This is a genomic window from Vagococcus vulneris, from assembly GCF_003950515.1.
GTDB lineage: Bacteria > Bacillota > Bacilli > Lactobacillales > Vagococcaceae > Vagococcus > Vagococcus vulneris.
On sequence record NZ_NGJS01000010.1, the window covers coordinates 1 to 57,671 of the forward strand.

A 57,671-nucleotide genomic window follows, 5' to 3' on the forward strand; every position below is an offset into this window, starting at 1 on the left:
GCTGGGAGTGGAAGTACAGTGATGTATGGAGCGGACCAGTACTAATCAATCGAGGACTTAACCAAAAAAACGGTGTCGATATGAAGATAAATAATTCAACTCCAGTTTTGAGTGAATACTCACTCAACAGAATAGGTAATAAAAGTGCGGTGGCGATGGCAAAAAGGATACACCTGTAACCATGCCGAACACAGAAGTTAAGCTTTTTAGCGCCGAGGGTAGTGAAGGGTTTCCCTTTGTGAGAGTAGGACGGTGCCGTGCTTTTATTAGTTATCCGGCATAGCTCAGTTGGTAGTAGCGCATGACTGTTAATCATGATGTCGTAGGTTCGAGTCCTACTGCCGGAGTTGTTTTTATGGATGTAGTATTTGAATCTGGAGAGTTGTCCGAGTGGCCGAAGGAGCATGATTGGAAATCATGTAGGCGGTGATAACTGTCTCAAGGGTTCAAATCCCTTACTCTCCGTAAACTTTAAGGCCCGTTGGTCAAGCGGTTAAGACACCGCCCTTTCACGGCGGTAACACGGGTTCGATTCCCGTACGGGTCATTAATTATAGAAATATAATTAATGGTTAGTTGAATATAATCCAATAATAGGTTCCGTGGTGTAGGGGTTAACATGCCTGCCTGTCACGCAGGAGATCGCGGGTTCAAATCCCGTCGGGACCGTATTTATTGGCGCAGTAGCTCAGTTGGTAGAGCAACGGATTGAAGCTCCGTGTGTCGGCAGTTCGATTCTGTCTTGCGCCATTTGGAGGGATAGCGAAGTGGCTAAACGCGGCGGACTGTAAATCCGCTCCTTTGGGTTCGGCAGTTCGAATCTGCCTCCCTCCATTATAATAGGGGTATAGTTTAGTGGTAGAACTACGGTCTCCAAAACCGTCAGCGTGGGTTCGAGTCCTACTACCCCTGTTTAATTTAATATGGCGATTGTGGTGAAGTGGTTAACACATCGGATTGTGGTTCCGACATGCGTGGGTTCGATCCCCATCAGTCGCCCTTTTATTTATGGGCTATAGCCAAGCGGTAAGGCAACGGACTTTGACTCCGTCACTCGTTGGTTCGAATCCAGCTAGCCCAGTTTTAAGTAGCGGCGGTATAGCCAAGTGGTAAGGCAGAGGTCTGCAACACCTTCATCATCGGTTCAAATCCGGTTACCGCCTTTTTCTAATTAATATATATGCCGGCGTGGCGGAATTGGCAGACGCGCTGGACTCAAAATCCTGTGCCCGCAAGGGCGTGCCGGTTCGACCCCGGCCGCCGGTATTAGTTAGATTTTTTAAAATAAATATATGGCGATTGTGGTGAAGTGGTTAACACATCGGATTGTGGTTCCGACATGCGTGGGTTCGATCCCCATCAGTCGCCCTTTTATTTATGGGCTATAGCCAAGCGGTAAGGCAACGGACTTTGACTCCGTCACTCGTTGGTTCGAATCCAGCTAGCCCAGTTTATTTTTTTGGCCCGTTGGTCAAGCGGTTAAGACACCGCCCTTTCACGGCGGTAACACGGGTTCGATTCCCGTACGGGTCATAATGTATTATTTAAATCATTCCAGTATGAAAGGCGCAATAGCTCAGTTGGTAGAGCAACGGATTGAAGCTCCGTGTGTCGGCAGTTCGATTCTGTCTTGCGCCATTTGGAGGGATAGCGAAGTGGCTAAACGCGGCGGACTGTAAATCCGCTCCTTTGGGTTCGGCAGTTCGAATCTGCCTCCCTCCATTTTTTAATTAAAAATAATATGGCGATTGTGGTGAAGTGGTTAACACATCGGATTGTGGTTCCGACATGCGTGGGTTCGATTCCCATCAGTCGCCTTTTTTTTTTGGGCTATAGCCAAGCGGTAAGGCAACGGACTTTGACTCCGTCACTCGTTGGTTCGAATCCAGCTAGCCCAGTAACTTTTATTAGTGCATTGATAGAAAGAATAATTATTTTAAGTAATGAGAGCCGAATGGTTTTTGTTGCTTATTTGTTTGTCTTTAAAAATGAGTAATGTTCTATATTTATAGTTTCAAAAGCTTACAAATTCATGAGCTATATTTTGATTAGTTTAATTTTATTAATAAACCCATCTAGTGGTCTGCTAGAAAATGGAATATGTTGGTAAATATTATTCAAAATACTAATTGAATCAGACATTAATTCGTTGTTCAATAACAATAGGTCAGGGAAAGCTTATAAATTTTAGTTAATTCCTTGTTTAGACTAAGTAAATAGCCCCCTTATATCAGTCTTAGGCGAAGTGCTTTTAAATAAACGATAGTAGCGATATCATTAGAATTTTTTAAGAAGAGTTCCAAATGTGATTTATATAGTCTTTCAAATCAAGTAAAACTTGAGTACAGTGGTTATGAGACATGTGAATCTCTTTTTTTTAAAATGTGGTTTTGTCACTTTAATTTATCTGGAAAATTCATCTACATCAAAAATTATACAGCCATAAAAGTAAAAGAGGATAATACCTGAATAAGTATTATCCTCTTTTTAATGTGTAAACAATAATTGGGCTTGTTTTAAGTTAAGATGAAAAGTTTGTTTTGAATGATTAATTGTAAAAACCATTAATTCATTAAAACTGTCAATTGTAATTATATTAATCGTGTCTCCGATTTTCAAATCTATAGATGCTAAATAGTTAAGAATAAGTGAGTCATCCAGCACTCTTTCAAGAATGATACTCTCTCCAGATTGGCAAGTTGCGATTGACTTAAGTGCAGATTCACGGTAGTTATCAACCGTAGGAATGATACCGCCATGCGGGCATGTTTTTGGTTCATCTAAGTATTTGTATAAACGATTAAAGAAAATAGGATCTTTAACATGCTCTAATTCTTCTGATAAATGATGAATTTCATGAAGTGAGTAGCCTAATTTTGTAAATAAAAATGTTTCGATAATACGATGATTTCTAATGATGCTGATTGTTTGATTTAATCCCGCTAGTGTTAATTTTACACCAGTATAAGGTTTGTATTCTAATAATTGATCGTCACGGAGTTTTTCAACCATTTCTGTAACGGATGCAGGTGAGACTTTTAAATGGTTTGAGAGTGTTTTGTTTGAAACAAATTCGTCAATACCATTATTTTCATAGATAGCTTTTAAATAGTCTTCTTTATTACTTGATGATTTTGCCATAGCACCCTCCACGTGATTGAGATATTTTGTCTAACTAATCTAGTATACCATAATTTTTAGAAATTATATAAACATTAAAGTAGTTTTATATTTTTTTGAATTTAGCTGTGATATACTTAGGTAGAATATTAGAAAGCGAGGAATAATGCATGACAGTTTTTTATTGGTATCCTAAATGTTCTACATGTAAAAAAGCAAAAGCGTGGTTAGAAGAACATCATATCATATATGAAGAAATTAATATGATTGAACACCCTCCTGCTAAAGAGTTGCTTATTGAATGGATGGAAAATAATAAATATCCAATTCGACGTTTTTTTAATACAAGTGGTGCCAGATATCGTGAACAGCATTTAAAAAATATTGTTAATGATTTTTCTATAGATGAAGCAGCAGGCCGGCTGACTGTTGATGGAATGCTGATAAAACGTCCGATTATGCTTTTGGATAATAATCAGGTATTACTTGGTTTTAAAGAATTAGATTATGAGCAAGCTTTTTTAAAATAGTAGAGGTGAATAAAAAATTATGACAGATAAGAATTTGTGGATCAAAGAAGAAGATGATTTAATTGTTGTCGGCCTAACGGTATCTGCACAAGATGATTTGGGGAAAATCAGTTTTGCATCTTTTCCTAAAGTAGGACAAAAAGTTTCACAAGGTGACGAAATTATAGAACTTGAAGCTGAAAAAGCAGTTGTTGAATATGAATCACCTGTGTCTGGTAAGATAGTAGAAATTAATAATCAAGATGTTACATTACTGGATGAACCAAAAGCTTGGTTATATAAGGTAAAAAAATAGTGAAAAAATGACAAACTATTAGAGGTTTGTCATTTTTTCTTTTTAAATTCAGATAATTAACTATATGACATTTCGCTTATGTTCAATTTGTGTTAAAATTAATTTGATAACTTGTGAAAAAATTATATAGATTATATGAAGTGAGGAATGTTATATGGCATTAGTTAAAATAGTATATGCGAGTATGACGGGTAATACCGAAGAAATATCTGAAATAATTGAAGATAAGTTTGTTGATGAAGGATTAGATGTCGAACGTGAAGAGTGTTCTGATGTTGATTCGGATTTTTTTGATGACGCAGATGTTTGTGTTATTGCAACATATACTTATGGAGATGGAGACCTTCCATTTGAATTTGAAGATTTTTTCTCAGATCTTCCTGATGAAGATTTGACAGGTAAAATTTATGGAGTTGTCGGTTCTGGAGACACAGAGTATGGTGAATTTTATTGTCAATCGGCGCGTGATTTTATCGAACAATTTGAAAAAACTGGTGCTAAAAGAGGTGCTGAATTAGTCTGTATAGAACATAATGCAGAAGATGAAGATTATGATTTATTGCAAGGATTTGTTGATGAATTGACAGAAGCTGTGAATCAATAAATTTTTTATTAATAAAAGAGAAGGTGTAAAGATGGCACGTAAAATCACAATGGATGGTAATACGGCAGCAGCTTATATATCATACGCATTTACTGAGGTTGCTGCAGTTTATCCAATAACTCCAAGCTCGACAATGGCGGAAGTGGTAGAAGAATGGTCAGTAAAAAATCGTAAAAATATCTTTGGAGAACCGGTGCAAGTCGTCAGTCTGCAGTCAGAAGCTGGGGCTGCAGGCACAGTGCATGGTTCTTTAAAAACAGGTGTTCTAACGTCTACCTATACTGCGTCACAAGGCTTATTATTAATGATTCCAAATATGTACAAAATTGCGGGAGAGTTACTCCCATCAGTCTTTCATGTGGCTAGTCGTGCGGTAACGACTAATGCGTTAAGTATTTTTGGCGATCATGGAGATGTGATGGCCGCGCGACAGACTGGTTTTTGCATGTTGGCTGAAAGTTCAGTACAGGAAGTAATGGATTTATCGGCGGTAGCTCATTTAGCTAGTATCAAGGCTAGTTTGCCATTTATTAATTTCTTTGATGGGTTTAGAACTAGCCATGAATTACAGAAAATAGAGACAATTCCTTATGATGAATTAGCTGAATTAGTGGACCAAGATGCATTGGCTCATTTTAGGTCAAGAGGGATGAACCCGAACCGTCCGAATGTCTCTGGGACGGCACAAAATCCAGATATTCATTTTCAACAAAGAGAAACAATAAATGGACATTATGAAGAAGTTCCTAAAATTGTTCAAAATTATATGAAACAAATAAATAATATTAGAGGAACAGATTATGATTTAACCAATTATTACGGTGCATCTGATGCTACTGAAGTAATAATTTCAATGGGTTCTGTGTCACCGACGATTCGTCAGACGGTTGATTATTTGAATAAAAAAGGCTGTAAAGTGGGCCACATTAATATACATTTATATCGACCATTTCCAACTGATAATTTGCTGGAAAAACTACCTGCAACAGTTGAAAAGGTCGCTGTTTTAGATAGGACTAAAGAACCAGGTGCTGATGGTGAGCCGTTGCTGTTAGATATTCAAAGTGCATTATATCGGCATATCAACCGCCCTATTGTAATCGGTGGGCGTTATGGTCTAGGATCTAAAGATGTGGCTCCAAATCAGATTAAAGCTATTTTTGATCATCTAAGACTTTCTCCTGATGATTTGAAGTATCGATTTACTATAGGTATTACTGACGATGCAACACATCTATCATTGCCATTGGGACCGCAATTGGATTTAACACCAAATAATATTTTTCAAGCGAAATTCTGGGGGTTTGGTTCAGACGGTACAGTAGGAGCGAACAAACAAGCCATTAAAATAATTGGTAATCATACAGATAAGTATGCACAAGGTTATTTTGCATATGATTCGAAAAAATCTGGCGGTTTGACTATCTCACATATTCGCTTTGGCGAGGAACCGATTGATTCCACTTATTATGTTGAACAGGCAGATTTTATCGGATGTCATAACGCTTCATATATTCATAAATATGATTTAATTAATTCATTAAAACAAAGTGGTACTTTTATTTTAAATACTACTTGGGATGAACAACGTGTCAAACGATTGCTGCCTAAACGTTTGAAAAAAATGCTTGCAGATAAGCAAGCCGACTTTTATATTATCGATGCTATGTCTTTATCGCAAGAAGCGGGGCTTGGCAGACGGATTAATACTGCCATGTCTACAGCTTTCTTCGAGTTAACCAATTTATTGACACGTGACGAATTTATTCCATATTTAAAGGACGAAGTTGAGAAAGCATATGGCAAAAAATCCGAAGAAATTGTGCGGCGTAATCATCAAGTAATCGATGAGACGTGTGAGCATATTGTCAAAATTAACATACCTGATGAATGGCATGAAATCGTTGTTGAAGAAGAAGTCATTGATCTTAATAAACCAAAATACGTTAGAGAAATTTTAGAACCTGTAAATCGCCAAGAGGGTGATTCATTAAGTGTGAAGCAGTTGATAGATAACGGCATGATAGATGGAACGATTCCAAGCGGTACTGCGGCATACGAAAAACGCGGTGTTGCATTAGAGGTTCCAGAATGGTTGCCGGAAACGTGCACAATGTGTAATGAATGTGCGTTTGTTTGTCCGCATGCAGCGATTAGACCATTTTTAGCGGATGATGAAGAAATGCAGGAAGCACCAGAAGGTTTTATTACGCGTGAAATGAAAGGTGCAGACGGTTTACTTTATCGAATTCAGGTATCTTTGGAAGATTGTACTGGTTGTGGATTATGTGTTGAAGCTTGTCCAGCAAAAGAAAAAGCATTAGTTATGCGTCCATATTCAGAACAAAAGGATGAAGCAGTCAACTGGGCTTTTGCAATGACACTTAAACAGAAAGCTAATCCGGTAAAGAAAAAAGAAAGTATTAAAGGGTCACAATTTGAGAAACCGCTGATTGAATTTTCGGGAGCATGCTCTGGCTGTGGTGAAACATCCTACGTAAAATTACTGACACAACTTTATGGCGACCGTCTTATGATGTCAAACGCTACTGGTTGCTCATCTATTTGGGGAGGTTCAGCGCCTGCTACACCATATACAACAAATGATGAAGGTCAAGGTCCTGCATGGAGCAATTCTTTACTGGAAGATAATGCTGAATATGGGTACGGTATGTATATTGCAAATAAGACACAGCGTCTGCATCTTAAACATCAGATGGAACGAGTTATAGAAGACTCAATCGGTTCAGATTCATTGCGAGAACTCATGGTAGATTGGATAGACCACATGTTTGAAGGTGAAGGCTCTAGACAACGATCTACTAAATTGGAAGCAGCTTTATTAGAGGAAGTAGCCTTCTATCCAGAATTATTGCCAGTGTATGAACAACGAGATCTTTTTGTAAAACCAAGCCAATGGATAATTGGAGGCGATGGTTGGGCTTATGATATAGGTTTCAGCGGTTTGGATCATGTATTAGCTAGTGGTGAGGACGTTAATTTATTTGTTATGGATAATGAAATGTATTCAAATACAGGTGGTCAAGTATCTAAAGCAACGCCAACTGGGGCAATTACAAAATTTACTGCGTCGGGTAAACGAACAGCTAAGAAAGATCTGGGTATGATGGCAATGACCTATGGACATGTTTATGTCGCACAAGTTTCCTTAAATGCTAATCCGGCACAAACAATAAAGGCAATTGCTGAAGCTGAAGCTTATCCGGGACCATCACTAATTATTGGTTTTGTTCCATGTATTAATCATGGAATAAAAGGCGGTATGAGTCATGCAATTGATTTTTCTAAGGAAGCTGTCGAATCAGGGTATTGGCCATTATATCGATATAATCCGTTATTAATGGAAAAGGGTAAAGAACCAATGAGAATTGATTCTAAAAAAACAAATTATGATATGTTACCAGACTTCTTTAAACTTCAAACGCGTTTTTCTGCATTAAACAATGTTTTAAAAGATGAAGAGGAAGTATCACATCTTTTAGAAAAATCAGCAGATGATGCTATTGAAAAGAATCAACGATATAAAGAACTTAGTGGCAAATAAGAAAAAGGAGGCAGCCTGTTCAGGTTGCCTCCTTTTTAATTTGCAATGAATGAATGCTGGATAGTGTCCCGGCCTTTTGCTTTCGCGATATACATTTCTTTATCAGCTAATTCAAAAATATCTTGATAAGATTTTTGAATATTATCTGCAGGGGAAGTTTGTTCAACAGTAATTATTCCAATTGATAATGTCAGTTTGATTTCGTTTTCTTCAATTATTAGTGGATGATTTTTTAAGTAAAGCTGTATAGTTTGACAGTATTTTATTGGTGACACAATGGTATCATCAAAAAGAATTGCAAATTCATCCCCGCCGATTCTAAAACCAAGAATGTTAGAATTATTCGTGACCGAGTTAATAGCCTTGCCGAGGTGAACTAAAATATCATCACCAAATAAATGTCCATAATGGTCATTTATTTCCTTAAATTCATCACCATCAATAATAGCTAATGAAAAAAAACTACGCTGATGCATTGCCTGTGTGTAAAAATTTTCTAGAAATAGTGAAAACACATGTTTATTGTATAGATTTGTTAATAAATCAAATGTTGACCGTTCTTTATAACTGATAACTTTTTTAAACATATTAATAATGTTATCTAAAATGATAGAAGTAATTAAAAATAAAAGAGTGTATAAAAAAATATAAATCGTCACATTGATAATCATGTTATTTGTCCAAGCTGGATAATAAATAAAGAATAGAATAAAAAAACGTGTCATTAAAGAATAACTTAGGTAGATAATCCCCGATTGCCTTAATGTTAAATGTCGATTGTAGATTGACCAGCTGATTAATAAAATAATAAATATAAACAAAGTATTATCGATATAATTGATTAATGGAGTGTCTAAAAGAAAGAACTGAATATTTTTAAACATCATAATAATGATGGCAGCAATACCGCCAATCATTGGCGCCCCATAGATGATGGAGAAGTAAACAGGTAAATAGCGAACATCAATATAAAACTCTCCGCTTATTGAAATACCGTTAAATGAAATTAGAATACCTAGACAACCCACAAGAACACCGAGAATAATTTTGACGCGTGTTGATAAAACAAGACGGGGCGACTCAGGTGCAAAAGAGAATTTCGTTTCTTGTTCATTTTTCATAGATATATATATGGCTGTAAAGTAAAATAAAAAGATACTACTAATGATTAATGAAACATTGATGACAATGAGATTGATAAACTCAAATATCATAAATTAGTTACTCCTCTTCAATGTGTTGTACTTCTTTAACCATAGTATCACTGAGCTTAAAGAGTTTATTAATGGAAATTCTAATAGTTGCCCAATCTTGATTTGAGGGGACATCATCAATAACAATTAATTTTTGAACAGGTAAAATATTAGTATTGAAAGTCGTAATGATTAAATCATATTTATTAAAGTAAGCAGGATCAATATTATCTAGAAAGACAACAAGATCTTTATACTCAGTTAAATTTATTTTGTGTCTGAAATTTTTTCGTATCATTTCTGCTAAAAAATGACAGTGTTCTTCACCTAAATCACTTATTACGAGTACTTGTACTTTAACCTTCTTTTCTTCCAGTAATTCTGAAAGATTTCCCCATTTGACCATGATATTGTATAAGATAACATAATTATATGATGAAAACCACGGGAATCTAGTATTGCTCTCCATTGATTTAAGCACTTTTTCCACGACACTGCTGAAGAAAGGAAAATTGTTTTTAATTGTCTTACCACTATAGTAATATTTATCAAAAATTATATAATTACGATAAGGATATACTTTGTGGAAGAGATAAAGATGCACTAAGTAATCTTCAATTTCATCTGCAATTTTATTATTTAAAGTTAAGTCAAAAACATCTCGGATTGTTTTAATAAGTTGTCGTATTTCTTTAGTAATATCTAGCCTTTCTTGTTCATTTGTCCAATTATTTCGATGGTAAAATAGTGAATATGCCAAGTCAGTAATGAGGTAATTATCATAAGTAATGTCTAATTGTTCACATATTTTTAATAATTGCGGTTTTGATTTTTCAAGTATTTTAGTAAAACGTTTGTTTTCTATTGAATTAGCGATGGACCGCTCGATATAAAAACCTTGACTGATACGAATTAGGCTGGTGCATACTAAATTGGTTAATTTCATTACTTGGTTTGACTGGATATTTTTATTGTGGGAATTTAGTAAAGATAAAACAAAGTCGATGGTGTCTTTTTTATTCATTGGATAAGGCCATTCTGTGACTGAATAAGCTTCTCTGAAAAAACTAGTAAAAAATAGTCGGACATTTAACTCAGTTTCACCAATAATACGACAAGGCTTTTTTTCTAAAGTTAAGCTGTAATTAGTTAACGACAATGTCAGTTCGTTGATAATCCGGTATAAAGAAGATTCACTAATAAACAGCGTTTCACCCCATTTCTCAATACTTTTGGTTGTATCAAAGAAGATGGCGTCTAATAAACGAAATGAGTCAGAGTTTTTGAAAACATAATTATAGACCAGCATAACATGACTACTAGGCAATGTCGTAAGTCTCACTCCGTTTTTCTTCGATGTTTCTATTAAAAGGTGTGGATACCAATTATCTTTTAAATAGCTTATATCATTATTTATTGTTCGTAAGGAAGCATTATTTAACTTAGCTAATTCATTTGAACTAGTCCAACCTGGCGCTTCATTCAACTGTTCGATAATTCTCAATCTTCTCTGCATCGGAATATCTAATAAATCACGCAAAGTAACCCCTCCCTTTGAGATTTTTTCACAGTATATATAGTAAAGATACACTATTTTATACAATAAATCTACAGAATGAAACAAGGATCTTATTTAACAATTAGGAGAAATAAGATTATTAGGAAATAAGACTAACTAAATTCAAATTTGTCTGTTATTATTGTAGCAAGAGATGAAATGGGAGGAAGTAAAACTATGTTTATGCCATATTATGTATTTGATCCAACGTATGGATTAGTAATTATTGGTTTGTTGATTTCGTTAGCAGCTTCAAGCTATGTAAAGAGTACGTACAATAAGTATTCTAAAGTGTCTAGCAAAAAAGGACATACAGCTAGTGAAGTTTCAAGTATGCTGTTAAGAGATGCTGGAATTAAAGATGTCGGTGTACAAAAAATTTCAGGTGATTTAACAGATAATTATAATTCGCATACTAAAATACTCAGTTTATCTGAAACAGTGTCTGATTCGACATCCGTTGCTGCGATAGGTGTTGCAGCTCATGAATGTGGTCATGCGATTCAAGACCAGAAAAAGTATACCCCTTTAAAACTGCGTAGTGTTATGGTACCAGTTGTAAACTTCAGTGCACAAATATCAATTCCTTTAATAATTATCGGCTCAATATTCTTTAGTAGTATGCCATTTTTAGTTTATATTGGTATTATCTGCTTTGCGTTAACATTTTTATTTCAAGTTGTTACGCTTCCAGTAGAATTTAACGCATCTCGCCGTGCGTTAGCAGTATTGTCAGATAACCATTTACTGGACGATGATGAATTAGTGATGGCACGCAAGGTATTAACTGCTGCTGCGCTGACTTATGTAGCTGCGACTATCGCATCATTGTTGCAACTTTTACGATTAATTTTAATTTTTGGCAACCAAAATCGCCGTAATTAGGGATGGCTGATAATTAAATAACACAGAGTCAAATCAGTCATATTTTTTAATGATAAACCTGTACGTTCATAGAATTTATCCATGCGGTATTGCAAGGTATTTCTATGAAGGTACATTTTTTTTGCCGTTGAAGCTAGATTGCCTTGTTCCTGCCAAAGTGTTGTTACAATGTCATGCATGTCTTGATTTTTAGCTAGAATTAGACGAATAGATTGCATAATCGAACTTTTTTCAATACTTTCTTTGGTTAAGTATTGTAAAGCAACACTTTGGAAAGAGAAACTGGTAATTTTATCAACTTGATAGTTAAAAAAGATTCGTTGCTCTTCTTTGAAGGTTTCCGTAAAATTGTTTGACATTGGCTGGTACATACCAATATATAATTCGGGGCGTAGTAAAAAATCACTTTCGAGTGTTAAAATCATACCTTCAATATCTGTATCTGAGTATTGCAAGGCTTCTTTTTTTTCAATAACAATCGCGTAAGTTTCTGTGATAAAAAAATAGTCTTCAACAGAATGGAATAAAGCAGTAAAACAAGTTAACCAGTCGGAAGCAACAGATTTATTAACAGTGTCTGGTAGTTTTAGTTGAAATATGCGGAATGTTCCATCATCCATTGCGATATCTTGATGATTGAATAAAAAATTATACCACAATCGATTTTTAAACTTTTCATTTTTTGCATCCGTTTGAAATAAAGCCTGTAATAGTTTTATTTCACGCTCAGTTAAATCTTTTTTTGGAATATTGAACCAAACGCCTTCAACGTAAAGTGATAAGTAATTTGATAGTCCTGGCGTATTAGAATTTTCAATATTATAATTAGGATAGATTTTTTTTAATTCGGAAAGATTCATAATATAATAGTCCTTTCAAATTGTTTTAAATTAGTGTAACATAATTAAATTATTATTTGTTATTAGTTAGTATGAATCAATGTAATAGTTATGAGGAGGGCACATGAAAATATCAGTATTAACTGGGGAACAAAAAAAGTATTTTATGAAGGAAGCTATTTTAGAAGCTAAAAAAGCTGAATTGATTAATGAGGTTCCAATAGGGGCAATCGTTGTTTTGGATGGAAAAATCATCGGAAGAGGACACAATGTAAGAGAATTGTCACAGGATGCTACTACTCATGCTGAATTATTGGCGATAAAGGATGCTAATCGTAAGTTAGGTAGTTGGCGTCTTGAAAGAGCTCAGTTATTTGTAACTTTAGAGCCATGTCCAATGTGCAGCGGTGCAATCCTAATGTCACGTATTGATGAAGTCTTTTATGGTGCTAAAGATCCAAAAGGCGGTACAGTTGACAGCTTAATGAATTTATTACAGGATAACCGTTTTAATCATATGTCATATGTAGAATCAGGTATCTTAGAAAATGAATGCGGTCAATTACTAACAGATTTTTTTAAAAAATTAAGAAACCGAAAGAAAAAACAAAAAAAGACTAGTATTTCAGATAGAAGTTTAGTATAATAAGTTTTGCCGAAAGGCTAGGACAATGGTAGGCTCGCTAAGCGTGTCAGATCTGGAAGGAAGCAGCACTACGTGAGTGCTACCATGTGTCTAATATAAATAGGCCGGTTATAGGCTTTTTTTTTATAGAAAAAAATAAAAGTATGAAATACTTAAAAAATAATTATCTATGACTTGATACTGAGAAAATGCCAGATAGTTAATTTTTAAAGTTTTTTTGAATACAATAAGTTATTTTAAATACGTATGTTTTAGAAAAAAATAGTGAAAAAAATCTGGAAAACTTTACAAAACTATCAAAATTAGTATAGAATTAAAATTAAAGAAAGATTAGAAAGATGAGAAAGGGGTAAAAATATGATTTCGTTTAAAAATGTTGAAAAATATTATGGTGATTTTCATGCATTAAAGAATATCAATTTAGAGATTAATGAGGGCGAGGTTGTCGTTGCAATTGGACCATCTGGGTCTGGTAAAAGTACGATGCTTCGCTGTATTAATGCTTTAGAAGAGATAACCACTGGGGAGTTAATCGTTAATAATGTTAACATTCATGATCCTAAGACGAATTTAAATGAGGTACGTAAAAATCTGGGCATGGTTTTTCAACACTTTAATTTATATCCTAATATGACTGTATTAGAAAATGTGACACTTGCACCACTTAAAGTATTAAAGGAAAGTAAAGAAGAGGCTGTTGCTAAGGCTGAAAAATTACTAGAACGAGTTGGTATGTTGGATAAAAAAGATAATTATCCGTCCCAATTATCTGGTGGACAACAGCAGCGTATTGCTATTGCGCGCAGTTTGGCAATGTCACCAGATGTCATGTTGTTTGATGAACCAACATCAGCCCTTGATCCTGAAATGGTAGGCGAGGTTTTGGATGTTATGAAATCTTTAGCAGATGAATCTGGTATGACCATGGTTGTGGTGACACACGAAATGGGATTTGCACGTGAAGTTGCTGATAGAGTTATCTTTATGGCTGATGGCCAAATTCTTGAAGATCGGGAATCTGAATCCTTCTTTGATAATCCTCAAGAAGAACGAGCTAAACAATTTCTAAGTAAAATTATCAATCATTAAAAAGAGGAGGGAAAACAACATGAAATTAAGACAAAAAATCATGTCTGTTGCAAGCATCCTTCTTTTAATTATTCTTTTTGCAGGCTGCGGTAAAAATAAATTATCCGATGAAAGTACTGCTGAACGAATAAAACAATCTGATAAGATTGTTTGGGGTGTAAAAAATGATACCAAACTTTTTGGTTTGATGAACATTGAAACAAGACAAGTAGAGGGATTTGATATTGATATTGCTAAGGCGATAACTAAAGAAATTCTAGGGTCATCTAAGAAAGCTGATTTTGTCGAAGTTACATCAAAGACAAGAATTCCATTATTAAAAAATGGAAATATCGATGCTATTATTGCGACAATGACCATTAGTGATGAACGAAAAAAGCAGGTTGACTTCTCAGATATTTATTTTAAAGCTGGACAATCCTTGTTGGTAAAAAAAGGCAGCGATGTCAAAACAGTTGCCGATTTAAATAATGGTAAAACTGTTCTAGCAGTTAAAGGATCGACTTCAGCTGAAAATATCCGAAAAGCTGCTCCGCAAGCTAAAGTGTTAGAGCTGGAAAACTATGCAGAAGCATTTACGGCATTACAGTCAGATCAGGGTGAAGCGATGACAACAGACAACAGTATTTTGATGGGAATGGCAGCTGAAAATCCAGGCTACGTGTTGACTGGTGGTAATTTTACTGATGAACCGTATGGTATAGCTATTAATAAGGGACAAAAAGAATTCCAGGTACAGATAAATCAAGCGCTTGAAAAAATAACTAAAGACGGTACATATAATAAAATATATAAAAAATGGTTTAATGAAGAGTCTAAATAGAAAGAGGTGGAGTAAATGGCAGAAATATGGGCAAATTATCAGAGTGCAATTTTTTCAGGTTTAAAAGTAACCATTATTGCTAGTTTGATTGCTTTACTCTTCAGTCTAATTATTGGGACAGTAATGGCAATTTTTCAAGTATCTCATAGTAAGGGTTTGCGTCGTTTTGGCGAGATTTATGTTAACTTTTTTCGTAATATTCCGTTAATTATTATTGTGATGTTTTTCTTTGTTGTACTACCGATGTATGGTTTTAAATTTAACGGGATCACTTCTGGGACAATTGGGCTAACACTCTACACATCAGCCTTTATTGCAGATACTGTTAGAGCGGGAATTGAAGGTATTCCAAAAGGACAATTAGAGGCTGGAATGGCTTCAGGTCTGACATATGTACAAGCAATGAGATATATTATTCTTCCGCAAGCATTTAAAATTGTTATCCCGCCGTTAGGGAATCAATTTATTAACTTAGTTAAGAATTCATCTATTTTATCTATTGTTACGGGTGCTGATTTGATGTATCAAGGCGACTTGATTGCCAGTACGACATTTAATACATTGGGGACATATACGTTAATTGGCTTATTCTATTTATTTTTAACGTTGCCGCTATCTTATTTGATGAAATATTTAGAAACACGACTAGTATACAGTTAAGAGAGGAGACCGATTATGTCAGAGGCATTTACATTCGCTAATTTGCGATTTATTTTTGATGGATTAATGGTCACTCTCGAAGTGGCAATTGTATCTATTATTTTTAGCTTTATTATTGGCGGATTACTAGGTGTAATTCGTTATATGAAAATTCCGATTGTTTCAGTCATTGTAGGCTTTGTAATTGATATTATTCGTAATTTACCTTTATTATTAATTATTTTCTTTACCTATTTTGCCTTACCACAGATTGGAATTCAATTCAGTATTTTTTGGTCAGCTGTAGTCGCTATGACTATTTTTGAATCAGCGATGCTGTCTGAGATTATTCGCGGTGGCTTGTTAGCCGTTCCCAAAGGGCAGATTGAGGCCGGACGGTCAACTGGTTTAACAACAGTTCAGACGCTGTATTACATTGTACTTCCACAAGGAGTAAAACTCATGGTTCCACCGATTGTCAGCCAATTTGTCTCATTAATCAGGGATACATCGTTGGCGGTAGTTATCTCGTTACCGGAATTAACACATAATGTAAAGATTATTTACGCACAAAAACCATCGACAGTTTTATGGATGTTTTTAATTATGGCAATTTGCTATTTTGTTATATGTTTTTCATTATCACAATACTCAAAACGATTTGAAATAACTCATGCGAAATAGCGTATTAAATGAGCGGTAGGAATAGACACTATTCTATTGCTCTTTTTTTATTTTTTTGTCACAATATTGTTAGTATAAATAAAAGAGGTAAGTTATGAAAACAAAAGATCGAATTTTATTTTTTCTAGAAAAGAACAAAGGACATTATGTTTCTGGCAGTAAATTGGCAGAATCACTGGGGATTTCGAGAAATGCTGTTTGGAAAAATATCAAACAACTTGAAAGTGACGGTTATTGCATAGAGGCGAAAACAAATCTAGGCTACCGATTGGTTGAAACGTCGGACAAGTTGACATTGAGTGCGATAAAATCCGGTTTAGAGAATACGTACCAAAAGCTGCCGGTCCACGTATTTGATTCAATAGATTCTACTAACAGGTACGCAAAAGAGTTAGCGAATAATCAAATTACTCACGGTACTATTGTTGTGGCAGATGAACAAACTAATGGTAAAGGACGTTACGGAAAAACGTTTGAGTCTCCTGCTTCTTCAGGTATGTATATTAGTTTTGTGTTAGATCCGTCGTTAATCGATCTAAATAATATTAGTTTAGTTACACTTTATACAGCCGTTTGTGTTCAACAAACTATTCATGAAGCCACAGGAATTAGTTTGAGTATAAAATGGGTGAATGATTTATATTACCACGATAAAAAGGTTTGTGGCATTTTAACAGAGGCAATAACAAATGTTGAGAATAGTGAAGTAAAATCACTTGTTGTGGGGATTGGACTGAATATTTCAACAGTACATCATAATTTTTCAACTGAAGTTAGAAAAATTGCATCTTCATTATTTGAAAAAAGTGGGCAAACAATCAATCGCAACGAATTAACCACCTTATTTATAAATAATTTTTTAGCAGGATTATCGAGCATTGATGAAGACCGATTGATTAAGTTATACGATTCGTTTTTAATGTGGAAAAATGAAAAAGTAAATGTGATCCGTGGTAATCAGGTGTCTTCTGGTATTGTTAGAGGGATTGCAACGAATGGTAATTTAGTGTTAGAGGACTCTGTAGGAGAAATTCATACGTTTAACTCTGGTGAAATTCAAATAAAAAAATAATTGTCACCTAAATAATTATATAGGTTTACAATTAGGCGCTACTAATTTATACTTCTAAAAAAGGAGTGTAGTACAATGCAAAAATTTTCAGCGCGTCAAATAAGTTTAATTGGACTAGCAGTATCTTTAATTATCATCATTTCTCAAATAAGTATTCCAATGCCTTACGGTGTTCCTATGACACTGCAAACTTTGATTATTCCAGTAGTTGGTATTTTATTAGGTAAACGGGATGGAACAATAGCTATATGTATATATTTAATTTTGGGTTTAATTGGATTTCCAGTATTTGCAGGTTTTTCTGGTAGTATCTTATCGTTTATTGGGCCAACTGGGGGATTTCTATTAAGTTTTCCCATCATGGCGTATTTAGCTGGTCAGTGGTCCGATGATAATGTGAAAGTTTATATTGGCCTTATTTTAGGCACATTTATTAATTTAACCATCGGTACTTTATATTTTAGCTGGGTGACAGGGAGCACATTAAAAGTGGCGTTTATCGCTTGTTTTGCGCCATTTATTTTTACAGCAATTATTAAGATTGTGTTAGCAGGATTTATTGGGATGAAAAGTAAAAGAATATTATATAAGAAAATTAAGGTATAAAAAAAGAATTCGACGATTAGTTGTCGAATTCTTTTTTTAAGATATGGCGATTATGCAGTGGTTGAATGGTCCGATGGTTGTGATCATACCACTTAGTAATTTGTGCTAATTGTTTTTCAGATATTTCAATTAAATCAGGCATAACATACCATTCAACATTTTCTGTTAATGGGGGTGTCGTTAGAGAACCAAGATAGTGATAGAAAGTATGATTTTCAGGGAACAGTTTCTCCAAATCGACAAAGTGATCTGTGGATTTTTCTTCCATAATCTCAATAATCTGATTGAATACATCATTTTCTTTACCTAACATAAACAGAATGCCGATTACAGCAACTTTACCACTTTGAGCTTGATGAACAAAATGTAATTCTAATGGAAAATGTGTGTTATTGATAGTGTGTTCACTGTGTGCGTGGAAATGGAATTGTTGTAAATGAAAAATTCTGCCATTTATTGTTGCCTTTCCAGTCACATTACCTTGAATAGCATAGCCGGTGTCAATAATTTCATCCACTGTTGTAGAGTAATCAAGAATAATTTCACCAACATCTTCCATTAATTCTGCTTTTGTTTCATCTATATTGATGGGAGATTGCGACATCGCTGTGTCGAAACACCAGTTATGCTGTTCAAGATAATTCCAATCAATTGTTGTTGTTGCTTTTTTCATTAACGTCACCTCAAAAAACTTTTTTAATCAGTCTAGCTTACCTTTTTGAATAATAGCAATTGTAACGCTTGTGAAAAATCATGAAAACTATGATTTTGGAAAAAGAAGGGTACTTTGCATTAAGTAGACAATTTCATACTTTAAAGTTAAGTTAATCAGCTGATGTTTTATGAGATAATTTGATTGTGGTAAATCTGAAAGGTAGCAAAGGAATTGTTTTTTTTCAGATGTATCTGCTTTATTTTTAAAATAACCCCATATATGCTGGTACGCATTTGTCAGTGAACCAATTGATGGCTCGTATGTATAGGCATCAGCTAGTAGTTGAATAAATTTTTGATGCTTATGTTCAGTCCATTCATTATTTCGAAATAGTTCTCTGATTTGCTGATAATGTTTTTGAGAGTGTGCCATAATAGCATATTTTTCTTGTGCCCATTTTTCTTGATCCTGTTTTAAAATATTCATTGTGATACAATCCTTTCTTTTTTAGTCTACACCTATTGTTAAAAACACGCTATAATTATATTAAGAGCGTCGAATCGATAAGGGAGGTTGTTAAGTATGAGGGAGTTTTTTATTAATATTAGACGGTCTATTTATTTTTTAAGTCAAACCAAATCGTATTTTAAGAATGTCATTTTAATGCACTTATTTATAATTTTCTGTGTTACCCCAATACTAACACAGACGACACTTTTTATCTTGCAACGGGGAAGTATCCCATATCTATCATTTGATAATGCAACGGACATTTTAATTCATCATCCTGTTGTTTTTTTAGGATTAATCAGCATATTAATTCTATTAGTAGTTGCTGTTTTTTTTGAGTTTGCCTTTCTTTTGCAGAGTCTTTATTTTATTCAAATACGTAAACCTGTATCGTTAAAACTATTGCTAAAAGGAACATTTATTCAATTAAAGAAAATGCGTGGGACAGCTTTTTTATTTTTCTTTTTATATTTATTTTTAGTTCTACCTATTAGTGGTATTCGTTTTAACACAGAATTGTTAACAAATTTTCAAATACCGATGTTTATCATTGATTTTATTTTTGAGAATCGAATATTGGTCATTGGTTTAGCGATAATTGGTTATTTGTTATTGCTTTATCTAGCTATTCGTTTAATTTTTGTTTTACCAGAAATGATTTTGAATGATTTTCATTTGCGTGAGGCAGTCAAGCGCAGTTGGTTAGAGACGAAGAAAAGTTTTATGAAAATCCTACTTCAGTTTGTAATAGTCATGTTAAGTGTGTCGCTTGCTGCAGGTTTAGCCTATAGTCTAACTATTTTAGGTCAAATTTATATGGAAAATCATTTTAAATCTTATTCATTGACAAGTGCCACGTTCTTATTGACAGTTTTACAATTTATTTGGTTACTACAAACTGTTTTAACTAGTGCAGGTATCTTTTTTGTCACACTAGATTATATGGAACGAGAAAAATTCTTGCCGTCACCTCCATCGTGGTATGAATCAGCAGCTGATAAAACAATTAAATTTAAAAAAATAAAATTTAGTGTATTTGTTCTATCATGTTTAAGTATTTTTTTTGTGACCAATTTAGGTAATCGTGAATTTTTAAAATATCCTGATCAGATAACGCCTAAGACAGTATCTCATCGAGGTGTTGATAATCGTAATGAGGTACAGAATTCTATCGAATCTTTAAAACTAACGCATCAGACGTCACATCCAGATTATGTAGAAATGGATATCCAAGAAACCAAAGATCATCAATTTGTTGTGTATCATGATTTTAGTTTAAAAAATTTAGTTGGTCTTAAGAAAAAGCCATATGAGTTGAATCTGGATGATTTAATAAAATTAAAAGTGAAAGAGTATGATAAGACAGCTAACATTGTGTCGTTTGATGATTATTTAGCAGAAGCAGATCAACTTAATCAAAAATTATTAATTGAATTTAAGACGACAAAGAATGACAGCCCAGATATGATTGATAATTTCTATAAAAGATACAGTGAAAATATTTTGAAAAATAAACATATTTTTCATAGTCTTGATTATAATACAGTGGAAAAGTTAAAAAAATTAGATTCTCGGTTTTTTGTTGGTTATGTTATGCCTTTTAGTGTAGTCGGACCGCCTAAGGGTGATATGGATTTTTATTCGATTGAATACACAACATTAAGTTCAAATTTTGTAGACAATGCGCATAATAATGATAAAAAAGTTTATGTTTGGACACCTAATGATTCAGAAACAATGTCTCGCATGATGTTTTATGGTGTAGATGGTATTATCACTGACCGGATGTCATTATTGAACAAAATAATTAAGAAGGATGAACAAAGATACTCTGATAAAATGTTATATTTCTTAATAGGGATTGGTTAATTGTTTTATCTCCTTAATTATAAAATTTTTTGAATATGTGAAAGTCTTCTTTACATTCATAACAAATGCCGATAGAATGTGAGTGTAAGGGGATAAAAAAATTAAGGAGAGTTCTTATGAAATCTAAGTCACCAATGTTTGAAAAAATCGATGCTACAATAGCGAAAAAGATTGAGCTTCTTGACAATCATTATGCTCGTTATGCCACAAGGGCTGTATTGGCGTGTTTATTTTTATCTTTGGGAACCGCCATTGCGTTCTCTGTAGCAACATATGGTGAAGCAATTGTACCAAATCTAGGTAAATTCTTATTCTCATTTATGTTCAGTTGGTCACTAGTTATGATTCTATACATGAATGCTGAGTTAGGAACGTCAAATATGTTATATGCGACGTCAGGTGTTTACCGAAAAGAAATTTCGGCTACCAAAGGTATGAAATTATTATTCACTTGTGTATTTTTCAATTTAGTAGGTGGAGTTTTCTTTGCTTATCTGATATCGTTAACCGGTCCATTTCAGAATTTACCAGCTGACAATTACATGTTCACTGGGGTTGCGGCAAAATTAGCAAAACCAAGCTTACAGATTTTTGTTGAAGGTATTTTCGCCAATGTTGTTGTTAACACAGCTGTTCTAGTTAGTTTACGCATGCGAGATGATGCAGGTAAAGTTTTAGCCATTATTTTTATTATTTCAATTTTTGCATTTCTCGGTTATGAACACGTTATCGCTAACTTTACGGCATTTCCGTTAGCATACTTTGCTTCACACGGAACTGTTGAGGGCATGGAATTTTTAAATGTCAGTCGCAATATTATTTTTGCATTTTTAGGAAATTATGTAGGCGGAGGTTTACTAATCGGATTAGTTTATTCTTGGTTAGACCGTCAAAACACAGGGTATGTTGATTAAATATAAAAGTAAAGTTCACTAAAATTAATTAGTGGACTTTTTTATATGCATTAAAACTAAATAAAAAGGATGAACTAAAAACAATGAACACAACGATTATTTTTGACGTAGATGATACACTGTATAACTTGATGAGCCCCTTTGAGGCAGCGATAAAAGAAATGTATCCTGATCAAATAGCTGACGAAGACATGGAGGAATTATTTCATGCATTTAGATTTCACAGTGATGATTTGTTTCCGCTAGTTGAAACAAAGGAGCTGCAGCTTGAAAAAATGCGAGAATTACGTTTAATTAAATCGTTGAAGCAATTCGATGTTGAAACTACCTCTCAAGCAGCGCTGAAATTTCAAGAAATTTATGAAAAAAATCAAAGCCAGATTGTACTTGATAAAGAAATGCATAAAACACTAAGATGGTTAAGGGATAACCAGGTTGATATGGCAGTATTGACGAATGGACCAACAGTGCACCAATATAAAAAAATAAACCAGTTGGGAGTTAAGAATTATATTCCGAGCGAGCGGTTATTTGTGTCACAAGAAGTTGGTGTTTCTAAGCCTCATGTTGGTGTATTTAAACATATTGAGCATACGTTGGGATTACCGAATACTGATAAAATATATTATATTGGTGATTCATATGAAAATGATATTGTTGGCAGTCAGTGTGCTGGTTGGAAAAGTATCTGGTTGAATAAGTATAATAAAGATATGTCAGCCCAATATTATCAACCTGACTATACCTTGCATCGAGATGATTCATTATTAGAATTGCTAAAAAAAATTTTAGTAAGGAATTAATTTATTTATTTTTAGTATATTTACAGTGAGTATATCTAATGATTATTTTTAATAATAACTGCTGTTTTAAGGATTAAAACATAAAAAATAAGCAGCCACTTGTGGCTGCTTATTTTTTATTTAGTCCATTGTTTAACTTTATCTTGATTATCTTTGATCCAATCTTTTGCTGCATCATTAGGAGCTTTTCCGCTGTTGATGTCTAGCATAACTTTTTCCATATCATCAGTTGTCCAATTGAATTTTTTCAAGATGTTGTAGGCTTTTTCATGATCATCTTTAAAACCTTTTCGAGTTACAGTATTTATTGATTCTTCGCCACCCATTGTTTTTTTAGGATCTTCTAAATATTTTAAATCATATTTAGCAAACATCCAATGTGGCGACCAACCTGTAATGACAATTGGTTCTTTCTTCTTAATAGCTTGGCCTAAAGCAACGGTCATTGCTCCAGATGAAGATGACTCGACAGACCATCCGTTAAGATTACCATAATCTTTAACTGTTTTATCAGCTGCCTCCATTACTCCAGCACCAGGTTCGATACCGGTAATTTTTTTGTCAGCTTGATTGGTTAAATCTTCGATACTATTGACATCCATATAAGAAGGAACTACTAAACCAAGTTTTGCTCCTTTAAGATTTGGCCCTAATAGGTCAACTTTATTTTTATATTCATCATAAAGTGCTTTATGAGTCCCTGGTAGCCAAGCACCAACCATTGCATCTGACTCTCCATTGGCTAATGATTTCCAAACAATCGCGTTGTCTAAGGGAGTGATATTAACATCTAGTCCTTGTTCTTTCAGTACTTCTGCAATGACATTAGTTGAAGCTACTTCAGTGTCCCATTCAACATATGATATATTAATAGTGTTTTTTTGTTTTTGATTTGCCTTAATGGCACTTACAGCACCTAAACTTACTATGGCAAGTGCTACAATACCACCGATGATACGTCTTTTTTTCTTTTGTTCCGGCGATAGTACTTTCTTTTGAGATAGATTCTTAGGTCGGTTAATTTTCTGTGTGAAACGATCAATGATAATTGCTAGAATAACTAGCGCTACACCGTTTACGAAACCATTACCGACTTGTGCTTTTTGAAGTGCAGAAAGCACACCACGTCCTAAACCGGGCGCTCCAATCATTGAAGCAATTACCACCATTGAAAGAGAAAGCATCGTTGTTTGATTAATACCTGCTAAAATAGTACCTTTTGCTAATGGTAATTCAAGTTTAAATAATTTTTGCCAACCAGTTCCACCAAATGAATCCGAAGCTTCAACTAATTCTGTTGGTACTTGTCGAATACCTAAATTGGTGAAGCGGACGGTAGGTGGTAAAGCAAATATTACTGATGCGAAGACCCCAGGAACCATACCAATACCGAAGAATGCAACAGCTGGAATTAAGTAAACAAAACCAGGCATTGTTTGCATAAAGTCAAGTATAGGGGTAATTATTTTCTCAGCCTTATTGCTCTTAGCCATTAAAATCCCAAGTGGTACACCGATAATAATGGAAACTAAACTTGAAATCACGACTAATGTTAAAGTACTCATTAGTTCAGACCATAATCCTTGATTATAAATAAAGAGTAAACCAATAAGTGAGAAGATGGATAAACCAAACTTTTTGTTTGAGAGTACGTAAGCACCAATGACAACAATTGCGATAAAAATTAACGGCGGAATTAAATTTAATAAATTTGTTACGCCATCCATGACGCCTTGACCGAAAGTCTGGAAGAATGAGAATAGTCCAGCAAACGTTTGAGTCAACCAATCAGTAAGACTTTCAACCCAATCAGCAATTGGTAATTTGTTCATCAATAATAAGTTATTCATTAATTGTCACCTCTTTGTTACTAGATAATTCTTCTGATTCAGTTTCACCAGAAGTCGCTAAAGCTTCAATAACGGCACCACGGATGATGACTCCTAAAATACGATTATTATCAACTACAGCAAGAGGAGTAGGTGAATCGTAAATTATATTAAAAATGTCGCTAACTAACATATCTTTAGGAACTGTTTTAATATCTGTTTCCAGTACATCTGTTAATTTTAGTTTTTCTTTACGAGCCCGCACAGCATCATCGGCTGTTATTAGACCACAGAAATGCCGTTTTTTATCAACAGCCATCAGCATACTCACTTCTTCGTTTCGCATTTTAGCGAGCGCTACGGCAGGACCATCAACATCAATATTTGTAGTAAGAGCTGGTACCATAATATTTTGGGCAGTAAGAACTTTAGATCTGTCCACATCTTCAACGAATTCACGAACATAATCATTTGCAGGATTAGTTAGAATTTCTTCACCTGTACCAATTTGCATTATTTGTCCATCTTTCATCAAGGCAATACGATCACCGATTCTTAGTGCTTCATTTAAATCATGAGTAATAAATAGTATTGTCTTTTGAACAGATGATTGTAAATCTAATAATTCATCTTGCATTTCTCGACGAATTAATGGATCGAGAGCTGAGAAAGCTTCATCCATGAGTAAAATTTCTGGATCATTAGCCAAGGCTCTTGCTAATCCGACACGTTGTTGCATACCTCCTGATAGTTGTTCAGGATATTGGTCTTTAAATGAAATAAGACTAGAATTTTCTAATGCTTTTTCAGCCCGTTTTGTCCGTTCTTTTTTTGGTACACCTCTAACCTCAAGTCCGAATTCGGTATTCTCTAGAATAGTTCGATGTGGGAACAATCCAAAATTTTGAAAGACCATGCTCATTTTGTGCCGACGAACTTCTAATAAGTCCTCTTTATTCATCTTTGATATATCTTCACCATCAATAAAAATATTTCCTGATGTGGGTTCAATTAAGCGATTAATTAGTCGAATCAATGTAGACTTTCCACTACCGGAAAGCCCCATAATGACGAATATTTCACCCTCATTAACATCAAAATTGACATCATAAACACCAACTGTAGCTCCCGTTTTTTTTAGTATTTCAGTTTTTGATTTTTTTTCTTTAACCATTTCAAGGGCAGCGTGATTTTTCTTACCAAAGATTTTAGTTAAATTTTTGACTGATATTTTTGTCATATTTAAAAAATTCCTTTCTATGAATTTTATTTTAAATTTTTGAGTCCTTTTTAAGTGACCACCTAATTTTAACACTGTATGGTCACTTGTGTCAAAAAAATAACAGTCAAAAACAAGCAAAATGCTGTTTACTGTTGTTTTTATTTATAAAAAAAGTTTGTTATTCTTTGTTTTGTGTATTCGTCACCAACAAAGTAGAGAGTATCATTTGGACGAATCATAGCATACGGGCCTGGAGATATTATGAGATTATTCTCATGTTTTATCGCAATAACAGTCGCGGCGGTCGCCTGCCATAGATGAAGGTCACTTAAACTTTTATTCAAGTGATTTGATGTATGGTCAATGATTAATTCATAAGGTAATAATAGATCATGAATATGGTCACTTTGAGTTTGGTTTACAAGTTCATCAATTGCGTCATTTAATAAGGATAGTTCTTCTTTCTGTTTATCAATACGCTGTTGAATATTTTGTTTGATCTCTTTTATCGCTTGAACATTTGAATACTTTTTTAGAAACTCACCAGCTTTTAGTTGAGAAGATACGAAAACACCGCTACCATGTTTTACTGAAACAATATCAAGATCGACGAGAACATTGATAGCTTTTCTCGCAGTTTCTGGGGACACTTTAAAAGCATTAGCTAAGGTTGAGCGAGAATGCAGCTTTTCACCGACATGGTATTGTCCACTCTCGATACGTTTTGCGATACCAATTGCAACTTGCTGATACTTTGGTAAAGTATCTTTAGTTTTTTGAGCCATTTTAAAAACCTCCTATTGAACATCTTTATAGATTATCTTACAAGATACGTAATTAATATGCAAAATAAAATTAAGTAATTAGAAGATTATAACGCTTGCAACCAATCAAATAATCTATATAATATGAATAAGAATAAAAAATTGGAGGTTTTCGATGGAAACAGAATATCAGCGTATGATTAATGAAAAGCTTTATTTTGCAAGTAAAATAGAACAAGAAAAAAAGTCTGCCCCTAGTCAAAATTTGACACAAGAAATAAATAAAACAAAATATACAGAACCTGAAAAAATAATTTCCTTATTAAAACAGTTATTCGGAAAAACAGGAGAAAATATTTATGTTAGCCCACCACTTTATGTAGATTATGGATTTAATACTTATATCGGTGAGAATTTTTATGCAAATTCAGATTGTGTTTTTTTAGATGTCGCAGAGATTCATATTGGAAAAAATGTCATGTTGGGTCCAAAAGTGAGTTTGTTGACACCTGGGCATCCGATTGATGCTGGTGTGAGAAATCGAGGACTTGAATTTGGAAAAAAAATAACGATTGGTGATAATGTGTGGATAGGTGGTTGTACAGTGGTTAATCCTGGCGTAACAATTGGAAATAATTCAATCATTGGTTCAGGGTCGGTAGTGACTAAAGATATTCCAGATAATGTGATTGCGGCAGGGAATCCAGCTAGAGTACTCCGTGAAATCACAATTGAAGATAAAGAGTATTGGGAAAGTGAAGAAAAGAATTACTATGAAGAGATAAAAAAAAACCGTTGACAATTGTAGACCTAAACGATATAATAAAAGTGAGTTTAGGTCTTATTTTTTTGCTAACGACGTTTACATTTGTAGATTTAAAGATTTAAGAAAAGGGAATGATTAATTATGGAAAATGTGTCCAATTCAGAGTGGGAAATAATGCGTGTTGTATGGACAAAAAGTGAAACAACAAGCAGTGAAATAATTGACATACTTGGAGATAGGCTGGATTGGCAGCCTTCAACAGTAAAGACACTTTTAGCACGCTTGGTTGATAAAGGTCTTTTAGTCACTAAACGTGATGGGAAAAGATTTAAATATTCTGCATCTGCTAGTGAAGATGACATTTTTAATACCGAATTAAGAATGCTGATGTCTAAGATTTGTAATACAAAAGTACACAGTGTTATGACGACATTGATTGACGAATACGATTTGAGTCAGTCAGATATCGATTCACTAATTAAAAAATTAAATGATAAAAGAAAAAATGCACCGGAAAAAATAACTTGTCACTGCATACCGGGACAATGTAAATGCTGATTATTAATAACAATTGGAGGAATTCAAAATGACTAATCAAAAACAATTTCATGTGGATGGGATGAATTGCGCATCCTGTGCCCAAAGAGTAGAAAAAACAGTGCAAAAATTGCCGGGAATCAATATGGCATCGGTCAATTTAGCGACTGAGACATTAACAGTAAAAATAGATAACAGTAAATTGTCGGACAACGACTTAAGTTTGGCAGTTTCACAAGCAGGTTATTCACTTGTTTTGCCATTGGTTGAAAGTACTTTTAAAATAGATGGAATGACTTGTGCATCGTGTGCGCAAACAATTGAAAAATCAGTTAGTAAATTAGCAGGTGTTTCAAAAGTTGCTGTTAATTTAGCAACAGAAAAGATGGTAGTAGAGTTTGACAAGTCCGTCGTGTCAAGCCAAGAAATAAAACAGGCCGTTAAAGATGTCGGCTATCAAGCATTAAGCGAGAAAGATACTGCAGTTTCAATTGATAAAGAAAATGAGAAAAAGCAAAAAGAAATTAAATCAATGTGGCGTAGATTTTGGATTTCTGCAGTATTTGCAGTTCCTCTATTGTATATCGCGATGGGACATATGATTGGTTTGCCGTTGCCGGAAGTTTTGAATCCAACGATGCACAGTTTGACTTTTTCAATAACACAATTAGTATTGACAATTCCTGTAATAATAGTTGGACGAAATTTTTTTATTGGAGGATTTAAAGCATTATTTAATGGTCATCCTAACATGGATTCATTAGTTGCTTTAGGAACTAGTGCTGCTTTTCTGTATAGTTTATATGGAACCATCTTGGTAGTTCAGGGTCAAACTGATTTTGCTATGAACCTGTATTATGAATCTGCAGCAGTTATTTTAACATTGATTACTTTAGGCAAATATTTTGAAGCAATTTCAAAAGGAAAAACTTCAGAAGCTATCAAACAATTGATAGGTTTAGCTCCGAAAACGGCTAGAGTCTTTAAAGATGGCCAAGAAGTTGAAACACCGATTGACGATGTAATGGTAGGTGACATTATTTCAGTTAAACCTGGTGAAAGAATCCCTGTTGACGGTGAAATTATAAAAGGATTTAGTTCGATTGATGAAGCAATGATTACTGGTGAAAGTATTCCAGTTGAAAAAAAAGTCGGTGACAATGTGGTTGGCGCCAGTGTTAATCAAACCGGGACCTTTCAATTTAAAGCTACAAAAGTTGGTAAAGATACAACATTGTCACAAATTATCAAGTTAGTCGAAGAGGCTCAAGGATCAAAGGCGCCGATAGCTCAGCTTGCTGATAAAGTTTCAGGTGTCTTTGTACCGATTGTAATTATTTTAGCTCTTTTATCTGGCTTGGCTTGGTTCTTTTTAGGTCAAGAGTCATGGATTTTTGCTTTGACGATTACAATTTCTGTTTTGGTTATTGCCTGTCCATGTGCATTAGGTTTAGCGACGCCAACGGCAATCATGGTAGGGACAGGTAAAGGTGCTGAGAATGGTGTTTTAATTAAAAGCGGAGCTGCTTTGGAAACAACGCATAAAGTAACATCGATTGTATTTGATAAAACAGGAACGATTACGGCAGGAAAACCGAAAGTTACCGATATTTTAACACTTAGTGAGTTTTCCAAAGATGAGTTGTTGAGAATAGCCGCTTCATCCGAAAAAGGTTCAGAACATCCTTTAGGTATGGCTATCGTTGAAGAAGCAGAGCAGAAAGCTATCGAATTATTAGAAATAGAATCGTTTAACGCGATTCCAGGTCACGGAATTCAAACAATAATCAAAAATCAAGTGTATTATTTGGGAAATAAAAAATTAATGAATGATAAAAAAATAAAAGTTGAATCATTTGAGAATGATGCCAATCAATTGGCAAGCAATGGAAAAACCCCGATGTATATCGCTGATGATAAACAATTACTTGGTATAATAGCTGTTGCGGATACGATTAAATCCAGTAGTTACGCAGCTATTAAAGAGCTGCAAAAGATGAATTTAGAAGTTATTATGATTACTGGCGACAACGCAAGAACAGCTGATGCAATAGCGAAACAAGTTGGTATTGATCGTGTTTTAAGTGATGTGTTACCCGAAGATAAAGCAAATATGGTGAAAAAATTACAAGAAGAAAATAAAAAAGTAGCTATGGTTGGCGATGGAATTAATGACGCACCTGCCTTAGCTCAAGCTGATGTGGGTATTGCTATTGGTTCTGGAACGGATGTTGCTGTTGAATCTGCAGACATTGTGTTGATGAGAAGTGATTTAATGGATGTTCCAACAGCCATTCAGTTAAGTCATGCGACAATTAAAAATATTAAAGAAAATTTATTTTGGGCATTTGCCTATAATATTTTGGGAATCCCGGTTGCGATGGGGATACTTTATTTGTTTGGTGGACCACTTTTAAATCCGATGGTAGCTGGTGCAGCGATGAGCTTTAGCTCGGTTTCTGTATTGCTGAATGCCTTACGACTTAAAAGATTTAAACCTAAAGAATAAACAGAGACAAAATAAGATGATAACGCGTATAAAAACGTTATCATCTTATTTTTTTTAACTAGATTATTTGATCGGTTCATGATATTATTTTACATATACGTTTTTATAGTATGTGTTCATGTGAAAACAATCTCAAACTTTATATGAAGGGGTTTAAGTTATGGTAGACACAGTAGCGGATTTTATGAATAATGATGTAACGACACTCTTTGTTACAGATAGACATGGGAATATCTTATTAGCAAATGAATTTACAGCAATGACATTAGGTATTCCTCTGGGAGAGTTATTGAATTCAAATGTGTATGATCTTGTTAATGAGAAATTATATGACGGATCAGCGACGATTAAGACATTGAAAACCCAGGAACCTTCAAGTGTTGACTTGAAAACTAGAGTAGGTTATCAAATAAAATCAAAATCTTCTCCTATCTTCTTTCCAGATGGAACTTTACATTTGGTTGTAACTAAATCAGATCCGATTGATGAAGCGGAAGTTAAGAGATGGTTAAGAGATGTTGAAAAAATTCCTAGAGATCATGTAGAAAAATCAGACCAAAACCAGAACATTGATGACTGCGGTGGCATTGTTGCCGAAAGCTTTGAATTAAAGAAAATTTTACGTGTCTGTAAACAAGTGTCTCAATATAATAGTCGAATCTTAATTTTAGGTGAATCAGGTGTTGGAAAAGAAGTAATTGCTAATTATATCCATAGACATAGCACGGTAGCAGATAAACCATTTATTGCGATTAATTGTGCAGCAATACCTGAAAATCTATTCGAATCAGAATTCTTTGGTCATGAGAAGGGTACTTTTACTGGTGCAGAAGAAAATAAAATGGGTCTAATTGAAGCTGCAAGTGGAGGGACTTTATTTTTAGATGAAATATCTGAAATGCCGCTAAATCTTCAGACAAAACTTTTGCGAGTACTTGAAACATCAACAATTAGAAGAGTGGGAAGTTTAAAAGAAATTCCTGTTTCGTTTAGATTGATTTCAGCTTGTAATCAAAATTTATTTGAACAAGTTGAAGAAAAAAGGTTTAGAAGAGATTTATATTATCGTATCAATGCTATTCCAATAACTATTCCGCCTTTACGCGAGCGCAGACAAGATATATTGGCTTTAGCAAATCATTTTTTAGATAAATATAATAATTTGTATCAAAAAAATATTATACTAACACCTAAAAATTTAAATTACTTGATTACAAATGAATGGTTGGGAAATGTCAGAGAGTTGAAGAACTATATTGAGTATACGGTGGTTACCTCAGACATAGAAATTGATGACGAACAAAATGATAAAAAATTAGACAATAAATTAAATTTAGAGTCTTCCTTACAAGAATTAGCTAAAAACTGTGATTATAAAACATTTTTACAATTTGTAGAAAAAGTATACTTTAAACAAAAACTAACTGATGTAGAGTGGAATATCAGCCAGGCTGCGAGTAATTGTCATGTTAGCAGACCACTAATCTATAAAAAAATTGAAGAGTTAAAATTGTAAATAAAGTATACATTATAATAAAGCAAAGAGATAGTTTGTCATTGAGCATGACAAATTATCTCTTTTTAATTTATAAAACGCCTTTTTATAGGGTTTTTAAAAGTTGGCATGTTACTTGCTTATATTTATTCGAGATAGCATGTTATTGTTATCACAATAATTAACTAGTTAAAATTTTAAATTACTTAGAGGAGGTATTTTTTACTTGTAGTAATAATAGAAAGGTAGGTAATTAAATGTGAAAGTCATAACAAGAGAAGAAGCAGCAATGCTCATAAGAGATAATGATACCATTGCAGCAAGTGGATTTGAGCTTGCATGTGCTAATGAAGAATTAGCAATCGGTATAGAAAAAAGGTTTTTAGCAACAGGTTCTCCAAAAAATTTGACAGTTGTTCATTCAAGTTGTTGGGGAGATAGAAAAGATAAAGGAATGTCTCATTTATCCTATCCAGGATTGCTAAAACGTTGGATTGGTGGAATTGTCAAGGCGTCATCACCAAAGCTATCAGATATGATTCAAAACAACCAATGTGAAGCATATAATTTTCCGCAAGGAGTACTGGCTCAACTGTATCGAGAAATTTCAGCTAAGCGCCCAGGACTTATAACTAAAGTTGGAACTGGGACCTATGTTGATCCGCGAGTGGAAGGCGGTAAGATGAATGAGGTAACAACGGAAGATATTATTGAAGTGATTAATTTAAATAATGAAGAATGGATGTATTACCCATCTTTCCCTATTCAAGTTGGCATGATTAGAGGTACGTATGCTGATGAAAATGGTAACTTAACTTTATCTAAAGAAGGCTTACATATGGAAGTCTTGCCGATAGCTCAAGCAGCCCATAATAGCGGTGGCATCGTTATTGCTCAAGTGGAACGAGTTGTAAAAAATGGTACTTTAGATCCTAGAGATGTACATGTCCCTGGTATTATTGTTGACTACGTGATTGAGTCGGAACCGGAAAATCATTTTCAAACTGGTACTACACAATATGAGCCGGCATTTAGCGGCGAAATTAAGATTCCTATTGATAGTATTCCTAAGTTGCCACTTGACAACCGAAAAATTATTGCGCGTAGAGCGGCTATGGAATTGGAAGAAGGGACTGTCTTAAATCTAGGTGTTGGAATTCCAGTAAATGTATCAACAGTAGCAGCTGAAGAGGGCGTAAGTGATAGAATCATATTAACAACAGAATCAGGTGCAATCGGTGGCGTACCTGCTGGACTAAAAGATTTTGGACATGCATACAACAGTGAAATGATTATTGATCATCAAGCACAATTTGATTTTTACGATGGCGGAGGACTTGATTTATCTGTTCTTGGATTAGCTCAGGTTGATAAACATGGTAATGTCAATGTTAGTAAATTAGGTAATCAAGTGATTGGTTGTGGTGGATTTATTAATATTTCTCAAACAGCCAAAAAATTAGTATTTACAGGTACTTTTACAGCAGGTGGGTTAGAAACAAAAATTGAAGATGGTCAATTGATTATTTTAAATGAAGGACGCAACAAAAAATTTGTTAACCAAGTAAATCAAATAACTTTTAATGGAGAATTTTCATCTAAACAAAATCAGGAAGTTATTTTTGTTACTGAACGTGCTGTCTTTAAATTAATTTCTGGTGAATTAGTGCTAATTGAAATTGCACCAGGTATTGATTTACAAAAAGATATCCTAGATTTGATGGAATTTGAAGTTAAAATAAGTGAATCATTGAAAAAAATGTCACTAGGTTTATTCCGAGAAAATTGGGATGAACTCGCTGAGTTAATGAGGTGAGGGGATGGCGAAAAATATAAATGGTAAAGAAATCAATCGTTGGGTAGTGCTATTCGCATCAGTTGGTATTATTGTTTGTCAAGGTGGAATTTATGCTTTTAGTGTTTTCGCCTCACCAATTGCAAAAGCACATGGTTGGCAAGTATCAGATGTCATGTTTGCTTTTACACTTGCTATTGCGTTATCACCATTCCCAATGTTGCTTGGCGGAATAATCTCAGATAAAGGAAAATCAAGGGAATTAATTTTCTTCAGCTCAATGTTATTAGCGATTGCCTTTGTTTTAACTGGTTTTTCAACTGCTAAATGGATGCTTTATCTAAATTATGGTATTTTAGGCGGTTTTGGGTTGAATTTAGGATATATCGCGTGTATCAATAATTCAATCCGTTTTTTCCCTGATAAAAAAGGATTAGCGTCGGGGACGGTTATTACAGGTATCGGTTTAGGAACCATGATTTTTGCACCATTTTCAGCATGGTTGATTGGTAAATTTGACATTAAAATGACGTTTGTTATTCTCGGCATTATTTATGCAGTTATTTCAGTTATCTGCAGTCTTTTAATTCAGAATGCACCAATTGAAAGAAAAGAAGCAGAAGAAATATCAACCTCCAAAAATGGTTATGTTAAGAATTTAAATTGGAAACAAATTCTTAAGAAGCCGATGTTTTATATAATTGTTCTGATTTATGGAGCAGGTGGATTTTCTGGATTGATGATTTCATCAAATGCAGCGGATATTGGTGAGAGTATGTTCCAGTTAACGCCGATTATTGCGGCAACATTCGTCAGTGTTTATGCTTTTTGTAATTGTATTGGACGAGTAATTTGGGGCGGTTTATCAGACAAATTAACACGATCAATTACTATGATGATTATCTTTGTTTTTATTGGTATCTCAGCATTATCCTTTATTTTCGTTCATTCTGTTGTAGGATTTGCAATCGGAATGATAGGTTTTGGTTTATGTGAGGGTGGTGTCAATGCGTTAATGCCGCCGTTAACAATGGATAGTTTTGGTGATAAATATCAAGGTGTAAATTATTCGTTCGTATTTGCAGGATATTCAATAGCGGCTATGATAGCCCCAAAATTATCAGCATCAATTGCTGAGAAAAATGGTGGAGATTTTACCCAAGCGTTTATTGTCGGACTTGCGATGGCAATTTTCGGATTTATTCTAACAGTTTGTTATAAAAAATTATTATCAAATCAATTAAAGAATTAATGAAAGGAACTTTATCATGAAAAAAGACATTACAAAAATTTTAGGAATTAAGTATCCAATTTTTCAAGGAGCAATGGCTCAAATCTCAAAATATCAATTAGCAGCAGCTGTATCAAATGCAGGGGGACTTGGGATTATTGCGTCGGGAGGTATGAGTGAAGAACAATTACGTGAAGAAGTAAAAAACTGTAAAAAAATGACCGATAAGCCCTTTGCAGTTAACTTGATGCTGATGGCACCTAATATTCCGGATATGATAAAAGTAGTTGTAGAAGAAGGCGTAAAAGTTGTCACAACAGGTGCAGGAACACCTAAAAAATATATGGATACTTTCAATGAAGCAGGTATTAAAGTTATTCCGGTTGTACCAAGTGCAAAAATCGCAAAAAAAATGGAAGATATCGGTGCTGTAGCAGTTGTAGCAGAAGGGTCAGAGGCCGGTGGTCATATTGGAGAACTATCAACAATGGTTCTTTTACCTCAAGTTGTTGCTGCAGTTGATATTCCAGTTATCGCAGCCGGCGGTATAGCTTTAGGCAGTTCCATAGCAGCGGTTTATGCATTAGGTGCTGGTGGTGTTCAGGTTGGTACAGCATTTATGCTGGCTGAAGAATGTCCAATACCACAAAACGTGAAAGAGTTTGTAGCAAGCACAGAAGAAATGGATACTGTGGTTACGGGTAGAAACGGTGGAGCTCCTGTACGTAGCATTCGCAATAAGATGATTGAACAGTACATTAAGTGGGAGAGAGAAAATGTTCCACGCGAGCAGCTTGAAGAATTAACAATGGGGTCAGCAAGAAAAGCAGCTGCAGGAGATATTGAAAATGGTTCTGTGATGGCTGGACAGGCATCAGGTTTAGTAAGCGAAATAAAACCAGCAAAAGAAATAATTGAAACAATGTTTAACGATGCAAGAGAAACAATAAAAAATTTAAAGGTTAACTTTTAGGAGGAAAATAAAATGAAAAAAGCTCAAGATATTAAAACAGTTGTATTAACAGGTGATGATTTAACATTAAACGAACTAGTTGCTATTGCAAGATATGATGCTGTTGTTGAAATTAGCGATAAAGCAGTTGAAGAAGTAAATCGTGCAAGAAAAATTGTTGATGATATTGTCGACAATGAAATTGTTACATATGGTATTAATACAGGATTTGGTTCATTATGTAATGTTTCGATTTCAAAAGAAGATTCAATTCAATTACAAGAAAATTTAATCAGAACACACGCCTCTGGTTATGGAGATCCTTTCTCAACAGATATTGTTCGCGCTATCATGGCTATTCGCGCTAACTCATTAACAAAAGGTTATTCAGGTATTCGTTTATGTGTTATTGAAAAATTGGTTGAAATGTTAAATAAACATGTGTCACCAATCATTCCAGAAAAAGGCTCTTTAGGGGCATCAGGAGATTTAGCTCCCTTATCACATATGGTATTGCCAATATTAGGTTTAGGTGAAGCAGAATATGAAGGCGTTAGAATGTCTGGTAAAGATGCAATGGCTAAAGCAGGTGTCGAAACGATGTCATTGGCTTCAAAAGAAGGGTTGGCTTTAATTAATGGTACACAAGCATTAACTGCAACCGGCAGTCTAGCTTTATATGATGCAATGAGATTGTTAAAAGTTAGTGATATTGCTGGAGCATTATCTCTAGAAGCTCAAAACGGTATAATTGATGCGTTTGATGAAGAGTTACATGTTATTAGAAATCATCGTGGACAAGTTCAAACGGCTAGTAATATCAGAGCTCTTGTCGAAGGTAGTACATTTGTTACAAAACAAGGTGAATTACGTGTTCAAGATGCTTATTCATTAAGATGTATGCCTCAGATTCATGGTGCAAGTAAAGATACAATTAATTTTGTCAGTGAAAAAGTAGCTATTGAAATGAATTCAGTAACTGATAATCCAATTATTACTAGAGATAAACGTGCAATTTCTGGAGGAAATTTTCACGGACAACCTATGGCACTTCCGTTTGATTTCTTAGGAATTGGTACAGCAGAAATTGCTAATGTATCAGAAAGACGTTTGGAAAGATTAGTTAATGTGGAACACAGTAAATTAAGTTCATTCTTAGTCGCTAAAAGTGGATTAAACTCTGGTTTTATGATTACACAATATGCTGCTGCAGCATTAGTATCAGAAAATAAAATTTTAGCGCACCCAGCGTCTGTGGATTCTATTCCATCTTGTGAAAATCAAGAAGATTTAGTAAGTATGGGAACTATTGCTGCGCGTAAAGCTAAAGAGATTGGAAAAAATACATCTCGTGTTGTAGCAACTGAAATTTTAGCAGCATGTCAAGCAATTGATATGAGAGCAGAGAAACAACCAGATCACAAGCTAGGAAAAGGAACTAAAGCAGCTTATGATGTCGTAAGAAAATATTGTAAATTTATTGATGAAGATAAAAATATCGAAATGTACAAAGAACTTGAAACAATTACTGATCTAATTATGAGTGATGAGTTCGTTGATGCAGTAGAAAATGCTGTGACAATCAATATTTAATCAAATAAAATATCTGCAGGGATGATAATCGATGCATGCCTGCAGTTTTTTTATAATCTATTTATTAAAAATTAGAGTATTTAGTGTTAGAATACATCGATTATATTCTTACGATGTATAATCATTTAGTGAAAGTATGTAAAAAGAGGTGAACTATGTCAGTTTTAAAAAACTATAAGAGTTCTTTTTTTCTACTTATTGGAATAATAGTTGGTGCTGTCCTAGGGATTATGACTCCTGATTTTGCTAAACAGTTAGAGCCGATTGGTCGCTTATTTTTAAATTTTATTTTTGTATTGATTATTCCTTTGGTCTTTACAAGTATGGTGTTAGCGATTGTCAGCAACCAAAGTATGGAGCGTGTTAAACGAATTTTGGTTTGGACATTAATTGTTTTTGTTGCAACCATTTTAATTGCAACAGCAACAATGTATATCGCAAATCAATTTTATAATCCTTTTGATGGACTGGATGTTTCCAAATTAAAGTCGGGGACTGAAGCTGTTAAACAGAATCATGCAACCGAGTCACTTGGAAATGTATTGGTGGATACCGTCAGTGTCAGTAATTTTTTGGATCTTTTTGATAAAAGTCATTTATTGGCATTAATTATTTTTGCTTTGTTTTTTGGTGTCGGTATTTCACTAACAGGCGATAAAGCACAGCCCTTAGTAACTATCATTGAGGCGTTAAATGAGGTTATATTGAAATTAATCTCATTAGTCATGCTTGTAGCACCAGTTGGTTTAGGAGCTTACTTTGCTTTTACTTTAAGCAATCTTGGTAATCAAGTTTTGGGCGGTTATCTTAAATCTCTTATTATGTATATACTAATCGCATTTTTCTATGTGATTGTTATTACATCGATTTATGCGTTTTTCGGAGGTGGTTATCAAGGGTTTGTATCATATTGGCGCAATAGTTTGCCAGCTGCATTACAGGCTTTAGGTACTAGTTCTAGTGCAGCATGTATTCCGACAAATATTTTAGCACTAAAAAAAATTGGTGTGCCGGAAGACGTGAGAGAAACAGTCATTTCATTGGGAGCTAATGTCCATAAAGATGGTTCAGCGATGACAGGTGTTCTTGAAGTTGTTTTACTCTTTAGTATGTTTGGTCGAGAATTGAACTCACTTGAAGCAGCAATGGGTATTATTGCTGGTGGGTTTTTAGTCGGTGTTGTTATGGGTGCGGTACCTAGCGGAGGATTCACAGCGGAAGTTTTGTTGATATCACTATTTGGCTTACCAATTGAAGCGATACCAATGATGGCTGTTATTTCAACCATTACAGATATGTTCGCAACGACTGTTAACTCACTGAGCAACATTACATGTGGTATGATGGTCACAAGATTTATTGAAGGCCGAGATTGGTTAAAATCTTAATTTAAAAGAAGTATTACTTATTTATATTGAGTAGTGCTTCTTTTTTATAATTATTACAAATAATTATTTGCTAATGAAATTTACATCAATAAGCTATAAATTCCGTATTTTTGCAGATAACTTGTATTTTTGTGAGATAATAGCCATTACTATATTTATTTAGAATTAAAATAGTGTTAAAATAAATTATATGAATAATAATTATTATAAATAGATGACTAAAATGAAAGATATCTAATAGGAGGTTCGGAAATGAAAGTAAGCATTTTTTCTAGTTGTGTAGTAGATTTAATGTTCCCAAATGTCGGAATTGCAATGGTTGAAGTATTAGAAAGGTTAGGCTTCGAAACGACATTGCCAGAAAAACAAATCTGTTGCGGTCAGCCGACTTTTAATAGCGGTTATGAAGAAAAAAGCTATGCAACTTTTAGAAATCAAATTGATGCATTTGAAGACTCAGATTATGTTGTTGGTGGTGCGGGATCATGTGTTGCGATGCTTCGCGAATACCCTGATTTACTTAAAGATAAAGATCCGATTTATTATGAAAAAGCAGTTAAACTTGCTGAAAAGACTTATGAATTTAGTCAATTTATTTATAGAGTGGTTGGATTAACGGATGTTGGTGCACATTTAGACGGTAAGGCTACGTATCATCGTTCTTGTCATATGACAAGATTACTAGGTGAACGAGAAGCTCCGTTTATTTTATTAGATCATGTGGAAGGGTTAGAGATGATTCCATTACCTCACATTAATAATTGTTGTGGATTCGGTGGGACTTTTTCAGTTAAAATGCCGGAAATATCTGAAGAAATGGTTACTGAAAAAATGAATGACGTTATTGATACTGGGGCTGAAATTTTAATTAGTGCTGATATGGGTTGTTTAATGAATATCGGTGGTAAATTTAATCGAGATGGACACCCGATTAAGATTATGCACATTGCTGAAGTATTGAATAGTAATGTGGATGAGACAAAAATTAATAGGCAAGCTATTGCAGCAACGGAGGAAAAATAGATGGGATTATCAACAAGCACGAAACCTTTCAAAGAGCGCATTGAAGAAAGCAAAAAAGATAAATTTATGCAACAAGCTGTAGCAAAAGCACAAGACACACAATGGGTGAAGCGTGAAGATACGAGAGATGCTTTAGGAAACTGGCAAGAGTGGCGTGAACTGGGTGAACAAATACGCCAGCATTCAATTAATTATCTTCCAGACTATCTTGAGCAATTTAGCGATAATGTAGCAAAAAATGGAGGTCATGTTTTCTTTGCGCAAACAGCGGAAGAAGCGCAGAATTATGTGAAGCAGCTGGTTATTGAAAAACAAGCAAAAAAAATTGTGAAGTCTAAATCTATGGTTACGACAGAAGTTGATATTGATCCAATGCTTTTAGGTTTGGATGATGTCAATGTCATGGAAACTGATTTAGCAGAGTTTATTTTACAAATGGATAATTGGGACGAACCTTCTCATATTGTTTTTCCAGCGATTCATAAAAATCGTGAACAAATTAGACAGGTTTTTGAAAAAAAATTAGGTTATAAGGGTGATAATGATCCTAAAAACCTAGCAAAGTGTGCTCGTGAAGTAATGCGTAAATTCTTTTTGGATGCAGATATGGGGATAACGGGTTGTAATTTTGCAATTGCTGATAGTGGTATGATTAACCTTGATACTAATGAAGGTAATGCTGATTTAACAATAAGTATACCTAAAACGCAAGTAGTACTAATGGGGATGGAACGCATTGTTCCATCAATGAAAGAAGCTGAAGTTTTAGATAATTTATTAGCGCGAAGCGCTGTAGGTCAAGTATTAACAACCTATTGTACATTTGCTGGTCGAAAAAATAGTGATGAATCTGATGGACCAGATGATTTTCATGTCGTTATTTTAGACAATGGACGTTCGAAAGCTTTAGGGACGGTTTTTCAACCGGTTCTTCAATGTATTCGTTGTGGTTCTTGCTTAAATGTTTGTCCAGTTTATCGTCATATTGGCGGTGAAGGTTATGGATCAATCTATCCAGGACCAATTGGTGCAGTATTGTCACCCATTTTAGGTGGGTATAAGCAATATAAAGAGTTGCCATATGCCTCAAGTCTTTGCGGGGCTTGTACTGAAACTTGTCCTGTTAAAATTCCTTTACATAACTTGCTGATAGAGCATAGAAAAGTAATGACGGATGATTTAAAAATGCAGCATGGTTTTGAAGATGTTCAAATGAAAGTTGTCGGGAAAGGTACAGCTTCACCTAGATTATTCAAAATGGCGCTTCATATGGCACATGGTGGAATGGGTCCTTTAAGTAAGAAAAAGGGTATTAAAGTTCAAAATATGTATCGATATGGCGGATATATTGATAAAGGACCAGGATTAGTAAAAGGATGGACTGATGTACGTGACTTACCACGTCCACCTAAATATTCTGACAGCTTTAGAGAATGGTTCAAAGAACATAAGGAAGGTGATAAATAATGGTAAATTCAAAAATTCAAAATCGTGAGGCGTTTCTTGAGAATCTCTATGATAAATTAGGAACTACTCCGCAATCGGTTGAGGAACATCCTTTTCAGCCGATGAATAACCTTCCATTTGAAACACTGTCGGATAAAACACCTGATGAATTATTGGATATTTGTAAAGACCGTGCGGATCAGATTGGCGTGCAAATATTTGAGACTACTAAAGGACAGTTATCAGAAGTAATTAATGCTATCGTTGATGAATGTGGTGGTGGTCCAATCATGTTGCCATCAATAGATAATTTTGATGATTCTATTTTTGATTTATTTAAAGAACGTTATGATGATGACATAAACTATTGGCAAAAAGGACCGGAGTTTAGAGAAACTAATATTTCAACTGCTCAGAATTCAAATTTATCAATTGCTTTTGCGGAATTTCTTTTAGCTGAATCATGCTCTGTAGTTGTTGAGACTTCAGCAGAGCAAGGTAGAACGCTGCACTTTTTACCAAATTATTATATTTCATTAATCCCGAAAAGCAAACTTGTTCCACGAACGACTCAAGCAGCTGCGTACTATGATAAAAAGATATTAGCTGGAGAAAAAGTTGGATCTGCTATTCATTTTATTTCGGGACCATCCAATTCTGGAGATATTGAAATGCAATTAGTCGTTGGATTACACGGTCCGGTAAAAGTATTTTATGTAGTTATTGAAGATATGTAAATGTGACAATAGATGTCGGCAGTCAATGCTGACATTTTTTATGATAAAAAAAACCTACTGATAAAATCAGCAGGCTGTGTCCGGACATTATTTGTAAAGATTAGGCAAGTTTAATACCAACCGTTGTTTAACCAAAATGTTTTAGCATTTTCCCATGAACCATAACGATTTTCAACATAGTTATCAGCAACACGTTCTTGATTGGCAGGTGAATGATCACCGTTTAAATAACTAGGATCTAATTGGTAACGACCAATATGATGTCCATTTGTTGCAGAATAGCTGCCGCCAGATTCCTTTTGTGCAATCCATTCTTTCGCGCTTGAAGATTGACCTGCGTAATCGGCTTGGACTGTTTCTTGTTGTTGTGCAGGTTGAACAGTTTGTACTGGTTCGACTGCTTGTTCTGATTCTGTTGAGTCAACTGTTTGTGTGTTTGTAGTTTGAGCATTACTATCTGTTTTGATTGTTAATTGTTGGCCGACATAAATAAAGTGAATATCTTTAATATTATTGTCTTGTGCAATTTTATCGATTGCATTTTTATTGCCAAAGTACTGTGTTGAAATTTCAGACAGTGTATCTCCTGGTTTTACTGTATGCAATGTATCAGCAAATGCTTGAGTTCCAAATAATAATCCGATAGCAAAAGTTGTTCCTAAAAATAAAGTTTTTAGTGATTTCATAAAAATAAGAAAGCTCCTTTTCACAATTAAGTGTTTATAGTTTTAGTGTCGTTCTTATCGACAAACAATACTTTAACACTTAAAAATATTTCTTAGGTAAAAGATTTAATGAATTTTTATGACAGAAAAAACTGAAATTGTTACAAATAGATATTCCACGACATAATTTTAATTTATAGAAAAATATGAAAAAAATACAAATTAATCATATTTTGTATAATTTTAAAACAATGAATTGCTATAATGTGCATTTAAAAGTTTAATAATATTCAAAAATTTAGATTGAAAATAAATAGAATATTACGGCTATTACCAAAATTTCTATAGTGACATCATTTTGACTTTTTATAAACCTATAGTTAATAAAAATATTTTGCTATTTTTTTAGAAATTAATATAATTAAAGGTATAATAGTTAGGCGAGAGGTGGTGATAGGATGATAGTCGATTCTAATTTACCGGTTGAAAGAGACCGCTTGAAAAATAGATTAATTCGTTTAGTAAAAGAGGATAATGATATTGTTGGCTGTTTTTTTGGCGGATCAATTGGAACAAAAAGAGCAGATAACTATTCTAATATTGATGCAAGGATAGTTTTAAGAGATGGAATTAATACAAAGAAAAAACAACTAGATATTATTCATACAATCGGTGAAATTCTTTTCATTGAATCTTTTCGAGAGGATTTTTCGATTATCCATTACGTAACATTTATAAAATTAGATTTGTACGTTTATACGGAATCAACGCTGCAGCCTAGTCTATGGATTAAAGAAATTGATATAGTTAAAGATAATGGACTAATTCAAAGAGTTATGGAATACTCCCAATCAATTCAATACCGTGCATCTCAAGAAGATTTTGATCTATTATTAAATCGATATTATGCAAATTATTTCGAGCTATATCGTTGCTGGAAGCGAGGGGAAATTAACCACTTAGAGTTTATTTCATTAGCAATGAAACAAAGTTTGGTATCACTATGGTATATGGCGAAAGGAATTTGTCCCAATCAATTGTATGATTGGAGCAAATATGAGGGACAGCGATCACAACTCTCACATTTAGAAAAAGCCTTTTTAGCAAGTTATACACCATTAGATATTAAGGAATTGTCAGGATTTACAAAAGAAATCAGTATCTTGATGCTCGAGGTAGCTGAAAAAGTAGCTGTTTATAATAATTTAAATTTTTCGAGAGAAACTTTTCAAAGGGTACATAAAAAAATTAGTTTTTCATAAAGAAGGTTTTAGCCTATAAAAGTGGCAAAACTAGATTAAAGACCAAACCGATTGCTCTGTAGAACACCTCTAAAGTTAGAATAAGATGTCTAACTTTAGAGGTGTATTTTTATGAAAAAAATATAAAATTGAAAACCAAGGTTCTTTAGGATTTTTTTTGATAATGAATGTGGGGTACTTATAGTTCAAAGGTAAACATTAATTTAAAAGTAATTTTTAAATTAATTAAATTAGTTAAATTTCTCCTGTTGCTAAATAAATAGATACAAAAATTTAATAGTAAACAACCTTTTGTTTATAACAGTTATTTCTATTGTAAAATTTAAATGGGGATTATTTATATGAAATGAAAAACACGTTATTTTATTTTTGAAGTAAGCGACTAAAACTCATAATTAGAGAATAAAAGAAGACATTATAATTATCATTGAATTAGTTAATTTATAAAAATTATTTAGGTTTAATTTTATTTTAACTAAAAGATAAGAATCTTAATTTTTCTGATATATCTAAAATTTAAAATAATTATAATAAGAAAAATCATCTGAAAGAATCAACTTTCTTAATTCATAATAGAAATTTTAGTGTTAAAAAATGACTAAATTTTTTATTAAAAATTACAAAATAAAATAGTTAGTTTTTAATTTTTTTATCTGATAAAAAATAATAAAAGTACGTCCAAAGGTGGTGATTTACGCTGCTTCAATAGTTGGAGGTCTAATAATATAGTGTTATTTTTTAGTGCTAATAAAAAAGTTATGTTTTTTAATAGAATGAATAATATAGATCTAAGAAATTTTATCTTGAAATAATTTTATTTATTTTATCTGAGTATAATGTATAGTTAATTTAATAAATAAAATCATTGCTTATTAATATGCATAAGATAGAGAAGGAGCTGTCGCATATGAATTAAATATACTAATCTCTTTATAAGACACTTTGTTAAATGTATTAATTAATTTATTAAATTGCAAAGATACAAACTTTATTTTATAACATTATTAAGAAGATGAAAAATTACTGGTTTAGGTTAGCAATCGTTTAACAGATGAAATTTATGCAGGGCTTTTGAAAGTAGATTAATAAAAAAATTTGTTAAAAACAGAAAGGATGAACATTTACAAATGTCATATTTATCAGATATCGAAATTGCAAAACAAGCAAAAATGAAACCTATTAAAGAAGTGGCTAAGCCTTTAGGTATTGAGGAAGATAGGCTCACTTTGTATGGTAACTATAAAGCAAAAATAGATGCTCATGAGTTAGAGCCTTTAAAAGGAAAAGAAGACGGTAAACTGATTTTAGTAACGGCTATTACACCAACGCCTGCTGGAGAAGGTAAAACAACAACTTCTGTTGGTTTAGCAGATGGTCTTACTAAATTAGGTGAAAAAGCAATAATTGCTTTAAGAGAACCTTCTTTGGGGCCAGTTTTTGGTGTTAAAGGTGGAGCTGCTGGTGGAGGATATGCTCAAGTCGTTCCAATGGAAGATATTAACTTACACTTTACAGGTGACTTCCATGCCATTGGTGCAGCTAATAACTTACTAGCAGCTTTAATTGATAATCATATCCATCATGGCAATGCTTTAGGCATTGATAGTCGAAATATCACTTGGAAACGAGTAGTTGATATGAATGACCGTCAATTACGTCATGTTGTTAACGGACTTCAAGGCTGTGCAAATGGAGTACCACGTGAAGATGGTTATGATATTACCGTAGCATCAGAAATTATGGCTGTTTTATGTTTAGCCAATGATCTAGAAGATTTAAAAATTAAATTAAAACGAATGATTATTGGTTATAACTTTGATGGTCAACCTATTACTGCAGGGGATTTAAAAGCTGAAGGCGCTATGGCTACTTTACTAAAAGATGCGATTCACCCTAACTTGGTGCAAACACTAGAACATACACCAGTAATTATTCACGGTGGACCATTTGCAAATATCGCTCACGGCTGCAATAGTGTTATTGCAACAAAATTAGCTTTAAAGTATGCAGATTATGCTATTACTGAAGCAGGGTTTGGTGCAGATTTAGGTGCTGAAAAATTTATTGATATTAAATGCCGCTTAGGTAACTTAAAACCAGATGCGGTTGTTTTAGTAGCAACAATTCGAGCACTTAAAATGCATGGTGGTGTACCTAAGAAAGAATTAGAATCGGAAAATGTTGAAGCAGTTATGATTGGTCTAACTAACCTAGATAAACATATCCAAAATATTCAAGATGTATATGGAATGCCATTAGTAGTCGCTATTAATAAATTTCCACTCGATACAGATGCCGAATTAGCAGCCGTTGAAGAAGCTTGTAAAGAGCGTGGTGTAGATGTTGTTCTTTCAGATGTCTGGGCAAATGGTGGTGAGGGAGGAAAAGACTTAGCAGAAAAAGTTATAGAACTAACAAAACGTCCTAATAACTTCCAATTTGTTTATGATTTAGAAGACAGTATTGAAGAAAAATTAAATAAAATCGTCCAAAAAGTTTATGGTGGTATAGGTGTAGAAATCGTACCTACTGCTCGTAAACAGTTACAAAAATTAGAAGAGTTTGGATTTGGTAATATGCCAATTTGTATGGCTAAGACACAATATTCCTTATCGGATGATCAAGCATTAATTGGTGCACCAAAAGATTTTAGTGTTACAATTCGAAACTTGAAAGTATCAGCAGGTGCTGGATTTATCGTTGCATTAACTGGTGCAGTTATGACAATGCCAGGTTTGCCGAAATCTCCGGCTTCAGAAAGAATTGATATTGATGCTAAAGGTAATATTACAGGCCTATTTTAAGATTAGGTAGTAATATAAAAATCACTGTAATCTCTAGGATAGATGATAATTTTTCAACTTGGAGTGGAAAATAATTTACTGAATTCTTTCTTTTTTATCTAGTGGAGATTATGAAAAAAATTTAATTTCCTTTTACTCAGCCGTGATTAAAATGAGTAGCTTAGCTTAAAAGAATGATTACTCAGTTGTATCTACTACAGTTTTTGTAATTGTTTAACAAAAAAAGGGATAGGAAAATTGAAGCTTCCATAGCTGATAGCAAAGAATCGATCGTTATTTTAGGTAATACTGTAAAAGATGGCAATTATCTTATACTACTAAAATTTTTGTTAATCTATTCCTGATGAGCACCGGAAATGCATTGTATGCATAATGATGGAAGAAATATTTGTGAATAGATTAATAATTTGTTTGATAGTTCGTATTTTTATCAAGTGATTTAGATGGATGTTAAAGTTTTTTCTATTGAAATCTGTGATATTTAGTTTTTATCTGATATCTTATATGAGTGGGTTTCCGTGCGAATAAAATAACGTATCAGGTTAAGTTGCTTATGAGAAGGGAAACCTTATTAGAAGTGTACTTGATTTATATATTAAGCTAAATCAATAACAGAATTATAAACATAAGTAGGTAAAAACTTTATTTATAAGTAGATGTTTTATTAAAAATAATTTATTAAGCATATATTTTAGGAAGAGAATGTTAACATTTTCTTACACATAAATATTTTAAGAATAACAATTTTTTTAGAGTGTTAATCTCAGAAAGGATCTTTTGAAATGAAAAGAATAACCAGTTATATAATGTTTTAAGTAAAAAATATAAAAAATTTAAAAGCGAACGATTAACATTTGTTTTTAAATAAAATTCGTTAAAAAGTTGACCTCTTTTTTTTTACTTGATAGAATGAGTAAAACGAGAGGAGTTCTGATGATGAATGATATTTATGTTGTATTGGGAAGTATCTCTGATTGGCCAACGATGAAAGAGGCCTGCTTGATTCTTGATGAATTTGATGTTTCTTATGAAAAAAAAATAATTTCTGCCCATAGAACACCAGATTTAATGTTAGATTTTGCTGAGAAAGCAAAAGAAAATGGCGGTAAAATTATTATTGCGGGAGCTGGTGGGGCAGCTCATTTACCAGGAATGATAGCTTCAAAAACAACATTACCTGTTATTGGGGTTCCTGTAGAATCAAAAAATTTAAAAGGCTTTGATTCACTACTTTCGATTGTTCAAATGCCTGGGGGAATACCAGTTGCAACAACTGCCATTGGGAGTGCTGGTGCTAAAAATGCCGGCTTATTAGCAGTTGAAATGCTAGCCATTACTGATGATAAGTTAACAAGAAAATTAACAACTTATCGAGATGACATGAAAGAGGCTGTGTTAGAGAGTGAGGTTCATCTTGACTAATATAATAAAACCAGGGGAAGAAACAATTGGTATTATAGGTGGAGGCCAATTAGGCCAAATGATGGCGCTTAGCGCTAAGGAAATGGGATTTTGTGTAGGTATATTAGATCCTGTTTCAAACGCACCAGCAGCTCAAGTTGCTGATTGGTCAATAACAGCTGATTATGATGATGAAAAAGCTATAAAAGAATTAGTTGAAAAATCCTCGGTTGTGACTTATGAGTTTGAGAATGTGAATGCCAATGTATTAAAAAAATATGTCTCAGAAGAAAAACTCCCTCAAGGAATTCAGATGTTAATTATTAGTAAAAACAGGGAATATGAGAAAGCTTTTTTAAATAAGTTGAACTTACCAATTGCGTCTTATGAGATTATACAAACAGTAGAAGAGTTAAAAAAAGCTGTTCAAAAAATAGGTTACCCCTCAGTATTAAAAACCTGCTTAGGTGGTTATGATGGTAAAGGGCAAATTGTTATTCATGACGAATCAGATATAAATGAAGCTGAAAGATTATTAGAAAAATCTACTTGTGTTTTAGAATCTTGGATTGAATTTGAAAAAGAAATTTCTGTGATTGTTGCAGGAGATAGGAATCATACTTATGAAGTTTTTCCAGTAGCTGAAAATCATCATAAAAATAATGTTTTATTTAAATCGATTGTGCCAGCAGAAGTTTCTTCATCGACTCTTGAGAATGCGCGCCAAATTGCGTTAAAGGTAGCAGAAACCTTAAAAACGCAAGGAGTAATGACCATTGAAATGTTTGTGACAAGGGAGAAAGAGGTAATTGTGAATGAAATTGCACCTAGGCCTCATAATTCAGGTCACTATTCGATTGAAGGATGTAATGTCAGTCAATTTGATTTGCATATTAGAGGAATCTGTGGTTGGCCGTTGCCCAAAATATCTCTATATCAACCAACGATAATGTTAAATTTATTAGGAGAAGAAGTTACTCGTTCTCAAGCTTATATTTCTGAAAAGCCTGACTGGTACTTTCATTATTATGGAAAAGAAGAAATTAAAGCTGGTAGAAAGATGGGACATATCACTATTATGACTGATAACATTAATAAAAGCTTGGAAGAAATTAAAAAAACAAAAATTTGGAAATAGAGTGGGGAGCACAATGTTAGAACGTTATACAAGAAAAGAAATGGGAAATATTTGGACAGATAAAAATCGTTATCAAGCTTGGTTAGAGGTTGAGATTTTAGCCGCTGAAGCTTGGGCTGAACTTGGTGTAGTACCCAAAGAAGATGCAAAAAAAATTCGTGAAAATGCTAGCTTCGATATTCATCGAATTATAGAACTTGAAGTAGAAACTAGACATGATGTAGTGGCTTTTACAAGGACGGTCTCAGAAAGTCTAGGAGAAGAAAGAAAGTGGGTTCATTACGGATTAACTAGTACTGATGTGGTAGATACTGCTTATGGTTATTTATTAAAACAAGCAAATGAAATTTTACGTAGGGACTTAAATAACTTTAAAGATATCTTAGCTGAAAAAGCAAAAGAACATAAACACACTGTTATGATGGGGAGAACTCACGGAGTTCATGCGGAACCAACAACATTTGGTCTAAAACTAGCTTTATGGTATTCGGAAATGGAAAGAAATATTAAGCGTTTTGAACACGCAGCACGTGGTGTTGAAGCTGGCAAAGTAAGTGGAGCAGTTGGAACATTTGCCAATACACCTCCATATGTAGAAAAATATATTTGTCATCAGTTAGGTATTCGTGCTCAAGCTATTTCAACTCAAGTGTTACCTCGTGATTTGCATGCGGAATACTTGGCTTCAATAGCTTTAATTGCAACTAGTATTGAAAAATTCGCCACAGAAATAAGAGGACTTCAAAAATCAGAAATTCGTGAAGTAGAAGAATTTTTTGCAAAAGGTCAGAAAGGATCTTCTGCAATGCCTCATAAAAGAAATCCAATTGGCTCAGAGAATATGTCTGGTTTAGCACGTGTGATTCGAGGGCATATGGTTACAGCTTACGAAAATGTTTCTTTATGGCATGAAAGGGATATCTCGCACTCATCATCCGAGCGAATTATCATCCCTGACTCAACGATTCTTTTAAATTACATGCTAAATCGTTTTGGTGACATTATCAAAAATCTAACTGTTTTCTCAAAAAATATGAAACGTAATATGGATGCAACTTTTGGATTAATCTACAGTCAACGAGTTTTATTAAAACTAATAGATAAAGGCATGTCTCGTGAAGAAGCTTATGATTTAATTCAACCAAAAACAGCTATCTCTTGGAATCGACAAGTCCAATTTAGACCGCTATTAGAAGAAGATAAAAGAATCACATCTATTTTATCTAATGAAGAGATTGATGATGCTTTTGATTATAATTATCACATTAAGCAAGTTAACACAATTTTTGAGCGAGTAAAAATATAGCTCAATCGGTCACGCAAATTCTTCATCAAAGGTCTCTAGTGTGTTTAATTATATCAGAAAATAAAAAATGAATGAAATAGATTAGATGGAAGATTAGATAATAAGAAATTATTGCTGGTTAATGTTTAGTAGGCTAATTTATATGATTTATATCTAATTAGTTTCTTTAATGAGAGAGAGAGCAACTTTAAAATTATCAGATTTTATTTTTAATAACAGAATTTTTCTAGGTGTCAATTAAATATGATAATTGGTGAAAATCGTTTTATTCTTGAGTTTGGTTAATTTTTTGTGATTATTAGGTAAGTTAAATTGCTTAAATAAGAAGAACAATTTCACAAAAAATAGTGAACATCCATCAAGCAAGAGTGAAAGCTCAGAAGAAAGTGGTAAAAATTATTAAAAAGACAGACTTCAATTATAATAATCAAAGCTAATAAAAGAATAAGTTGGAATTGTCAAATACAAGTTCGTCTTTAATTCGAGATTTACTTTAAATTATTGAAGTTATTGTACTATTTTTATTGATGTATTATTGTATTATTTAAGAATAAAAACAAGTAAGAGCCTTTTTGTAGGCTCTTTTTTTGTTCGCTTTTAAGGTATGAAAATAATCTTTTTTCCAAAAATATAAATAAACACGAATAAAAACGAACTATTATAAAAAATAAACGCTATAATGTTAACTAAAAGTTGACTATCAGATTTTGACTTGGTACACTTTGGATGAAAAGTCGAACAAAATTAATATTTTTTTTAAAAACGATCTTAAATAGGAGGTGAATACAAAGTGGTTTCAACTATTTTATATGAAGGTAAAGCTAAAAACGTACATTCAACAAAAAAAGGAAATGAACTTAGGCTGGAATATTTAGACCAAGCAACTGCTTTGAACGGTAAGAGGAAAGATAAAGTTGTCGGAAAAGGTTCTTTGAATAATAAAATTACATCTAATATTTTTTCTTTTTTATCTAAAAACAATATAAATCATCATTGGATAGAGCAACTATCAGAAAACGAACAACTGGTAAAAAAGGTAGAAATTATTCCTTTAGAAGTTGTTCTTAGAAACATTGCGACAGGAAGTTTTGTGAAGCGGTTGGGTGTTGAAGAAGGCTTAGAACTTACTACGCCAATTATTGAGTTTTATTACAAAAATGATGACTTAGATGATCCTTTTGTGAATAGTGATCATATCGAATTTTTAAAAATTGCTACAAACGAAGAGATTCTATTTTTAAGAGAGGAAACACTAAAAATAAATAAGTTGTTACAAGAGTTATTTTTATCAATCAATATTACTTTGGTAGATTTTAAATTAGAATTTGGAAAAGATTGTGATGGAACCATTATTTTGTCAGATGAAATAACACCAGATACTTGTAGACTGTGGGACAAGGAAACAAGGGAATCGTTAGATAAGGACATTTATCGTAAAGACTTAGGAGAAATTGTTCCAATTTATACAGAAATTTTAAAACGATTAAAAAAACGAGGAGAATAAAGATGTTTAATATAAGGGTATATGTAAGTTACAAAGAATCTGTTTTAGATCCACAGGCAGAAGTTATTGAAAAAGCTATGAATCGCTTAAACCAGGGTGAAATTTCTCAAGTAAAAATTGGGAAGTTTTTTGATTTTTATGTAAAAGCAGAGACAAAAGAAGAAGCAATTAAAGCTGCCAAAGCTATTAGTGACCAATTATTGGCTAATGTTAATATGGAAAGTTATTATGTTGAATTATTGGAGGACAACTAAGATGAAATTTGGTGTAATTGTTTTTCCAGGTTCTAACTGTGATATTGATTTGTTTTTAGCAATCAAAGAAGTGGTTAAAGAAGAAGTCGCTTATATTCCTCATACAGCTGATGATTTATCTGAGTTTGATGTAATTCTTATTCCTGGTGGCTTTTCTTATGGCGATTATCTAAGATGTGGGGCTATTGCCCGTTTTTCAAAAGTCATGAGAGCAGTCATGAAATTCGCAAATGAAGGCAAACCAATTTTTGGTACTTGTAATGGTTTTCAAATTTTAACTGAAGCAGGACTTTTACCAGGAGCCCTCTTAAAAAATGATTCGTTGAAATTTGTGTGTAAAACTCAAGAAGTTAAAATAGCAAATAATCAAAGTTTATTTACATCATGCTATAAGAAAGGTGATGTATTAGAATTACCTATTGCTCATGGCGAAGGAAATTATTACTGTGATGAAGAAACTCTAGAAGAACTAAAAAGAAACAACCAAATTATTTTTACTTATGAAACAGAAAACCCAAATGGTAGTTTAGAAAATATTGCTGGAATTACAAATAAAAAAGGTAATGTATTAGGTATGATGCCCCATCCTGAACGTGCTTTAGAAGACTTATTAGGTAGTGATTCGGGTAAAAAAATGTTTGAATCAGTTGTTGATTACGTAAGAAAGGTAAGGAACTCATAATGGTATTTTTACATGAACCAACACCACAAGATATTAAAGAAAAAAAAATTTATGCTGAGTGGGGGTTAACAGATGAAGAGTATCGTTTGATTAGTGTAGATATCTTAGATCGTTTACCTAACTATACAGAAACTGGACTTTTTTCAGTGATGTGGAGTGAACATTGTTCTTATAAAAATAGTAAGCCTATTCTTAGAAAGTTTCCAACTACCGGGCTTCAAGTTCTTCAAGGACCTGGTGAGGGTGCAGGGATTGTTGATATTGGAGATAATTTAGCTGTTGTTTTTAAAGCTGAAAGTCATAATCACCCTTCAGCAGTTGAACCTTATGAAGGTGCAGCAACTGGTGTTGGAGGAATCATTCGTGATATTTTTAGCATGGGTGCTAGACCTATTGCTATATTAAATTCACTTCGTTTTGGGGAATTAATAACAGATAGAACTAAATTTTTATTAGAGCAAGTAGTGTCAGGAATTGGAGGTTATGGTAACTGTATTGGTATTCCTACAGTTGGTGGTGAAATTGGATTTGATCCCTGCTATGAAGGGAATCCGTTAGTAAATGCAATGTGTGTTGGTTTGATTGAACATAAAAATATTCAGAAAGGTCAAGCTAGGGGGGTCGATAATACAATTATGTATGTTGGCGCTAAAACAGGGCGTGATGGAATTCATGGGGCAACTTTTGCTTCAGAAGAATTTACTGCAGGTGAAGAACAACAGCGTTCAGCTGTTCAAGTAGGTGACCCTTTCATGGAGAAATTATTAATGGAAGCATGTCTTGATTTAATCCTAAATCATTCTGATATTTTAGTAGGGATTCAAGATATGGGGGCAGCTGGTCTTGTATCATCAAGTAGTGAGATGGCCTCCAAAGCAGATTCTGGTTTGGAACTTTATTTAGATGATGTACCTCAAAGAGAAACGAATATGACACCTTATGAAATGATGTTATCTGAGTCACAAGAAAGAATGTTGTTATGCATTAAAAAGGGCTCTGAATCACAAGTTATTGAATTATTTAAAAGATATGGCTTAGAATCCGTTAATATTGGAAAAGTAACAGACGATAAACATTACCGTTTATTCCATAAAGGAATTCAAGTAGCAGATTTACCAGTAGATGCTTTAGCAGAAGAAGCACCAGAATATCAAAAAATTATGGCAGAACCAGCTAGAATAAAAGTATTCAGTCAATTGGAAAATTTTGTTCCTGAAATAAAAGAAGCTTCTGATGTGTTAATAAATCTACTACAACAACCCCAAATTGCCTCAAAAAAATTTATTTTTGAAACTTATGACTCTCAGGTAAGAACAAATACAGTTGTAGGACCTGGTAGTGATGCAGCTGTTTTACGTATTCGAGGAACTAATAAAGCTTTAGCTATGACAACAGATTGTAACAGTCGTTATCTATATCTAAATCCAAAAGTCGGTGGCAAGATGGCTGTTGCTGAAGCTGCGAGAAATATTGTTGCAAGTGGTGGGAAACCTCTAGCTATTACGGATTGTTTAAACTTTGGATCACCAGATAACCCAGAAAGCTTTTGGGAACTAAGCACATCAGCAGATGGTATTGCAGAGGCGTGTCGTGAGTTAGAAACACCAGTTATTTCAGGGAATGTCTCTTTATATAATGAAACAAACGGACAATCAATTTATCCAACGCCAGTTATCGGAATGGTTGGGCTAGTTGAAGACTTAACTCATATTACTAGGCAAGATTTTAATGAGGTGGGGGATTTGGTTTATATTATAGGTGAAACAAAAGCTGATTTTAATGGAACTGAAATTCAAAAAATGTTGACTGGAAAGGTTGAAGGTGTGCTAGCTGATTTTGAGTTAGAAGTTGAAAAGAGAAATCAAGATTTGTTATTTGAAAGTATTCAAAAAGGATTAATTGAAAGTGCCCATGATTGTTCAGAAGGTGGCTTAGGAGTTGCATTAATAGAATCATGTTTTAAAAATCGACTTGGTTTTAAGGGGACGTTTCAACAGGAAGCAAATTACTTATTTGCAGAAACTCCTTCTCGTTTTGTTGTATCAATCAAAAGTAAAAATCAAGAAGAGTTTGAATTGTTGATGGGAAGTGTGGCGACATTAATTGGAGAGATAGTTGAAACTCCAAGTTTTAATTTAGTATGTCGTGACCAAAAAATAATCGTTAATATAGATGAGGCCAAAAAATTATGGGAGGAAGCCATTCCATGTCTTATGAGGTAAAAGGATTAAATGAAGAATGTGGTATTTTTGGCATTTGGGGACATCAAGATGCGGCTAAAGTAACCTACTTTGGTTTACATGCCCTTCAACACCGTGGTCAGGAAGGTGCAGGGATTGTTGCTAATGATCAAGGTAAGTTAAAAGGTTACCGTAATTTAGGGTTATTAGCAGAAGTTTTTGATTCACCCGAACATTTGGAAGATTTAACTGGAAAAGCAGCCATTGGTCATGTTAGATACGGAACATCTGGCTCAGGAGGTATTAATAATATTCAACCATTTTTATTTAAGTTTTATGATGGTGATTTTGCATTAGCTCATAATGGGAATTTAGTAAATGCCAAAAATTTACGTCAAGAAGTGGAAAAAACAGGTGGTATTTTTCATTCAAACTCAGATACTGAAATATTAATGCATTTAATTAGAAAAAGTGCGGCTTTAAATTTTAAAGATCGTTTAAAAGAAGCATTGAATCAAATTAAAGGTGGGTTTGCTTATTTGTTACTTACGGAAGATGCGATGTATGTGACTCTTGACCCTAATGCCTTTAGGCCTTTAGCTATTGGGCAAATGAAAAGTGGGGACTATGTTGTAGCCAGTGAAACTTGTGCTTTAGATACGGTTGGTGCAACTTTTGTTCGTGATGTAGAGCCTGGTGAACTAATAACTATTACTGACTTTGGTATGGAGCTCGATACTTATACAGATGAAACTCAGTATTCAATTTGTGCTATGGAGTATATCTACTTTGCAAGACCGGATTCAAATATCAAAGGGGTTAATGTTCATTCAGCAAGAAAGAATATGGGTAAAAAATTAGCAAAAGAATATCCCGCTGAAGCAGATATGGTTATTGGTGTGCCAAACTCCTCGCTTTCAGCAGCAAGTGGTTATGCTGAAGCTAGTGGTATTCCCTATGAAATGGGTTTAATCAAAAATCAATATGTAGGTAGAACTTTTATTCAACCCACTCAGGAACTACGTGAGGAAGGTGTTCGTATGAAACTTTCTGCTGTTCGTGGTGTTGTAGAAGGTCAAAGAATTGTTTTAGTAGATGATAGTATAGTTCGTGGGACAACGATTCGCCGAATTGTTAAATTACTTAAGAATGCGGGGGCTAAGGAAGTTCATGTTAGAATCAGTGCCCCTCCTTTAAAATATCCTTGTTTTTATGGAATTGATATTGAAAATAAAAAAGAATTAATTGCTGCCAATTTAAGTATTTCAGAAATTAAAGATGAGATCGGTGCTGATTCTTTAGATTTTTTAAGTGAAGAAGGTTTAGTTGAAGCAATTGGATTAAACTTAGATGCTCCTTACACAGGTCTTTGTATGGCGTATTTTAATGGTGATTATCCAACAAAGTTATATGATTATGAATCTAATTTATTAGTTGAGCAAGGAGTGTAGAAATGGAGAATGCCTACAAACAAGCAGGTGTAGATGTTGAGGCCGGTTATGAAGTTGTATCTAGAATCAAAGAGTACGCTAAACGAACTGAACGATTAGGTGTTATGGGAGCAATAGGCGGATTTGGAGGATGTTTTGATTTAAGTCAAATTCATGTAAAAAATCCAGTTCTTGTATCAGGAACAGATGGTGTGGGAACTAAACTTCTACTAGCAATCGAAGCAGACAAGCATGACACAATTGGGGTTGATTGTGTGGCTATGTGTGTGAATGATATTTTAGCTCAAGGAGCAACTCCACTTTATTTTTTAGATTATTTAGCAATAGGGAAAAATAATCCCCAAAAAATTGAAGAAATTATTGTTGGTATTTCTGATGGTTGTGTTCAAAGTAATATGGCTTTAATTGGCGGAGAGACTGCTGAAATGCCTGGAATGTATCCTGACGAAGAATATGATTTAGCTGGTTTTTCAGTAGGAGTAGCTGAAAAAGAATCTTTATTAACACCAGAAAAAGTTCAAGATGGAGATGTTTTAATTGGTTTACCGTCAACAGGTATTCACTCTAATGGTTTTTCATTAGTTAGAAAGATATTTTTTAAAGATAATGAGTATACTTTAGATACTAGATTTGATGAATTAGACAATAAAACATTAAAAGAAGTTCTGCTTGAACCTACCAAAATTTATGTTAAAAGTGTCTTACCTCTAGTTGAGAAACAGTTAGTTAATGGTATCACTCATGTGACGGGTGGTGGTTTTGTAGAAAACCTACCGCGAATGTTAACTAAGGATCTATGTGTTGAAATTAATATAGGGTCATGGGATATTCCTCCTGT

General features: G+C 33.7%; 48 protein-coding genes, 18 tRNA genes, 1 rRNA gene and 1 other RNA gene (1 of these 68 running past the window's edge). 58 read left to right on the top strand and 10 right to left on the bottom strand.

What is annotated here, in order from left to right; genetic code table 11:
- Positions 1–145 precede the first annotated feature (145 nt).
- The 19 genes from rrf (at position 146) to CBF37_RS07645 (ending at position 1,898) form a co-directional block, all read left to right on the top strand.
- A 5S ribosomal RNA gene (gene rrf, locus CBF37_RS07555) occupies positions 146–261 on the top strand.
- A gap of 12 nt (positions 262–273) precedes the next feature.
- Positions 274–347, top strand: a tRNA-Asn gene (locus tag CBF37_RS07560).
- A 29-nt stretch (positions 348–376) separates the two neighbouring features.
- Positions 377–465, top strand: a tRNA-Ser gene (locus CBF37_RS07565).
- Positions 466–475: 10 nt separating this feature from the next.
- Positions 476–547 (top strand) — tRNA-Glu (locus tag CBF37_RS07570).
- Positions 548–596: 49 nt separating this feature from the next.
- Positions 597–669: transfer RNA gene (locus CBF37_RS07575), tRNA-Asp, on the top strand.
- Positions 670–677: 8 nt separating this feature from the next.
- Positions 678–750: transfer RNA gene (locus CBF37_RS07580), tRNA-Phe, on the top strand.
- Between the two features lie 3 nt (positions 751–753).
- Positions 754–834, top strand: a tRNA-Tyr gene (locus CBF37_RS07585).
- A 7-nt stretch (positions 835–841) separates the two neighbouring features.
- Positions 842–912: transfer RNA gene (locus tag CBF37_RS07590), tRNA-Trp, on the top strand.
- A 14-nt stretch (positions 913–926) separates the two neighbouring features.
- A tRNA-His gene (locus tag CBF37_RS07595) sits at positions 927–999 on the top strand.
- Positions 1,000–1,009: 10 nt separating this feature from the next.
- Positions 1,010–1,081: transfer RNA gene (locus CBF37_RS07600), tRNA-Gln, on the top strand.
- 11 nt (positions 1,082–1,092) lie between these two features.
- Positions 1,093–1,163 (top strand) — tRNA-Cys (locus tag CBF37_RS07605).
- Positions 1,164–1,182: 19 nt separating this feature from the next.
- A tRNA-Leu gene (locus CBF37_RS07610) sits at positions 1,183–1,266 on the top strand.
- Positions 1,267–1,295: 29 nt separating this feature from the next.
- Positions 1,296–1,368: transfer RNA gene (locus CBF37_RS07615), tRNA-His, on the top strand.
- Between the two features lie 10 nt (positions 1,369–1,378).
- A tRNA-Gln gene (locus CBF37_RS07620) sits at positions 1,379–1,450 on the top strand.
- An 11-nt stretch (positions 1,451–1,461) separates the two neighbouring features.
- Positions 1,462–1,533: transfer RNA gene (locus tag CBF37_RS07625), tRNA-Glu, on the top strand.
- 32 nt (positions 1,534–1,565) lie between these two features.
- Positions 1,566–1,638 (top strand) — tRNA-Phe (locus CBF37_RS07630).
- Positions 1,639–1,641: 3 nt separating this feature from the next.
- Positions 1,642–1,722, top strand: a tRNA-Tyr gene (locus tag CBF37_RS07635).
- A 22-nt stretch (positions 1,723–1,744) separates the two neighbouring features.
- Positions 1,745–1,817 (top strand) — tRNA-His (locus tag CBF37_RS07640).
- Between the two features lie 9 nt (positions 1,818–1,826).
- Positions 1,827–1,898 (top strand) — tRNA-Gln (locus CBF37_RS07645).
- A 589-nt stretch (positions 1,899–2,487) separates the two neighbouring features.
- Here the strand turns inward: CBF37_RS07645 and CBF37_RS07650 are convergent.
- Positions 2,488–3,141, bottom strand: a complete 654-nt coding sequence (locus tag CBF37_RS07650) for a metal-dependent transcriptional regulator (protein ID WP_125984159.1) — start codon at positions 3,139–3,141, stop codon at positions 2,488–2,490.
- Between the two features lie 149 nt (positions 3,142–3,290).
- On the opposite strand from CBF37_RS07650, the gene CBF37_RS07655 reads away from it, so the two are divergent.
- The 4 genes from CBF37_RS07655 to nifJ all read left to right on the top strand — a co-directional run bounded on the left by CBF37_RS07655 (position 3,291) and on the right by nifJ (position 8,114).
- Positions 3,291–3,650, top strand: coding sequence for an arsenate reductase family protein (locus CBF37_RS07655; protein WP_125984160.1), 360 nt, complete (start codon positions 3,291–3,293; stop codon positions 3,648–3,650).
- A gap of 19 nt (positions 3,651–3,669) precedes the next feature.
- A complete protein-coding gene (locus CBF37_RS07660) occupies positions 3,670–3,945 on the top strand; it encodes a glycine cleavage system H family protein (RefSeq protein WP_125984161.1) in 276 nt (91 codons plus the stop codon).
- Positions 3,946–4,099: 154 nt separating this feature from the next.
- On the top strand, positions 4,100–4,549 hold the full coding sequence (locus CBF37_RS07665; protein WP_125984162.1) for a flavodoxin: 450 nt from the start codon (positions 4,100–4,102) through the stop codon (positions 4,547–4,549).
- Positions 4,550–4,580: 31 nt separating this feature from the next.
- Positions 4,581–8,114 (top strand): pyruvate:ferredoxin (flavodoxin) oxidoreductase, encoded by a 3,534-nt coding sequence (gene nifJ, locus CBF37_RS07670; protein ID WP_240626687.1) that lies wholly within the window; start codon positions 4,581–4,583, stop codon positions 8,112–8,114.
- Positions 8,115–8,149: 35 nt separating this feature from the next.
- Here the strand turns inward: nifJ and CBF37_RS07675 are convergent, their stop codons facing one another.
- On the bottom strand, positions 8,150–9,328 hold the full coding sequence (locus CBF37_RS07675) for a GGDEF domain-containing protein (protein ID WP_125984163.1): 1,179 nt from the start codon (positions 9,326–9,328) through the stop codon (positions 8,150–8,152).
- Positions 9,329–9,335: 7 nt separating this feature from the next.
- Complete coding sequence (locus CBF37_RS07680) at positions 9,336–10,847, bottom strand: AcpB/EbpR/MafR family transcriptional regulator (protein WP_125984164.1); 1,512 nt, start codon at positions 10,845–10,847, stop codon at positions 9,336–9,338.
- Between the two features lie 201 nt (positions 10,848–11,048).
- Here CBF37_RS07680 and CBF37_RS07685 point away from each other — a divergent pair, with 201 nt between their 5' ends.
- Positions 11,049–11,750 (top strand): zinc metallopeptidase, encoded by a 702-nt coding sequence (locus CBF37_RS07685; RefSeq protein WP_125984229.1) that lies wholly within the window; start codon positions 11,049–11,051, stop codon positions 11,748–11,750.
- Here CBF37_RS07685 and CBF37_RS07690 read toward each other — a convergent pair.
- Positions 11,747–12,610, bottom strand: coding sequence for a helix-turn-helix domain-containing protein (locus tag CBF37_RS07690; RefSeq protein ID WP_125984165.1), 864 nt, complete (start codon positions 12,608–12,610; stop codon positions 11,747–11,749). The two genes, CBF37_RS07685 and CBF37_RS07690, sit on opposite strands and share 4 nt — an antisense overlap.
- A 103-nt stretch (positions 12,611–12,713) precedes the next feature.
- On the opposite strand from CBF37_RS07690, the gene tadA reads away from it, so the two are divergent.
- The 8 genes from tadA to CBF37_RS07730 all read left to right on the top strand — a co-directional run bounded on the left by tadA (position 12,714) and on the right by CBF37_RS07730 (position 18,148).
- On the top strand, positions 12,714–13,235 hold the full coding sequence (gene tadA / locus CBF37_RS07695; protein WP_125984166.1) for a tRNA adenosine(34) deaminase TadA: 522 nt from the start codon (positions 12,714–12,716) through the stop codon (positions 13,233–13,235).
- 14 nt (positions 13,236–13,249) lie between these two features.
- An RNA gene (ffs, locus tag CBF37_RS07700) (signal recognition particle sRNA small type) lies at positions 13,250–13,336 on the top strand.
- A gap of 256 nt (positions 13,337–13,592) precedes the next feature.
- A complete protein-coding gene (locus tag CBF37_RS07705) occupies positions 13,593–14,324 on the top strand; it encodes an amino acid ABC transporter ATP-binding protein (RefSeq protein WP_125984167.1) in 732 nt (243 codons plus the stop codon).
- Positions 14,325–14,343: 19 nt separating this feature from the next.
- Positions 14,344–15,147, top strand: a complete 804-nt coding sequence (locus CBF37_RS07710) for a transporter substrate-binding domain-containing protein (RefSeq protein WP_125984168.1) — start codon at positions 14,344–14,346, stop codon at positions 15,145–15,147.
- Positions 15,148–15,162: 15 nt separating this feature from the next.
- Entirely contained in the window at positions 15,163–15,807 is a 645-nt protein-coding gene (locus CBF37_RS07715) for an amino acid ABC transporter permease (RefSeq protein WP_125984169.1), read from the top strand.
- 15 nt (positions 15,808–15,822) lie between these two features.
- On the top strand, positions 15,823–16,470 hold the full coding sequence (locus CBF37_RS07720; protein WP_125984170.1) for an amino acid ABC transporter permease: 648 nt from the start codon (positions 15,823–15,825) through the stop codon (positions 16,468–16,470).
- 94 nt (positions 16,471–16,564) lie between these two features.
- Positions 16,565–17,542, top strand: a complete 978-nt coding sequence (locus CBF37_RS07725) for a biotin--[acetyl-CoA-carboxylase] ligase (protein ID WP_125984171.1) — start codon at positions 16,565–16,567, stop codon at positions 17,540–17,542.
- 75 nt (positions 17,543–17,617) lie between these two features.
- A complete protein-coding gene (locus CBF37_RS07730) occupies positions 17,618–18,148 on the top strand; it encodes a biotin transporter BioY (RefSeq protein ID WP_125984172.1) in 531 nt (176 codons plus the stop codon).
- 16 nt (positions 18,149–18,164) lie between these two features.
- Here the strand turns inward: CBF37_RS07730 and CBF37_RS07735 are convergent, their stop codons facing one another.
- Positions 18,165–18,821 (bottom strand): carbonic anhydrase family protein, encoded by a 657-nt coding sequence (locus CBF37_RS07735; protein ID WP_125984173.1) that lies wholly within the window; start codon positions 18,819–18,821, stop codon positions 18,165–18,167.
- A gap of 87 nt (positions 18,822–18,908) precedes the next feature.
- A complete protein-coding gene (locus tag CBF37_RS07740) occupies positions 18,909–19,289 on the bottom strand; it encodes a YbgA family protein (RefSeq protein WP_125984174.1) in 381 nt (126 codons plus the stop codon).
- Positions 19,290–19,385: 96 nt separating this feature from the next.
- Between CBF37_RS07740 and CBF37_RS07745 the strand changes: the two genes are divergently transcribed.
- The 3 genes from CBF37_RS07745 (at position 19,386) to CBF37_RS07755 (ending at position 22,899) form a co-directional block, all read left to right on the top strand.
- Positions 19,386–21,182, top strand: a complete 1,797-nt coding sequence (locus tag CBF37_RS07745; protein ID WP_125984175.1) for a glycerophosphoryl diester phosphodiesterase membrane domain-containing protein — start codon at positions 19,386–19,388, stop codon at positions 21,180–21,182.
- A 116-nt stretch (positions 21,183–21,298) separates the two neighbouring features.
- Entirely contained in the window at positions 21,299–22,096 is a 798-nt protein-coding gene (locus CBF37_RS07750) for a formate/nitrite transporter family protein (protein WP_125984176.1), read from the top strand.
- Positions 22,097–22,179: 83 nt separating this feature from the next.
- On the top strand, positions 22,180–22,899 hold the full coding sequence (locus CBF37_RS07755; RefSeq protein WP_125984177.1) for an HAD family hydrolase: 720 nt from the start codon (positions 22,180–22,182) through the stop codon (positions 22,897–22,899).
- Positions 22,900–23,015: 116 nt separating this feature from the next.
- Here the strand turns inward: CBF37_RS07755 and CBF37_RS07760 are convergent, their stop codons facing one another.
- The 3 genes from CBF37_RS07760 to CBF37_RS07770 all read right to left on the bottom strand — a co-directional run bounded on the left by CBF37_RS07760 (position 23,016) and on the right by CBF37_RS07770 (position 26,735).
- Positions 23,016–24,749: an ABC transporter permease/substrate binding protein gene (locus CBF37_RS07760; protein WP_125984178.1), complete on the bottom strand. Its 1,734-nt coding sequence runs from the start codon at positions 24,747–24,749 to the stop codon at positions 23,016–23,018.
- Positions 24,742–25,968 (bottom strand): quaternary amine ABC transporter ATP-binding protein, encoded by a 1,227-nt coding sequence (locus tag CBF37_RS07765; protein WP_125984179.1) that lies wholly within the window; start codon positions 25,966–25,968, stop codon positions 24,742–24,744. The genes CBF37_RS07760 and CBF37_RS07765 overlap by 8 nt, the downstream gene beginning before the upstream one ends.
- Positions 25,969–26,108: 140 nt before the next feature.
- Positions 26,109–26,735, bottom strand: coding sequence for a GntR family transcriptional regulator (locus tag CBF37_RS07770; protein WP_125984180.1), 627 nt, complete (start codon positions 26,733–26,735; stop codon positions 26,109–26,111).
- A 154-nt stretch (positions 26,736–26,889) separates the two neighbouring features.
- Here CBF37_RS07770 and CBF37_RS07775 point away from each other — a divergent pair, with 154 nt between their 5' ends.
- The 12 genes from CBF37_RS07775 (at position 26,890) to CBF37_RS07830 (ending at position 42,186) form a co-directional block, all read left to right on the top strand.
- On the top strand, positions 26,890–27,513 hold the full coding sequence (locus tag CBF37_RS07775; RefSeq protein ID WP_125984181.1) for a sugar O-acetyltransferase: 624 nt from the start codon (positions 26,890–26,892) through the stop codon (positions 27,511–27,513).
- A gap of 108 nt (positions 27,514–27,621) precedes the next feature.
- Positions 27,622–28,038 carry a CopY/TcrY family copper transport repressor gene (locus CBF37_RS07780; protein ID WP_125984182.1) on the top strand — a complete coding sequence of 139 codons (417 nt, stop codon included), beginning with the start codon at positions 27,622–27,624 and terminating at the stop codon, positions 28,036–28,038.
- Between the two features lie 28 nt (positions 28,039–28,066).
- Positions 28,067–30,526: a heavy metal translocating P-type ATPase gene (locus tag CBF37_RS07785; protein ID WP_125984183.1), complete on the top strand. Its 2,460-nt coding sequence runs from the start codon at positions 28,067–28,069 to the stop codon at positions 30,524–30,526.
- Positions 30,527–30,686: 160 nt separating this feature from the next.
- Positions 30,687–32,042: a sigma-54 interaction domain-containing protein gene (locus CBF37_RS07790; RefSeq protein ID WP_125984184.1), complete on the top strand. Its 1,356-nt coding sequence runs from the start codon at positions 30,687–30,689 to the stop codon at positions 32,040–32,042.
- A 238-nt stretch (positions 32,043–32,280) separates the two neighbouring features.
- Entirely contained in the window at positions 32,281–33,837 is a 1,557-nt protein-coding gene (locus CBF37_RS07795) for an acyl CoA:acetate/3-ketoacid CoA transferase (protein ID WP_125984185.1), read from the top strand.
- 4 nt (positions 33,838–33,841) lie between these two features.
- Positions 33,842–35,068 (top strand): L-lactate MFS transporter, encoded by a 1,227-nt coding sequence (locus CBF37_RS07800; protein WP_125984186.1) that lies wholly within the window; start codon positions 33,842–33,844, stop codon positions 35,066–35,068.
- Positions 35,069–35,084: 16 nt separating this feature from the next.
- Entirely contained in the window at positions 35,085–36,020 is a 936-nt protein-coding gene (locus tag CBF37_RS07805) for a nitronate monooxygenase (protein WP_125984187.1), read from the top strand.
- 12 nt (positions 36,021–36,032) lie between these two features.
- On the top strand, positions 36,033–37,592 hold the full coding sequence (gene hutH / locus CBF37_RS07810) for a histidine ammonia-lyase (RefSeq protein ID WP_125984188.1): 1,560 nt from the start codon (positions 36,033–36,035) through the stop codon (positions 37,590–37,592).
- Between the two features lie 155 nt (positions 37,593–37,747).
- The gene (locus tag CBF37_RS07815) at positions 37,748–38,980 is read left to right on the top strand and encodes a dicarboxylate/amino acid:cation symporter (protein WP_125984189.1); all 1,233 of its coding nucleotides are present in this window, start codon (positions 37,748–37,750) and stop codon (positions 38,978–38,980) included.
- 252 nt (positions 38,981–39,232) lie between these two features.
- Positions 39,233–40,003 carry a (Fe-S)-binding protein gene (locus tag CBF37_RS07820; RefSeq protein WP_125984190.1) on the top strand — a complete coding sequence of 257 codons (771 nt, stop codon included), beginning with the start codon at positions 39,233–39,235 and terminating at the stop codon, positions 40,001–40,003.
- Positions 40,004–41,470, top strand: coding sequence for a LutB/LldF family L-lactate oxidation iron-sulfur protein (locus CBF37_RS07825; RefSeq protein ID WP_125984191.1), 1,467 nt, complete (start codon positions 40,004–40,006; stop codon positions 41,468–41,470).
- Positions 41,470–42,186: a LutC/YkgG family protein gene (locus CBF37_RS07830; RefSeq protein WP_125984192.1), complete on the top strand. Its 717-nt coding sequence runs from the start codon at positions 41,470–41,472 to the stop codon at positions 42,184–42,186. Before CBF37_RS07825 ends, CBF37_RS07830 begins: the two co-directional genes overlap by 1 nt.
- A gap of 110 nt (positions 42,187–42,296) precedes the next feature.
- Here CBF37_RS07830 and apf read toward each other — a convergent pair whose 3' ends face one another.
- On the bottom strand, positions 42,297–42,872 hold the full coding sequence (gene apf / locus CBF37_RS07835; protein WP_125984193.1) for an aggregation-promoting factor: 576 nt from the start codon (positions 42,870–42,872) through the stop codon (positions 42,297–42,299).
- Between the two features lie 437 nt (positions 42,873–43,309).
- Here apf and CBF37_RS07840 point away from each other — a divergent pair, with 437 nt between their 5' ends.
- The 11 genes from CBF37_RS07840 to purM all read left to right on the top strand — a co-directional run.
- Positions 43,310–44,113 carry a hypothetical protein gene (locus CBF37_RS07840; protein ID WP_125984194.1) on the top strand — a complete coding sequence of 268 codons (804 nt, stop codon included), beginning with the start codon at positions 43,310–43,312 and terminating at the stop codon, positions 44,111–44,113.
- Positions 44,114–45,240: 1,127 nt separating this feature from the next.
- The gene (locus CBF37_RS07845) at positions 45,241–46,917 is read left to right on the top strand and encodes a formate--tetrahydrofolate ligase (protein WP_125984195.1); all 1,677 of its coding nucleotides are present in this window, start codon (positions 45,241–45,243) and stop codon (positions 46,915–46,917) included.
- A 933-nt stretch (positions 46,918–47,850) separates the two neighbouring features.
- Positions 47,851–48,339: a 5-(carboxyamino)imidazole ribonucleotide mutase gene (gene purE / locus CBF37_RS07850; protein WP_125984196.1), complete on the top strand. Its 489-nt coding sequence runs from the start codon at positions 47,851–47,853 to the stop codon at positions 48,337–48,339.
- A 1-nt stretch (position 48,340) separates the two neighbouring features.
- The gene (gene purK, locus CBF37_RS07855; RefSeq protein ID WP_420824170.1) at positions 48,341–49,456 is read left to right on the top strand and encodes a 5-(carboxyamino)imidazole ribonucleotide synthase; all 1,116 of its coding nucleotides are present in this window, start codon (positions 48,341–48,343) and stop codon (positions 49,454–49,456) included.
- A 13-nt stretch (positions 49,457–49,469) separates the two neighbouring features.
- Positions 49,470–50,762, top strand: coding sequence for an adenylosuccinate lyase (gene purB / locus CBF37_RS07860; RefSeq protein WP_125984198.1), 1,293 nt, complete (start codon positions 49,470–49,472; stop codon positions 50,760–50,762).
- A gap of 790 nt (positions 50,763–51,552) precedes the next feature.
- The gene (gene purC / locus CBF37_RS07865) at positions 51,553–52,266 is read left to right on the top strand and encodes a phosphoribosylaminoimidazolesuccinocarboxamide synthase (protein ID WP_240626688.1); all 714 of its coding nucleotides are present in this window, start codon (positions 51,553–51,555) and stop codon (positions 52,264–52,266) included.
- 2 nt (positions 52,267–52,268) lie between these two features.
- The gene (gene purS, locus CBF37_RS07870) at positions 52,269–52,520 is read left to right on the top strand and encodes a phosphoribosylformylglycinamidine synthase subunit PurS (RefSeq protein WP_125984199.1); all 252 of its coding nucleotides are present in this window, start codon (positions 52,269–52,271) and stop codon (positions 52,518–52,520) included.
- Between the two features lies 1 nt (position 52,521).
- Positions 52,522–53,202: a phosphoribosylformylglycinamidine synthase subunit PurQ gene (gene purQ, locus CBF37_RS07875; RefSeq protein ID WP_125984200.1), complete on the top strand. Its 681-nt coding sequence runs from the start codon at positions 52,522–52,524 to the stop codon at positions 53,200–53,202.
- On the top strand, positions 53,202–55,424 hold the full coding sequence (purL, locus tag CBF37_RS07880) for a phosphoribosylformylglycinamidine synthase subunit PurL (RefSeq protein WP_125984201.1): 2,223 nt from the start codon (positions 53,202–53,204) through the stop codon (positions 55,422–55,424). Before purQ ends, purL begins: the two co-directional genes overlap by 1 nt.
- Complete coding sequence (purF, locus tag CBF37_RS07885) at positions 55,409–56,833, top strand: amidophosphoribosyltransferase (protein ID WP_125984202.1); 1,425 nt, start codon at positions 55,409–55,411, stop codon at positions 56,831–56,833. The genes purL and purF overlap by 16 nt, the downstream gene beginning before the upstream one ends.
- A gap of 2 nt (positions 56,834–56,835) precedes the next feature.
- Positions 56,836–57,671, top strand: partial view of a phosphoribosylformylglycinamidine cyclo-ligase gene (gene purM / locus CBF37_RS07890; RefSeq protein WP_125984203.1) — the 5' portion only. It continues 211 nt past the right edge of the window; only the first 836 of its 1,047 coding nucleotides appear in the window; it begins with the start codon at positions 56,836–56,838; its stop codon lies off the right edge, out of view.

Coding starts and splice junctions, on each gene's coding strand:
- CBF37_RS07730 (WP_125984172.1), top strand. CDS start 17,618: ATGCAAAAATTTTCAGCGCGTCAAATAAGTTTAATTGGACTAGCAGTA.
- CBF37_RS07675 (WP_125984163.1), bottom strand. CDS start 9,328: ATGATATTTGAGTTTATCAATCTCATTGTCATCAATGTTTCATTAATC.
- CBF37_RS07775 (WP_125984181.1), top strand. CDS start 26,890: ATGGAAACAGAATATCAGCGTATGATTAATGAAAAGCTTTATTTTGCA.
- tadA (WP_125984166.1), top strand. CDS start 12,714: ATGAAAATATCAGTATTAACTGGGGAACAAAAAAAGTATTTTATGAAG.
- CBF37_RS07705 (WP_125984167.1), top strand. CDS start 13,593: ATGATTTCGTTTAAAAATGTTGAAAAATATTATGGTGATTTTCATGCA.
- CBF37_RS07790 (WP_125984184.1), top strand. CDS start 30,687: ATGGTAGACACAGTAGCGGATTTTATGAATAATGATGTAACGACACTC.
- CBF37_RS07770 (WP_125984180.1), bottom strand. CDS start 26,735: ATGGCTCAAAAAACTAAAGATACTTTACCAAAGTATCAGCAAGTTGCA.
- CBF37_RS07815 (WP_125984189.1), top strand. CDS start 37,748: ATGTCAGTTTTAAAAAACTATAAGAGTTCTTTTTTTCTACTTATTGGA.
- CBF37_RS07800 (WP_125984186.1), top strand. CDS start 33,842: ATGGCGAAAAATATAAATGGTAAAGAAATCAATCGTTGGGTAGTGCTA.
- CBF37_RS07750 (WP_125984176.1), top strand. CDS start 21,299: ATGAAATCTAAGTCACCAATGTTTGAAAAAATCGATGCTACAATAGCG.
- CBF37_RS07745 (WP_125984175.1), top strand. CDS start 19,386: ATGAGGGAGTTTTTTATTAATATTAGACGGTCTATTTATTTTTTAAGT.
- CBF37_RS07780 (WP_125984182.1), top strand. CDS start 27,622: ATGGAAAATGTGTCCAATTCAGAGTGGGAAATAATGCGTGTTGTATGG.
- CBF37_RS07655 (WP_125984160.1), top strand. CDS start 3,291: ATGACAGTTTTTTATTGGTATCCTAAATGTTCTACATGTAAAAAAGCA.
- CBF37_RS07805 (WP_125984187.1), top strand. CDS start 35,085: ATGAAAAAAGACATTACAAAAATTTTAGGAATTAAGTATCCAATTTTT.
- purS (WP_125984199.1), top strand. CDS start 52,269: ATGTTTAATATAAGGGTATATGTAAGTTACAAAGAATCTGTTTTAGAT.
- CBF37_RS07845 (WP_125984195.1), top strand. CDS start 45,241: ATGTCATATTTATCAGATATCGAAATTGCAAAACAAGCAAAAATGAAA.
- CBF37_RS07735 (WP_125984173.1), bottom strand. CDS start 18,821: ATGAAAAAAGCAACAACAACAATTGATTGGAATTATCTTGAACAGCAT.
- CBF37_RS07650 (WP_125984159.1), bottom strand. CDS start 3,141: ATGGCAAAATCATCAAGTAATAAAGAAGACTATTTAAAAGCTATCTAT.
- CBF37_RS07755 (WP_125984177.1), top strand. CDS start 22,180: ATGAACACAACGATTATTTTTGACGTAGATGATACACTGTATAACTTG.
- CBF37_RS07690 (WP_125984165.1), bottom strand. CDS start 12,610: ATGAATCTTTCCGAATTAAAAAAAATCTATCCTAATTATAATATTGAA.
- CBF37_RS07685 (WP_125984229.1), top strand. CDS start 11,049: ATGCCATATTATGTATTTGATCCAACGTATGGATTAGTAATTATTGGT.
- CBF37_RS07665 (WP_125984162.1), top strand. CDS start 4,100: ATGGCATTAGTTAAAATAGTATATGCGAGTATGACGGGTAATACCGAA.
- CBF37_RS07710 (WP_125984168.1), top strand. CDS start 14,344: ATGAAATTAAGACAAAAAATCATGTCTGTTGCAAGCATCCTTCTTTTA.
- CBF37_RS07830 (WP_125984192.1), top strand. CDS start 41,470: ATGGTAAATTCAAAAATTCAAAATCGTGAGGCGTTTCTTGAGAATCTC.
- CBF37_RS07740 (WP_125984174.1), bottom strand. CDS start 19,289: ATGAATATTTTAAAACAGGATCAAGAAAAATGGGCACAAGAAAAATAT.
- CBF37_RS07825 (WP_125984191.1), top strand. CDS start 40,004: ATGGGATTATCAACAAGCACGAAACCTTTCAAAGAGCGCATTGAAGAA.
- apf (WP_125984193.1), bottom strand. CDS start 42,872: ATGAAATCACTAAAAACTTTATTTTTAGGAACAACTTTTGCTATCGGA.
- purF (WP_125984202.1), top strand. CDS start 55,409: ATGTCTTATGAGGTAAAAGGATTAAATGAAGAATGTGGTATTTTTGGC.
- purQ (WP_125984200.1), top strand. CDS start 52,522: ATGAAATTTGGTGTAATTGTTTTTCCAGGTTCTAACTGTGATATTGAT.
- CBF37_RS07840 (WP_125984194.1), top strand. CDS start 43,310: ATGATAGTCGATTCTAATTTACCGGTTGAAAGAGACCGCTTGAAAAAT.
- CBF37_RS07720 (WP_125984170.1), top strand. CDS start 15,823: ATGTCAGAGGCATTTACATTCGCTAATTTGCGATTTATTTTTGATGGA.
- CBF37_RS07725 (WP_125984171.1), top strand. CDS start 16,565: ATGAAAACAAAAGATCGAATTTTATTTTTTCTAGAAAAGAACAAAGGA.
- CBF37_RS07785 (WP_125984183.1), top strand. CDS start 28,067: ATGACTAATCAAAAACAATTTCATGTGGATGGGATGAATTGCGCATCC.
- nifJ (WP_240626687.1), top strand. CDS start 4,581: ATGGCACGTAAAATCACAATGGATGGTAATACGGCAGCAGCTTATATA.
- hutH (WP_125984188.1), top strand. CDS start 36,033: ATGAAAAAAGCTCAAGATATTAAAACAGTTGTATTAACAGGTGATGAT.
- CBF37_RS07660 (WP_125984161.1), top strand. CDS start 3,670: ATGACAGATAAGAATTTGTGGATCAAAGAAGAAGATGATTTAATTGTT.
- purL (WP_125984201.1), top strand. CDS start 53,202: ATGGTATTTTTACATGAACCAACACCACAAGATATTAAAGAAAAAAAA.
- CBF37_RS07715 (WP_125984169.1), top strand. CDS start 15,163: ATGGCAGAAATATGGGCAAATTATCAGAGTGCAATTTTTTCAGGTTTA.
- purE (WP_125984196.1), top strand. CDS start 47,851: ATGATGAATGATATTTATGTTGTATTGGGAAGTATCTCTGATTGGCCA.
- CBF37_RS07820 (WP_125984190.1), top strand. CDS start 39,233: ATGAAAGTAAGCATTTTTTCTAGTTGTGTAGTAGATTTAATGTTCCCA.
- CBF37_RS07765 (WP_125984179.1), bottom strand. CDS start 25,968: ATGACAAAAATATCAGTCAAAAATTTAACTAAAATCTTTGGTAAGAAA.
- purB (WP_125984198.1), top strand. CDS start 49,470: ATGTTAGAACGTTATACAAGAAAAGAAATGGGAAATATTTGGACAGAT.
- CBF37_RS07760 (WP_125984178.1), bottom strand. CDS start 24,749: ATGAATAACTTATTATTGATGAACAAATTACCAATTGCTGATTGGGTT.